The sequence below is a fragment of the Candidatus Marivariicella sp. genome, from assembly GCF_983056325.1.
This window is the reverse complement of record NZ_CEZOWA010000019.1, coordinates 1-46,315: the sequence shown is the minus strand read 5'-3', so window position 1 is coordinate 46,315 and position 46,315 is coordinate 1. Positions and strand designations below refer to the sequence as shown.

Sequence of the window (46,315 nt, the reverse complement as noted above, 5' to 3'; positions counted from 1 at the left end):
TGATTATCTACAATCTACTTATGATGCTTTAAGCTAATACTTGGTATAGTATATTTCTAATTCAATCTTTTTATCTTTTAAGGGCTCTTCGGGGTGTGATCCGACTAGTTTAACCCCAAAAGGATTTAAAATTCCCGTCGCAGGAAGCTTAATTGGCTCATCACTAGAATTGAGGGCCTTCTTGATCGATAATGCAGAAATATTAGCTCCAGAAATAAGCGCTAATGATGAGTTTACGGAATCTTTTCTAATTATTTTATTGAGGTGATCTGTAATTCTAAACTTGTATCGCCATGGTTTGTCATCAGAATCATATTCTAATAGCCCACCAAAAACTTTTTTTCCGGCATTAGTAGATAGGGTGTTTATGGTGTTATCGATAAGGAAATCGTTAATCGGAAGTCCTGACTCCAAATTATACAGATATAACCTTTCAGGATAAACATTATTGGCATTTTGTAGTGGTTGATTTGGGTCAACGTAAAAAACAAGGCTAGCTTCATTGATTAGCCAATTTTTGTTCCTTAATTGAAGGAGCTCGTCGTTATCATTCAAACTAGTTGAGTCAAATAAATCAATTTTAGAATAAAACTGACCTCCTTGAATAATTAAATCATTTTGAGGAACCCCTGTATTCCCTATATTTATAGAGTTTGAAATGCTTGGATCAAATCCAGATTTTTCAAGTGAATTAATTACAATTCCACCCAGAGCCAAATCATAGCTGGATGATTTTTTCACTATTTCGTCGTCAGCAACGTCTAAAGTGCCATAACCTTCATAATAATCATAATCGTAATTAATTTTAATCCCTGCAGCATTGAAATTTAAAAGTAGATACAAATCGTCGGTAAAGTTTTCTGCACTAATTATTAATCCCTTGATGTGATTTTGGAAGTTATCTAAATTTTGAAGTCTACTAGATCCTTCAGCATTAATAATATTTTTTTGAAAAAAAGAAGGCTCTAATTCTAGTCTGATTCTTGGCGAAGAGCGATACTGGACAGAAGTTGAGTCTTCAACCTCCTCTGTCAAAGGGTCGTCTTCTGTATAATTAAATCTTAATTCTTCGAAATTAAGGCCAATTTCCTGATTAAATAATTCTGTTGAATAAAACCCCTGATCATAATAATTCGTATCTGAAAAAAACTGTTGTGCCGACTCAAAGTTGTTTTCTGGATCTAAAGACGAGAGATAATATGTTAATTCATGAACTTTCATTGTAAACCTTGCTTCTGGGTTTCCATAAACTGAGTCAATGTCATATAATCTGTTTTCTGCTTCATAACTGGAACTGTCCGTGTCTTCATTATCTAAAATTCCGTCATTATCACTATCGCTGCTTAAAGGATTTGTTCCTACAGCGTTTTCTGAAAAATCAGTCAAGCCATCACCGTCTGTATCACTTGCTGGATCCAGAGGGTCTGAATCCAATTTATCAATCAAGCCATCATTATCTTTGTCATTTTGATTACTATAAAATGGGATCTCTAAATAAACAGATGTGACGGTTTCATTTTCAGGAATAATAGTTGTATCTGCTGTTTCAGAGCTTTCAGTGTCTTGACTATAAATCCCAAAGATTGGATTATTACTTATAATCAATTGAGATGTTATACTAGCCTTTGACTCCCCATAAAAAGAATGATTTATTTTTCCTAACTGGCCTAAGGGCAGACCGTCTGTTTGTATTTTTTTTAACTTTTTCTGATATGAAAATACTTTTGCCCTGTATACATCTGTCTCAAATGCTTGGTCAATTAATAGGTTGGTTCCTATGTTATGATATTCTGGATTACAAGACATGAAAATACATGAAAACAAAAATATAAGAAATTGAAAAAAATTTGGACGCATTTTCTAAAAATTAGCTAAAGTTTTCGGTGTAAAAATCTACATAAGACTTTTCTTCTTCCCCGCTTATCTGAGTTAAATATGGTTTTTTACTCTTTTTAATATCGTCAATTACTTCAGATTCAATTGAGTCACCGTGCAAAACAAAGCCATCCGAATCGGCTATGCATAGTTTTGTTAAGTTCGAATAGGTGGATTTTGAAAGTTCCGTGATTTTTTCTGTCGGAATTCCATCAAATTCAACTTTTTGTTTGAACTTCTTTGAGATAACTCCTTCAAAATCTTTTGGATAAATCGAGCTCACTATCTTGCTTTCTGAAAAAATCGGATCATCCTTGAAATATGTTTTGAGGTACAATGGGAATAGAGATGTAAACCATCCTTGAAGGTGAATAATGTCAGGTGACCAATTTAACTTTTTTACTGTCTCGATAACACCCTTTGTAAAGAAGATCATTCTTTCGTCGTTATCTGAAAATAATTTTCCTTTTGCATCTCTTAACACTGCTCTTCTTTTAAAGTAATCTTCATTGTCAATAAAATAGACCTGCATCCTTTCTTTTGGAATAGAAGCCACTTTAATAATAAGGGGGGTGTCCATGTCATTTATCACCAAATTCATTCCTGAGAGCCTTATGACTTCATGAAGCTGATGGCGTCTCTCATTTATAAGGCCATACCGCGGTGTGAAAATTCTTATTTGTCCTCCTTTATCATTTATGCTTTTCGGTATTTTAAAGGAATTTATAGCTAGCTCTGTCTGAGGGAGATACGGAACTACTTCTGGAGAAATAATAAGTACGCGCTTGTCTTTCATAAAGTTAAGTATAGTCCGTTAATTTATAAGTCTTGCAAAATTACAAAAATTCTAATGAATGATTTAAAATATTACTACTTTGCAACGTTAAATTTTTCCCAAAATGAATATTTTTTGTCAATATTCAATATTGAATACTTTTATAAATCCTAGTTCTACTACTGGGCTTGTACCTACAATGGGTGCTTTACACGAGGGCCATGTTTCCTTAATCAAAAAAGCTATTTGTGAAAATCAACAGGTAATTGTATCCATTTTTATAAATCCAACTCAATTTGAAAACTTCGATGATTTAAAAAAATACCCTGAAACTCTTGAGGCAGATGTTAAAATAATCGAGAGTATATCAAAAAAAATTCTGATTTACACCCCAGATACTGATGATTTATATTCTAAAGAAATTAAGTCACTTTCATATAATTTTGGAGCAATAGAAGGGGTTATGGAAGGAGAAATACGAAAAAATCATTTTCAAGGAGTAGCTACTATTGTTGAAAAATTATTAAATATTTTTATGCCTGAAAATGCTTATTTTGGAGAAAAAGATTTTCAACAACTTCAAATAATTAGATTATTAGTGGCCCAGAAAAAAATTTCTTCAAATATTATTGGTTGTTCTACTTTTAGAAATAAAGATGGCCTAGCTTTAAGTTCAAGAAATAGCTTTTTAACAAATTCTGAAAGAGAAAAAGCGAGTTTTATACATCAACAACTATTGGTTGCTCGATCCCTCTGGGGTATTGAAAATCCAAAAACAATATCTGAGAAAATAAAAAAATCATTTTCTGTTAATCGTAATTTTAAATTAGATTATTTTGATATTCGATTTGAAGTTGATTTATCAAGGGCTACTAAAAAGTCAAAGAAAAAAGTTAGAGCATTTGTCGCTGCAAAAATTGGAAAAACACGACTAATAGATAACTTAGCACTTTATGAAATTTAAATCATTTTTAAAACTTATAATTCCTTTATTATTTGGTGTTTTTTTTATTTATTTATCAATAAAAATAACAACTTTTGAGGATAGAAAAATGATACTATTAGCGATTAAAAATGCTGATTTAAAATACGTTTTATTGGGTCTATTTTTTGCATTACTAAGTCATTTATCAAGAGCTTATAGATGGAGGTTTTTACTTGCCCCAATGGGGTATAAACCAAAATTAATTAATTCTATATTTTGTGTTTTTATAGCTTATCTCGCAAACATGGGGATCCCAAGATCAGGAGAGGTGATTAGAGCAAGTTTTATATCAACATACGAAAACATTCCATTTGAGAAAGCATTTGGTTCTGTTGTAATTGAAAGAATTGTTGATGTAATAATGCTGTTTTTAATTATACTCATTGCTCTTACTTTACAATTTGAAACAATTTGGACATTTATCGAGGGTAAGAATATTAAATTTTACCAACTTTTTATATTTGGGGGCATAGTCTTCACTTTTTTAGTTTTTTTACTTTATGCGATCAAAAACTCTAAAAGTTTATTTATGAATAAAATAAAAAAAGTTTTTTTCGGATTTTGGGAAGGTATTAGTTCAATAACATCTATGGAAAAGAAAATTCCTTTTATGTTTCACACAGTTTTTATTTGGGCTATGTATATTTTAATGTTCTATGTAATTAAGTGGTCGATTCCAGGAACTTTTGGATTAACAATACAGATGATAATTCCAGTTTTTGTGGCTGGAGGATTATCTATCGCAACAACAAATGGGGGTATTGGTGTTTTTCCTCTTAGCGTGGCACTTGTTTTAGGTGTTTTTGGAATTAATAAAGAGGTTGGACTTGCGTTTGGATGGATTATGTGGAGTTCCCAAACTATTTTAATTATTATTTCTGGAGCTTTTGCATTTATTGCACTCCCATATGTAAATCGAAAAAGTACTATCTGAAAATTATTAATTATGAAAACTTCTTTTTTTTGTAAAAATTGTGGATCTCAACATTCAAAATGGCAGGGACAGTGTAATTCTTGTAAAGAATGGAATTCCCTCCAGGAGGAATCAATTATAAAGAAAAAAGAAACAACTTGGGATATTAAATCTAAACATAGAATTAACAATAGGTCTATTCAGCTAAAACAAATAACTGTTGAAAATGAAGCAAGGATTTTAACTTCTGACAACGAACTTAATCGGGTGTTAGGTGGTGGAATTGTTCCTGGCTCTTTAATTTTACTAGGGGGTGAGCCTGGTATTGGGAAGTCAACACTTCTTTTGCAAATAGCAATAAGTCTCAATCTCAAAACTCTTTATGTGTCTGGTGAGGAGAGTCAAAAACAAATTAAGCTTAGAGCCACCAGAATGAATCTTTCAAACGATAAAAGCTATATTTTAAGCGAAACATCTATTAAAAATATTTTTAATGAAATCAGTAATATAAACCCCGAACTTTTGATAATTGATTCTATCCAAACTTTACAAAGTGAAGTTATAGATAGTGCTGCTGGAAGTATTTCTCAAATAAAACAAACCACGACTGAATTGATTCAGTTTGCAAAAGAAACTAATACTCCGGTCATTTTAGTTGGTCACATAACCAAAGATGGGCAGATTGCTGGACCTAAAATATTAGAACATATGGTTGATGTTGTTTTAAGTTTTGAGGGAGACAGAAATCATGTCTACAGAATTTTACGAGCCCAAAAAAACAGATTTGGAGCAACTGATGAAATTGGAGTTTATGAAATGGTTTCAAAGGGAATACTACCTGTTCCGAATCCAAGTCAAATTTTAGTTAATCCAGATGACACAGGTCTTAGTGGGCAGGCAATTGGGGTTACTATTGAGGGAGTTAGACCTCTTTTAATCGAAATTCAGGCGCTAGTGAGCTCTGCAGTCTACGGTACTCCTCAAAGAACTAGCACCGGCTTTAATGCAAAAAGACTGAATATGTTATTGGCTGTTTTAGAAAAAAGGGCGGGCTTTACTCTGGGAACAAAAGATGTTTTTATCAATTTTACAGGTGGGATTTCAGTTGATGACCCTGCATTGGATCTAGCTGTTGTCGCCTCTATACTTTCCAGTTATTTTGAGATATATATCAAAAAGGATTTCTGTTTTGCGTCAGAAATCGGACTTTCAGGTGAATCAAGACCTGTGCCAAAAATAAATCTTCGTATTAAAGAGGCGGAAAAATTAGGATTTAAATTTATAGTAATTTCGAAATTTAACAAAGTAGACACGAGTAATGTTAATATTGGGATAAAATTCATTGATAAAATTGAAGATATTATCCCAATCCTTTTTAAATAAAATTGAAAAATATATTTGATCTGCATATAAAACCATAAATTTATTTTTCAATTAAAAAATAATGGAAAAAATTATTCAACAATTTTTAAATGAGGTAAACGAAAGGAATCAAAATGAACCTGAGTTTATGCAAGCGGTTACAGAAGTTGCAGAAACTGTTATTCCTTATATCATTACAAAAGATATTTATTACGGGCAAAACGTTCTGCTAAGGATGGTTGAGCCCGAGAGAGTAGTCTCTTTTAGAGTAGCTTGGATTGATGATAAAGAACAAATTCAAGTTAACAGGGGGTATAGAGTTCAGATGAATTCGGCTATAGGCCCATATAAAGGTGGTTTAAGATTTCACCCTAGCGTAAATCTAAGTATTCTTAAGTTCTTAGCCTTTGAACAAATTTTTAAAAACAGTCTTACTACTTTGCCGATGGGAGGAGGTAAAGGAGGTGCTGATTTTAATCCCAAAGGAAAATCAGATACGGAAGTAATGAGGTTTTGTCAAAGTTTCATGTCGGAATTATTTAGGCATATTGGCCCTAACAACGATGTTCCGGCAGGAGATATAGGTGTTGGTGGCCGTGAAATAGGTTACTTATTTGGACAATATAAAAGATTAAGAAATGAATTTTCAGGTGTTCTTACAGGGAAAGGAGTTTCTTGGGGTGGGTCATTAATTCGTCCTGAAGCCACTGGTTATGGAGTAGTATACTTTACCAATCAAATGCTGAACAACATTAACGATTCTATTGAGGGAAAGTCGGTTGTTATTTCAGGATCAGGGAATGTTGCTCAATTTGCCGCAGAAAAATGTATTCAATTAGGAGCAAAAGTTCATACTCTTTCTGATTCTTCTGGATATATTTTCGATGAAGATGGTCTTGACTCAGAAAAACTAGATCATGTTATGTTTATAAAAAATACGAAACGACAAAGAATAAGTGAATATCTAGTTAGGTATCCAAAAGCAAAGTTTTATCCAAAACAAAAACCTTGGGGAGTAAAATGTGCGATTGCCCTACCATGCGCAACTCAAAATGAACTAGATTTAAATGATGCTAAATTATTAAAAGAGAATAATTGTATTTGTATTTGTGAGGGAGCTAATATGCCAACTACGCCTGAAGCAATTCACTTTTTAGAAGAAAATAATATTTTATTTGCTCCTGGAAAAGCATCAAATGCTGGAGGTGTTGCTGTTTCTGGATTAGAAATGGCTCAAAACTCTTTACGTTATAATTGGTCAAGAGAAGAGGTGGATTCTAGGCTAAAAAACATCATGGAAGACATACATAGTTCATGTCTTGAATATGGCGCTGAAAAAAATAAAATTAACTATGTCAAAGGAGCTAATATTGCAGGATTTGTCAAAGTAGCTGATGCTATGCTTGCTCAGGGTGTAGTTTAATTTTTTTATTTTGATCAAAACTCCTGCTATAGTTGTCTGGTCTCTAAAATATGGAGATTCTAGCCTAATTACAAATTGCTATACCAAAACAGACGGGTTAAAAAGTTACATATTAAATGGTATTTTAAAATCCAGAAAAACCGGTATAAAAAAAGGTCTTTTTCAACCTTTTAATTTAATTAATATTATATCCAGTCATAAAAAAGAAAAACTAAACTACATAAAAGAGGCAAGTATTGATAAACCCTTAAATTCTATTCATAATTCTATTTCAAAAACAACCATAACACTTTTTCTTTCTGAGGTTTTAAAAAGTGTACTTCAGGAAGAAGGCGATAAAAATGAAAATCTATATGATTTTCTTGAAACAACCACTCTTTGGCTGGATAATAGTAATTCAAATGCCAACTTTCATGTTAAATTTTTAATTGAACTTACAAGGTATATAGGTTTTTATCCAAACGTATCTAATATTAATAACCCCTATTTTGATATGTCTAGTGGATGCTTCACTAGTTCTAATAATTCGAAAAATACACTCTCTGGGAAAACACTAAATAGTTTTAAGGAAATTTTAGGCATGAATTTTGAAGAAATTAAATTATTAAAGTTAAATAGTGCCATTCGAAACAGTTTGTTGTATGAAATCATTCGCTATTATAGTTTACATTTACAGCGTTTTAAGCCGCCTAAATCATTATCTGTTCTTCATGAGATCTTTAAATGAAAAAAAATTAATTATAGTATTGTTTTCTTTTGTGTCATTTCTTAAAGCACAAACTGTTCACGTTATAGATTCGAATTCTGGAGAATCATTAGAAGATGTAGCTGTCTTTTCTGTGGATAAAACTAAAAGCATAATAACAGACTCCAAAGGAAAAGCATTTTTAGATGATTTTAATTTAAATGAGCCTGTAGTTTTTCAAATTATTGGCTACCATACTCTAACTCAGAAACTATCAGGTTTTAACGAGTCATTTACTATTCAATTGGAGTCGAAGGTGCAAAACCTTGATGGAGTTATTCTTTCTGTGGCAAGGTCTTCAACTAAAAAAAACAAAATTGCTGAAAAAGTAAATATTATTGATTCTAAACAAATTCAGAAAAGTATAATTCAAACTAGTGCTGATATATTAGAGCTAAGCCCAGGTATAAGAATTCAAAAATCACAAGGTGGAGGGGGAAGTCCAGTTATAAGAGGTTTTGAGGCTAACAGAGTTTTATTGGTAGTTGATGGTGTTAGAATGAATAATGCAATATATCGATCAGGACATTTACAAAATGCAATCACAATTGCCCCCCATAATCTTGAGAGAGTTGAAATAATTTTTGGACCATCCTCTGTTGGTTATGGATCCGATGCTTTAGGCGGAGTTATTCATTATTACACAAAAAATCCAGACATTAATAGTGATATTAAAAATAGTAACAAATTTCACTCTGATTTTAATTCTGCTAATTTATCAAGTGTGAACAATATTACTTCCAATTGGAGTTTTGAAAAATGGGGGGCTATATCTAGTGTTAGTTTTTCAAACTATGGAGATATTAAAATGGGAAGAAATGTCTCACATGGGTTCTCAGATTGGGGTATTACTAGTTTTTATTCTGAAAATACTAATTCGTTTTTCAAATCAACACCTACAATAAATTCCAATCCATTGATTCAAAGGAATACTGGTTACAGTCAGTATGATTTATTTCAAAAATTTCGATACAAATTAGATTCTAAAAGATATTTATCATTAAACATTCAATTTTCTAAATCTTCAAATATTAATCGGTATGACAAATTAAGTGAAATAAAAAACGGAAGTTTAAAATATGCTGAGTGGTATTATGGGCCTCAAAAAAGATTTTTATTTTCCCCTAAATTTGAATTTTTCAATTCTAGTAAATTTTTAAGAAAGGGAGTTCTAACATTTGCTTATCAAAATATTGAAGAGTCTAGAATAGACAGAAAGTTTAACTCATTTAGTAGAAGCTATCAATTTGAAAAGGTTTCCGTTTTGAGTTTCAACGCCGATTTTAGCGCAAATATCTCAGATAGACTTAACGCATCGTACGGTTTAGAGGTTATAAATAATTTAGTGTCTTCAAGTGCATTCACAAAAAAATTAAACGTTTCAAGCAATGAAATAATCTCAATTGGTGAGCCTATTAAAACTCCTACTAGATATCCTAGTAACGGCAGTTATTATGACAGCGCTGCATCATATATTAATTTTATTTGGGGAGTAAATGATTTATTGTCAATCAATTTAGGTTCTAGACTTACGTACACAAATCTGGGTGGTTCTTGGAGTGAAGAGGCTCTTATTAATACTTTATTATCAGATGTTTCAATTAACAATTGGGCTCTTACAAATACATTTGCATTAATTTATAATCCTGTAAAAAAGTTGCAGCTAAATATTTTACTTTCAAGTGGATTTAGAAATCCAAATATTGATGATATTGGAAAAATTCGAGAAAGCGGAGGTTCATTAATTGTTCCTAATCCATTTCTTAAGCCCGAATATGCCTATAATTTAGATTTAGGCATATCTTATGAATCAGAAAATGGTTTCAATCAATTTTCAGTTAGAGGGTTTGGCGCATTAATATCTAGACATATTGTTCGTTCTGATTATGCAATTTACTCTGATGAAAGTACTACCGATCCAAATACAATAATTTATGATGATGAAGAGCTTCCTATCCTTGCAAACAAAAACCTTGGCAATAGATATATTTATGGGGGATCGTTCGAAGGAAAAATTCGGTTTAATGATCGACTATACTCAAGAGCATCTATTACGTTAACTCGGGGAGACAAAAGCTTTAAAAACGGACCTATGCCTTCAATCCCTCCCCTTTTTGGGACTTATAGCTTGTATTATTCTGGGTCTAAAATTGATGCTCAACTAAATTGGAATTTCAGCAACGCCAAAAATCCCAACGATTACAGTTATGGAGGTGAAGATGGATTAGATGAAACCCCTTTGATTGGTCCTGAAAAATACGCAGGAACACCTTCATGGGAAACCCTTTCAATATCTGCAAATTACAAGTACAATAATACAATTGTATTTAAATGTGGCTTAAATAATATTTTAGACACACACTACAGAACCTTTGCTTCGGGTATTTCTCAGCCAGGAAGAAGTATACAGATTGGAGCTAGTTTAGATTTTTAAGTTAGTTTTTTATAATTTATAAATTGATTACTTTCGCTACTTCTGCAAAACAGAATTTTAATGGCATTTAAAGAATACGAAAAATTAGACCTCCCCTTAATTTCTGAAAAAATTTTAAATTTTTGGAAAGAAGAATCTGTCTTTGAAAAAAGTGTATTGCAAAGGAAAAAAAATAAACCTTATATTTTCTTTGAGGGTCCTCCATCGGCAAATGGTGTCCCTGGCATCCATCATGTGATGGGAAGAACAATCAAAGATATTTTTTGTCGATTCAAAACTCAAAAAGGTTTTTTAGTTGAAAGAAAAGCTGGATGGGATACACATGGACTTCCTGTTGAATTAGGAGTTGAAAAAGAGCTGGGAATTACTAAAGACTCAATAGGAAAGACAATTAGTGTTGAGGATTATAACAAAGCTTGTAAAAAAGCTGTAATGCGATATACTAGTTTGTGGAATGAGCTTACTGAAAAAATGGGGTACTGGGTCGATATGGATAATCCTTACGTGACTTTCGACTCTAAATATATGGAAAGTGTATGGTGGTTAATAAAGCAAATAAACACAAAAGGACTATTATATAAAGGTTACAGTATTCAACCGTATTCTCCTAAAGCAGGAACAGGCATTAGTTCCCATGAATTAAATCAACCAGGAACATATCAAGATGTTACAGATACAACTATTACTGCAATGTTTAAGGCTATTCCATCAAGCCTTCCAAAGTCTTTTAAAAAAAATGAAGCTCTTTATATATTAGCTTGGACAACAACGCCCTGGACACTCCCTTCTAATACCGCATTGACAGTTGGCTCAAAAATAGAATATATAACAGTTAAGACCTTTAATCAATATACTTTTTTACCAATTACTGTTTTAATAGCAAAACTTCTTCTAGAAAAACAATTTGGTAATAACTTTTTTGCTGTTGATGATGTTGCTTTGCTTAATAATTACAAGCCCAAAGACAAAAATATTCCTTTTTGGATAGAAGATTTTTTTAAAGGTGATGATTTAGTTGGAATAAAGTACGAAAAGCTTTGGAGTTCTTCGCCTCTTCCTTTGAGCAATCCTGAAAATGCTTTTAGAGTTATTAAGGGTGATTTTGTTACTACAGATGAGGGAACTGGTATTGTTCATACAGCTCCAACATTTGGTGCAGATGATGCTAAAGTTGCAAAAGAAGCTATGCCTGAGGTGCCTGCGCTGCTTGTGCTTGATGAAAACAACAACCCTGTTCCTTTGGTTGATTTAGAGGGTAAGTTTAGAAAAGATCTTGGTTCACTTTCAGGAAAATACGTTAAAAACGAGTATTATTCTGAAAAAAATACTCCAGAATATTCTGTAGATGTTGAAATAGCCATACATCTTAAAAAAGAAAACCGTGCTTTTAAAGTTGAAAAATACAAGCATTCATATCCAAATTGTTGGAGAACAGATAAGCCTATATTATATTATCCACTTGATTCATGGTTTATAAAAATTGATAACGCCAGAGATCAAATGGTGAAGCTAAATAAAACAATTAACTGGAAGCCTAAGTCAACTGGGGAAGGTCGTTTTGGAAATTGGCTCTCAAGTGCTAATGATTGGAATCTTTCACGATCTCGTTTTTGGGGAATCCCGTTACCCATATGGTGCTCTGAAGACAAGTCAGTTATTAAAGTAATCGGCTCTATTGATGAGCTTGCAGATGAAATTAATAAGTCCATATCATTTGGAGTGATGAAAAATAACCCTTTTAAAGAATTTATTAAGGGGGATATGTCAGAAGAAAACTATAAAAAAGTAGATCTTCATAAAAATATTGTTGATACAGTTATTTTAACTTCAGAAAATGGGAAAATTCAATTATTTCGTGAAAATGATTTAATTGATGTTTGGTTTGACTCTGGATCAATGCCATATGCTCAGTGGCATTATCCTTTTGAAAATAAAAATAAAATCGACGATTCAATTGCTTTCCCAGCTGATTTCATAGCTGAAGGTGTCGACCAAACAAGGGGATGGTTTTACACTTTGCATGCAATTAGCTCGCTTATATTTAACAAGGTTGCCTACAAAAATGTGATTTCAAACGGTTTGGTTTTGGATAAAGAAGGTCAAAAAATGTCGAAAAGGCTTGGAAATAGCATTGATCCATTTGAAACTCTTAAAAATTATGGGCCAGATGCAACCAGATGGTATATGATATCAAATGCAAATCCTTGGGACAACTTAAAATTTAATATAGACGGAATAGTAGAGGTTCAACGTAAATTTTTTGGAACACTTCATAATATTTATTCTTTTTTTAGTTTATATGCGAACATTGATGGCTTTATTCCTGATAGCATAAAAATTCAAAACTCTGAAAGGGATGAGCTAGATAATTGGATTTTATCTGAACTAAATAGTCTAATTATAGAGGTTGAGGATAGTTATGTGAAATATGAACCCACAAAAGCCTGCAGATCTATTTCTGATTTTGTTCAAGAAAAATTAAGCAACTGGTATGTGCGACTTAGTAGAAGAAGGTTTTGGAAAGGCACATTTGGTAAGGATAAAGTTATTGCTTACCAAACACTTTATGAGTGTCTAGTTACGGTTTCAAAAATATCTGCGCCAATTGCTCCATTTTACATGGACCATCTTTATCGTGATTTAATAAACTTAAAAAATGAATCAGATCCAATTTCTGTTCATTTATCTGACTTTCCTTTTGCTAAAAAAAGAGTAATAAATATTTCTCTTCAAAACAGAATCAATAAAGCTAGAACAATTACGTCCCTTGCTTTATCCTTAAGAAAAAAAGAACAAATAAAAGTTCGACAACCACTTAAAAGAATTATGATTCCTGTTAACTCTGATAAAGATCGTGAAGATATTTTATCAATTAAAAACCAATTAAAATCAGAAATTAACATAAAAGAAGTTGAAATCCTCGATGATAGCAGTGGGATATTAGTTAAAGAAATTAAGCCTAACTTTAAAGTGCTAGGTCCTCGTTTTGGTAAAAGTTTAAAATTTATTTCTGAGAAAATCTCTCAAATGAGTTCTAAAGAAATATTAGAATTAGAGCAAAATAAAGAAATTCATCTTATGGTTAATGAAAAAAAGATTAAATTAGTTCGTAATGACGTGGAAATTAACTCTAAAGATATTGAAGGCTGGTTAGTGGCTCATTCAAACGGAATCTCAGTGGCGCTAGATGTCTCTCTTGATGAGCAATTAATTGATGAAGGAGTTGCAAGAGAATTTGTGAATAGAATTCAAAATTATCGAAAAGATTTAGGGTTAGAAGTAACCGATATGATTGAAATATTTATTTCGGAAGATTCTGTTTTAAATAAATCTATTAATTCTTTCAATAAATATATTAAAGATGAAACTCTTGCAAAATCAATCTCTATAGTTGAGAAAATTAAAGATGGTATAAAATTAGAGTTTGATAAAATCAATATTTCTCTTTCAATAAAAAAAATAAATTAGATGGAAACAACAAATAGATATAGTGATAAAGATTTAGATAAATTTCAAAAAATAATTGAAGAAAAAATAGTAAAGGCAAATGCTGACCTTGGCTTGCTCAAAAGTGCTTACATGAATGATGGAGATAATGGCACAGAAGACACCTCTCCAACTTTTAAAGCTTTTGAAGAAGGTTCTGAAACCATGTCAAAAGAGGCAAACGCTCAACTTGCCTTGAGACAGGAAAAATTTGTGCGTGATTTAAAAAATGCTTTGATGAGAATAAATAACAAGACTTATGGTATTTGTCGTGTTACTGGAAAACTAATTAATAAAAAACGTCTATCTCTTGTTCCGCACGCAACTCTGAGTATTGAAGCTAAAAATATGCAAAAATAAAATCTTTATTTCTTTCACTTTTTCCATTTATTTTATTTGGCCAAAATACTTTTAATGAAGAATTCGATTCCAAAAATATTTCTTATATCGAATTAGTACTCCCGTATGCAAGCTCCCTAAGTGTATCTAAAAGTAACTCTGATAATATTAAACTTGAATATACTAGTAGAGGAGAATACAAGAGTTCAACACTTTTATCATCAAAAATAAATAGTAAAAAACTTAATTTTAATGAAATCTTAATTCCCAACTCAGTTAGTTTTAATGACAAACTAGGTGTTCATAAGATTCATTCCACCAGTCTAAATATTTCTATTCCAGAAAATAAAATTCTTGAAATACTAATTAAAAATGCTAATACAATAATTTATGGGGATTTTGAAAAATTAACTATTTCTCAAAACAGCGGTCAAATATTTCTCGTTAATTGGAACAGCCCTGGTTTACTTAAAACAATTTCTGCTGATATAGTTTTTAAGAATCCGAAAGTTAAAATTTTATCAAATTTAGAGAGTGGGTCAAATTGTAATAATCCGAAATCTGATATTGTCTTTGAAATAATAGCGGTTTCTAGTTTAATCAATTGTGTTATATTTTAAATTTATACTTTTGGAGTTGAAATGAAGAAAAATTATATTCAGAATAACACTGTTTTGCACGCAATTATAATAGTTGTAATAATTCTAATATTAGATCAATTTTCAAAATTTTATATCAAACTCAATTACCCCATTACAATCTACAGTAACGAGGCTATTCTTGATTGGGGATTTTTTAAAATTCTTTTTGTTGAAAATAAAGGAATGGCCATGGGAGCCAAATTAAATGATATTTTCCCTTTTTTAACAGAAAGTACTTCCAAAATACTACTAACTTTTTTTAGATTAATTGCAATAGTCGGGATTGGATATTGGCTTCAAAGTCTATATAAAATTAAAAGCTCTGTTTACTTAAGGTGGTCATTGTGTTTAGTTTTTGCTGGTGCTTTAGGAAATATTATTGACTCTGTATTCTATGGTTTAATTTTTAGTGATAGTTATGGTCAAATTGCGTCTTTTCTCCCTGATCATGGTTACTCTCCAATATTTTTTGGTAATGTGGTGGACATGATACAGTTTCCCTTAGCAGAGTGGACGTGGCCAATGTGGATGCCATTTATTGGCGGAGAAGATTACTTGTTTTTTGAGTACATATTCAATATCGCTGACTCTTCTATTTCGATTGGGGTGGTTATTTTACTCTTTTTTAATAAAACTATTTTTAACGAAACCGAAAAATAGATTTTGGGGTGACAGCATAATCCAGTTTTATATCAAATTTTGAAATATCTTCTATCAGTTTTACTGGCTCAAACAAAGAAAGGCCAACTTTAACACTCTCCTTTTTACATTTTTTTAAAAATCTATCGTAATAACCTCCCCCGTAACCAATCCTATTTCCCTCAATATCAAAAATATAAAGCGGAACAAAAACTACATCAATTATTCTTGGCGAAATACTAATCCCATTTTGGGGCTCAGGAATATCATGAGAGTTTTTTTTTAAAATAGTTTGATCGGTCAATAAAATATGCTCTAGGTTTTTAAACTCAATAATTCGAGGGATTATAACTTGTCTATCCTTACCCATTATTATTGAGAGTAAAGGAGATGTGTCTACTTCCTTTTTAGTTTGGATACTAAGAAAAATATGAAAGTTTTCCAAGTTCCAGATTGGAAGATCTAAACATTTATTGGATATCGAAATACTCAAGTCATATATTTCTTCATAAGAAAGGTCATCTCTTTTTTTTTGGTAAATGGCTCTTATTATTTTTTTTGTTTTCATACGGTTTAATACGATAAATTTAAGTGTTTATTGAATTACAAATAACAACTTTAAATAAGAAAAGAATTATTTTAGCCTTATGAAGCTTAGTGATCTTGAATTACAAATAAAAATATTACCTGAAAGTCCTGGTATTTATAAATTTTTTAATATTGAAAATCAAATAATTTATATCGGTAAGGCTATAAACTTGAAAAGACGCGTAGGGTCATATTTTAATAAACATCATACCCATTTTAGGACAAAGCTTCTTGTAAAGCAAATTACAAAAGTTGAAAATATTGTCGTTGAAACTGAAATGGATGCATTATTATTAGAAAATAATTTAATTAAAAAATTCAAGCCTAAATACAACGTTCTTTTAAAAGATGATAAAACATATCCCTGGATATGTATTCAAAAATATCCTGTTCCCAAAATATTTTATACCAGGAGGTTTGATAAAAGTAAAGGTCAGTTTTTTGGTCCATTCACAAACATAAAGAGCGTTAAGTTTTTAATTAAATTAATCAAGGAAGTATATCCATTTTTAAATCACGATTTAATCCACTTGCTTAAAAAGGAAACAAAAAAAATAAGCCCTACTCAAATTGATAAAAATTTATTAGATATTAAATTAATGATAAAAGGAAATTTTAAAGCTTCAATTGATAGTTTTAAAAACGAAATGGAAGGCTTTTCTGTTTTAACCAAGTTTGAAAAAGCTCAAAAAGTTAAAGAAAAACTAGATGTCTTATATAATTATCAAGTAAAATCAACAATCGTAAATCCAAACATATCAGAAGTTGATGTCTTCTCAATATATTCTGACGACAGTTTTGCCTATGTTAACTTCATGCAAATATCCTTTGGAGCAATAATTAGTTCTTACACAATTGAGGTTAAAAAAAGTTTAGATGAGTCTGATGATGAAATATTAAGAATTTCATTTATAGAGTTACGCCAAAGATTTAATTCCCGTTCGGCGGAAGTTATTTTACCTTTTAATTTAGGTTTAGGTATAGGTTTAAAGTGTTTAGTTCCAAAAGCAGGAGATAAAAAAAAGCTTTTAGATCTCTCTTTGAAAAATGCTAAATCATTCAGAATGGAGAGGTTTAAGCAAATTAAAATTATTGACCCTGAAAGACATACTGCTAGAATTATTTCACAAATGAAATCAGACTTAAGATTAAAAGTAAATCCCATTCATATAGAGTGCTTTGATAATTCAAATCTGCAAGGTTCAAATCCGGTAGCTGCATGTGTGGTTTTTAAAAACTGTAAACCTTCAAAAAAAGATTACAGGCATTATAATATTAAAACTGTTTCAGGTCCTGATGATTTTGCTTCTATGGAAGAAGTAGTCTTTAGAAGATATGCGCGTCTAAAAAAAGAAGGGGTATCCTTACCGCAGTTAATAATCGTAGATGGTGGTAAAGGTCAGCTTTCATCTGCATTAAAAAGTCTTGAGTTACTGAACCTAAGGGGGGAGGTTGCAGTTATTGGAATCGCTAAAAGGTTAGAAGAGATTTTCTATCCTGAAGACCCTATCCCGATGTATCTCGATAAAAAATCCGAAACCTTAAAAATAATTCAACAATTAAGAAATGAAGCTCATAGGTTTGGAATAAAACTTCATAGAAATAAAAGAAGTAAAAATGCTCTGGTTTCATCACTTGACAACGTCAAGGGAATTGGTCCTAAAACCCGCATACTTCTTATTAAGACTTTTAAGTCTTTTAAAAATATTAAAGAAGCCTCAAGATCTGAGCTTAACGACACTATTGGTGTGAAAAAAGCAAAAGAATTATTTGAATATATTCATTCTGTTTAATATATATTATTTTTAGATGTTTTTTAAAACTATTAAATTGATTGTAAAAAGATTATTATTATCTGTAGTGTTTTTTGGTTTTATGATTATTCCCATTAACAGTAATAGTCAGATCATTCAAGAAGAATTCGAGATATCCAATACTTCTGCCTTCAAAACTGGTGAATGGCTCCAGTATAGACTACATTACGGTTTTTTAAACGCATGCTATGCGTCATTAACGCTCAGAAATGACACCATAAACGGTAGGCCAGTTATTCACGCAAAAGGGTACGGTAGGACTTCAGGGTTAGCTCGATTATTCTTTCGTGTTGAAGATTACTACGAAAGTTATTTCTTTAGAAAAAACAATCAACCCATTAGATTTATTCGAAATATAGATGAAGGAGGTTACACTAAAAATAAAATAGTTAATTTCAATCAAAAAAATAAAACTGCATACGTTAATGATATAAAAAACAATAAGCAATCAATTTATAGTATTAAGACCAACACACAAGATATAGTTTCATCCCTCTACTATTTTAGAAATCATCTCCCTTTAAGAGATCTTGTGCCAAACGAAGTATTTAAGGCAGATGTTTTTTTTGACGACGAATCCACTAATTTTAGTCTAAAGTATATAGGCGTCGAGGTTCTTGAGACTCAATTTGGAAATATTGAATGTCTTAAGTTTAAACCTCTTGTCCAAAAAGGAAGGGTCTTTAAAACCGAAGAAAGTGTTACGTTATGGGTTTCTAATGATTTAAATAAAATCCCCATTCGGGTGCAAGCTGATATTGCTATTGGATCGATTAAGTGTGACTTAGAAAATTTTAAAAACATCAAACACCCTTTTAAAATTAAAATCAATTAAGAAACATTTCATAACTTTAAGACTAACAGTTGTAGTTTCTCTTTCAATTTTAAGACCTTTAAAAAAAATATTTTTGAAATTCAATAATTTAATTCTTGTATTAATTTTTAGTGTTTTGTCTCAGGGATGCGAAACATATAAAACTAATAGTATTCAAAGTTCAAGTCAAAATCAATATATTGCTAACATAGGATTCGGATATGATCTTAATAATCTGAAAGTTGTAGATAAAAAAATCAAGAGAGGAGATACGTTTGGAAGTATTTTGGAAAATAATGGTATTGATTATCCTGATGTTTATAAAATATTAGAAAAAACCAAAAGGCAAGTAAATACTCGCAAGCTAGTTATCGGAAAGCCCTATAAATTGCTTTATACGAAAGATAGTGTGTTGACTCCACTTGCAATTGTTTACCAACCAAATGTTTCAAAATATTGGAAAATTCAACTGCGAGATAGTGTTTTTGGTGAAACAGTAAAAAAACCTATAAAACTTGTTACTCTTCAAGGTTCTGGAATAATTAAAAGTTCTCTTTATCAAACGATGATAGACAGTGGTCTTAATGATCAATTAACATATTTTTTATCTGACGTATATGCTTGGACTATCGATTTTTTTCGACTACAAAAGGGTGATAGGTTCAAGGTTATTTATACAGAACGGTTTGTTGATGATTCCATTTCTCTTGGTGTTGAAAATATCCAAGCTGCTTATTTTGAACACAATGGAAAAGGCTTATATGCTTTTAAATTTGAATCAGATAACGAAAAAGGAATAGTAGATTATTTTGACGAAAATGCTAAAAACTTAAGACGAGCCTTTTTGAAATCTCCAGTCAAGTTCAGTAGAATTTCTTCAAGATATAATCTTAAAAGAAGAATTGCCTATTATGGAAATAGGGTTCGACCCCATAAAGGAACTGATTTTGCAGCAAGTGTTGGAACTCCTATAATGGCAACGGCCTCAGGAAAAGTTATCAAATCATCATATTCAAGAGGTAATGGTAATTATGTTACGCTTAAACATAACAATACGTACTCTACTCAATATTTGCATATGAAGAAAATAAAAGTTAGAAAAGGACAAAATGTGGAACAAGGTGATATAATAGGCTGGGTGGGAATGACTGGAAATACTTCGGGTCCTCATGTTTGTTATAGATTTTGGAAAAAAGGAAAGCAAGTAGATCCTTTTAAACAAAAGCTTCCCCAGGCAAAACCTATATCTAAAAAATTAAAATTAGAATACCTCTCACATATGGATCCCATTAAAACAGATCTAGACTGTGTTTCTTTTGAACCAGACTTTTTAAAATCTCTAGTGAATCAATAAAATTAAACCCATGAATTTAGTTAATACAAATCCTACAAAATTAAAAGCTTGGGTGAAGCTTGAAAAGTATTTTAACTCTATCAAAGATGTTCGAATTGATGAATACTTTAAAAAAAATAGTAATAGAGCTGAAGAGTTAAGTTGCTCTTGGGAAGATTTTTTTTTAGATTATTCCAAGAATAGAATTAATGAAAAAGGATTAATCCTTTTAAAAGAGTTTGCTTTAGAAGCTAGATTCCCCGAGGCTATTAAAGCTTATTTTGATGGTGAAAAAATTAATCAAACTGAAAAAAGAGCTGTTTTACATACAGCGTTAAGAAGTTTTTCCAATGAACCATTTATACATGACGGAAAGGATATAATGGAACATATTCGTTCAGTTAGAACCAAAATGAAAGAATTTACATCTAAAATTATTACCGGAGAGTGGAAGGGGTTTTCAGGAAAAAAAATAACACACGTAGTTAATATTGGTATTGGAGGTTCAGACCTTGGACCTTCTATGGTTACTGATGCACTTCAATTCTATAAAAATCATATTAACACATACTTCATTTCAAATGTTGATGGTGATCATGTTAGGGAGATCTTAAAAAAATGTCCGGTTGAGAGTACGCTTTTTATAATAGTATCTAAAACATTTAATACACAAGAAACTATATCAAATGCTGAGACTATAAAAAAATGGTTTTTAAATTCTACTTCTCAAGAATCGATGTCTAAACACTTTATTGCTGTATCTACTAACCTTAATAAAACTGCTGAATTTGGTGTAATTAAAAACAATGTTTTTCCGATGGAAAATTGGATTGGGGGAAGGTTTTCGTTGTGGAGTGCTGTTGGGCTTTCAATCTCTTTATCTGTTGGCTATGATAATTATGAAGCCCTGCTTAAGGGAGCGAATAGCATGGATTTACATTTTAAAAATACCCCTATCGAAAATAATATTCCTGTTATCCTAGCACTAATAGGCATTTGGTATAATAATTTTTATAAATCTGAAAGCGAGGTGGTAATTCCGTATTCTGAATATTTAAAGAGCTTTCCATCATACCTTCAACAAGCCTCCATGGAGAGTAACGGTAAATCAATTGATCGAAATGGAAATCCCGTGAATTATGAAACAGGTACTTTGATTTGGGGGGCAACAGGAACGAATGCACAACATGCTTTTTTTCAGTTAATTCATCAAGGCACTAAACTTATTCCTGCAGACTTTATAGGTTTTAGAACTTCTTTGCATAAAGAAACTAATCATCAAGACAAACTTATTTCAAATTTTATTGCACAAACTGAGGCTTTAATGGTTGGCAAAAATACCCAAGATTTAAAAAATGAAGGAGAAACTGATAGGTTAATTCCATTTAAAGTTTTTGAAGGAAACAGACCAAGTAATTCAATTCTAGTTGAAAAATTAAACCCATACAACCTGGGAGCTCTTATAGCTATCTATGAGCATAAGATTTTTACTCAGGGCTTTTTATGGAATATATATAGTTACGATCAATGGGGTGTTGAATTAGGGAAAAAGCTTGCTGATAAGACTTTAAAAGATATTAATTCTGATAAAATTAATACTCATGATGGATCCACTAGTCAGTTAATTAAAATTTATAAAGATTCAAAGTAATTGATTTTAAAAACAAATTTCTTTAACTAGTAATTGTAGATTTGTTTTTCCTCTAAATTCATTGATTTGAAGATGTGCAAGAATTGAAAATTTATTCATCATTTTAATCTTTGATATATGTTGTCCCATATCAAAGCCAATACCAAAAAAACTAGTCTCTGTTTCGTCTTTAAGACCAATACTTAAATGATTATTTTCTGCTCCAACTATTTTTGTGTAACCGTTATCAATACAGTTTTTAATAAAAAAAAGGGGTTGTCTATTAAGTGGGCCAAAAGGAGCCATTTGTTTAATTATTCTGTAGGTGGATAAATCGAGCTTATCCAAAGTAATTTCAATATCATAAACTATACTTGAAAAACGATCTTCAGGATTTATTCGATATGTGACCTCTTTTTCAAAAGCCTTTTTAAAATCGATGTATTTGGAGGGGTCAAGAGTGAGTCCAGCTGCATATTTATGCCCGCCAAACTGAATCATATAATCCGAACAAGCTGATAAAGCTTCATATACGTCAAACCCTCTAACTGACCTAACTGAACCTGAATAGACATTACCTGACTTTGTCAAAACAACAGTAGGTCTATAAAACTGTTCTATTAATCTAGAAGCTACAATTCCAATTACTCCTTTATGCCAATCTGGCCTATAAACTACAGTTGTAAAATTATTTAACTCTGATAGGGTTTCAACTTGATCTATTGCTTCTTTGGTGATTTTTTCATCAAGTAACTTTCTTTCAGTATTTAATAGTTCAATGGCTCTTGATTTTGTAGAAATCTCATTTTTATTGTTACATATTAGCAACTCTACTGCGTGTTTACCATGTTTCATCCTTCCAGCTGCATTTATTCTTGGTGCGAGTGTGAAAATTAGGTCTGAAACATTAACATCCTTTTTTTTATTTTTTAAAAATTTTGAAATTCCAGGTCTTGGGTTTTTATTAATTAGATTTATCCCTAAAGAGGTAAGTAATCTGTTTTCCCCAGTCATTGGAACTATATCCGCGCAAATTGCAATAGAAACTAAATCTAAATATTCTAATATTGAGTCTAAGTTTTTCTCTTTTAATTGTTCAATTGCTTGAATTAATTTAAAACCTATTCCACACCCACACAAGTCCTTATATGGGTAGCTGCAGTCTTGTTGCTTTGGATTTAGTATTGCTTTAGCTTTTGGTAAAGAATTTCCTGGCTTATGATGATCACATATAATTGTATCAATTTTGTAGGAATTAGCTTTTTCAATTTGTTCAATGGCTTTAATTCCACAATCTATAACTATGATTAATGAAATTTTTTCTTCTTTAGCTTTTTCTATTCCTGCTATTGACAATCCATACCCTTCTTTATACCTGTCGGGTATGTAAAAACTTACATCTGCATTTTGCTTAATTAAATAAGAATATAGTAAAGCTACAGAAGTGGTCCCATCAACATCATAATCTCCATAAATCATTATTTTTTCTCCATCTTTTAGACACTTGTTTATCCTATCTGTAGCCTCATGCATTCCCTTCATTAAAAATGGATCTATCAAGTTTTCTATTTGTGGTCTAAAAAATGATTTGGCATCTAAAAATGATCTAATACCCCTTTGAACTAAAAGTTCAGATATTATTTCCGAAATATTCAGATCTCTTGCTAAAGTGATTATGGCTGAGGAATCTCTATTGTTTAACGTTTTCCATTTCTTATCCATAAATTATTTATCTGGTAATGATGAAATTGAAATAACAAACTCTCCTTTTGGTTTGTTTTCCGTGTAATAATCTATAGCCTCGATAATTGTTCCTCTAAATTGTGTTTCAAACTTTTTGGAAAGCTCTCTTACTACACTAATTTTTCTTTCTCCTTTAAAATGTTTGACAAACTGATTGAGTGTTTTAATAATCCTGTGAGGAGATTCGTATAAAACTATCGTTCTGTTTTCTTTGGCTAAAATCTCCAACCTGGTTTGTCTTCCTTTTTTGTTTGGGAGGAATCCCTCAAAAACAAATCTATCAGTAGGAAAACCGCTTTGAATAAGTGCTGGGATTAAAGCAGTTGCTCCTGGTAAGCAAAAGACATCAATACCCTTTGCTATCGATTCTCTAACTAGAAGAAACCCTGGATCTGATATCCCAGGAGTTCCAGCGTCAGAAATTATAGCAATTAAACTACCCGACTCTAATTTTTTTAAAACACTATCTAACTTTTTATGTTCATTGTGCATGTGAAAGCTTTGAAGTTTTGCTTCAATTGAATAATGGTTTAAAAGCTTTATGCTTGTTCTTGTGTCTTCAGCTAAAACTATTTCTGCTTTATTTAATATTTCAACTGCACGGTATGTGATGTCTTTAAGATTTCCAATTGGTGTTGGAACAATATATAATGGCATTTGAAATCTATTTTAATTAGATTGTTTTTTTAAAAGATCTAAAAACCTCTTTTCGGTAGTCAAGTTGTCATTCCATGACTTATAATTTGGTTTAATCTCATTTTGAATAAACTCATAAATAGAGGGCCAGTCCTCAATACTTGACACTTTCTTCATTGTGTCTTCATATTCGTCAGTTTTTTTATCAAATAACTTTTGGATAAAAGCTGATCGTTCATTAACATCAACTTTAAATATTTTAGCAAACTTATCATTCAATTTGGATGATATGTGATTTTTCTTTTTTTCAAATGAAATATTACTTGATTGTTTATCAAAAATTCTTAGGGTTAAATTTTTTTCCGATATCGCTGAGGTAGTTTCTGTTTTTTCCTTGTTATTAACTAAAAAACCCTCAGTTGTTGAGTCAGGATTGTTGTTTTGTTGAGATTTAAGTTCTAATTTTTTAATTAAAGTATTACTATTTTTTAAAATAATGATTTTTTCAAAAAGCTCAAGTGTTAGATCATAATATTCACTTACCGAGGAATCAGTATTCATTTTTGAAATTTTATTTGCCAAAGAGGAAATTTCTAGAAGCAATGATTCATTCATCATTATTGTTTTTTAATACCTTTGTTTTATTAATAAAAATTTAAATTCTCCTATTTTGAAAATTACAAAATGTTTTTAGAAAATACCGCAAACTTGTCTGAACAATTTGGAAGTGTTGAGGTTATATGTGGTTCTATGTTTTCAGGAAAAACAGAAGAATTAATTAGAAGAATAAATAGGTGTCGTATTTCAAAGTTGAAAGTTATAGCCATTAAGCCCTCAGTTGACAATCGGTATGGAAAAAATATAATTATATCTCATAATAAAAAATCAGTAAAGGCGGTTGAAGTAGAATCCTCAGGGGAAATAATAAACCTCGCTAAAGGGTTTGATGTAGTTGCAATCGATGAAGCCCAGTTTTTTGACAAAAAAATTGTAAACGTTTGCAATAAGCTTGCAAACGAAGGTTTGAGGGTTATAGTTGCCGGCTTAGATATGGATTCAAATGGGAGTCCTTTTGGTTCAATGCCCAACTTAATGGCTGTAGCTGAATTCGTCACAAAACTTCATGCAATCTGTTCAAAATCAGGAAATATTGCTCAATTTACATTTAGAAAAGTTGAGGATGATAACTTAATTGCTGTTGGTGAAAAAGAAAAATATGAAGCGTTAAGTAGAAAAGTCTTTTATAATCTCATGAAAGAAAAAAATTGACAACTTTAAATGTATATCTTGAAAGAATATCTCACAACTTAAATTTTTTAAAATCTAAAGTTTCCTCTGAGGTCGATGTTATTGGAGTTGTAAAAGCAAATGCATATGGCCACGGTGCAATCAAGATTTCCAAGTATTTGAATGAATTGGGCGTTAATATATTAGCGGTAGCTTCTTCAAATGAAGGAAAAATACTTCGTGAAAATGGAATACGTTCAAAAGTTATAGTTTTTTATCCTGAGCCATATTCACTGGAAAATCTTGTAAAATTCTCATTAGAGCCAGCCATTTACTCAAAAAAAATATGGCATGATTTATATCGAATTTGTAAAAAAAGAAATATAAAGGATTTTCCCATTCACCTCAAATTTAACACCGGTTTAAATAGGTTAGGTTTTGATTTTGAGGATATTGATTGGATTAATAACGAAATGAAAAAGTCTTTTTTTAAGATAGAATCTGTTTACTCACATTTATCCTCAAGTGAGGGAAAAAAAGAAAATGAAATTTCAAAAAGTCAAATAATAGCTTTTGAAAAAATTAGAAATACATTCCTCAAAATTAATACCAAAATAAAGTTTCACCTTTTCAATAGTTCTGGCATCCATAACTATCCTGAATATAAATATGATTGGGTAAGAGCAGGTATTTCATTGTATGGTTATGCAAATAATATAGATTGGGATAAAAATCTTTTGCCTGTTGCCGAGCTAAAAACTAAAATACTTCAAATTCATAAATTGGAAAAAGGACAAGTTGTTGGTTATAATAGTGGTTGGATTACAAAAGAAAAAACTACAATTGCAACAATTCCAATTGGTCATGCAGATGGTATTGGCAGATTTTATGGAAACTCTAACGCTGCCGTTTGGATTAATAAGAAAAAAGCTAAAATTATTGGAAATATATGTATGGATATGTTTATGGCGGATATTACTGAAATAGATTGTTTGGAAGGTGATGAAGTTGTTATTTTTAATGACTCACATCCTGCAAGTGAATTTGCAGAATCAGGAGGTTCAATATCATATGAACTATTGTCCAGTCTAGGGAGTCGGGTAACACGTAATTATTTATAACAATTTTGTTGTGTTTAAATAGTATTTTATAAAATCATATAATTTAATGTAATTTTAAATTCAAAATAATAATTTTTATGAAATTAGCTGTTATTGGTGCAACGGGAATGGTAGGAAGAGTTATGCTTCAAGTTTTATCTGAAAGAAACCTTCCTATTAGCACCTTAATTCTCGTTGCTTCAGAAAATTCTTTAGGCAAAAAAATAAAATATAATGGTAAAACATATGACATTATATCTTTAAAAGCAGCCTTAGACCTTAAACCTGAAATTGCCTTATTTTCAGCCGGTGGAGAAACTTCTCTGGAGTGGGCTCCTAAATTTACTGAAGTAGGATGCACTGTTATTGATAATTCCTCAGCTTGGAGAATGGACCCTTCAAAAAAATTAATTATTCCAGAAATTAATGGTAATACTCTTACTTCTAAAGATAAAATAATTGCAAATCCAAACTGTTCTACTGTTCAACTACTCATGGCTATTAATCCTCTTTGTATAAGTTTTGGGATTGAAAGGTTAATTATTTCAACATATCAATCTATAACTGGTTCCGGACTAAAGGCTGTTAAGCAATTAGAAAACGAACTTAATGGGGAAGAAGGAGAAATGGCATATCCTCATTCTATCAATAAAAATGCTATACCTCACTGTGACAGTTTTCTTGAAAATGGATACACGAAAGAAGAAATGAAATTAGTTAATGAAACTCATAAAATACTAAATGATTATAGTATTGGCATTACTGCAACAGCAGTAAGAATTCCTGTTGTTGGAGGTCACAGTGAATCTGTAAATGTTAAATTAAAAAATAGTTCCTCTGTTGATGAGATTAGAAAAGTATTAATCTCAAGTAGTGGAGTTATTGTTAAAGATAACCCCAAAAATAATTATTATCCAATGCCTATTGACTCAGAAGGAAGTGATAATGTTTATGTTGGAAGGATAAGGGAAGATTTCTCTGATTCAAACTCATTTAACTTATGGGTAGTCTCAGATAATCTTAGAAAAGGTGCTGCAACAAATACTGTCCAAATAGCAGAGCTTCTAATTAAAAAAAAACTAATCTAAATAATTCTCCATAAATTTTGTTGTGTAATTTCCTGAAATAAAGTCTGGATGATCCATAAGCTTTCTGTGAAAAGGTATTGTGGTTTTCACACCCTCAATTAAAAACTCATCCAATGCCCTCCTCATTTTATTAATTGCTTCTTCACGTGTTTGAGCTGTTGTAATTAATTTTGCAATCATCGAATCATAATATGGAGGAATTGTATATCCACTATAAACGTGAGTGTCGAGTCTTACTCCATGCCCCCCTGGAAAATGAAGTGTTTCTATTTTCCCTGGACATGGTCTGAAATCATTTTCTGTGTCTTCAGCATTAATCCTACATTCTATTGAATGCATCTTTGGAGTATAATTTTTTCCAGAAATGGGAATTCCAAAAGCAACTTTTATTTGTTCTCGAATTAAGTCAAAATCAATTACTTGTTCCGTTATCGGGTGTTCAACTTGTATACGAGTATTCATTTCCATAAAATAAAAATTCCTGTTCTTGTCGACAAGAAATTCGACAGTTCCAGCTCCTTCATATTTAATATATTCTGCTGCTTTAATTGCAGCTGCTCCCATTAATTTTCTGAGTTTATCAGTCATAAATGGTGAGGGTGTTTCCTCGGTTAGTTTTTGATGCCTTCTCTGGATTGAGCAATCTCTTTCAGACAAATGGCATGCCTTTCCAAATGAATCTCCGATGATTTGAATTTCTATATGACGAGGATCTTCAATTAGTTTTTCCATATACATAGAGTCATTTCCAAAAGAAGCCATAGATTCTGTTCTTGCGCTCTCCCATGATTTTTCAATTTCATCAGGAGACCAAACTGCTCTCATACCTTTTCCTCCACCCCCAGCTGTTGCTTTTAACATAACAGGATAGCCCATTTTTTTTGCTAGACTTTTTGCTTTCTCAAGAGATTCAATCAGGCCCTCAGAACCCGGAATAGTAGGTACTTTGGCTTTTTTCATTGTTTCCTTAGCGGAAGCTTTGTCTCCCATTTGATCAATCATCTCTGACGAAGCTCCAATAAACTTTATCTTATGTTCTTCACAAATTTTTGAAAACTTCGCGTTTTCGGACAAAAAACCGTATCCAGGATGAATTCCGTCAGCATTAGTGATTTCTGCAGCAGCAATAATATTTGATGGTTTTAAATACGATTCTGAACTTGACGCAGGGCCAATACAGACTGCTTCATCTGCAAATCGGACGTGCAAGCTTTCCTTGTCCGCTGTTGAGTAAACCGCAACAGTTTTTATTCCCATCTCTTTACAAGTACGAATAATTCGCATTGCAATTTCACCTCTATTGGCTATTAAAATTTTTTTGAACATTATATTTAATCTTAAGAAGGGTCAACTAAAAAAAGTGGCTGGTCAAATTCTACTGGAGTTTCATCTTCAACCAGAATTTTAATTATTTTACAGTTCATCTCTGATTCAATTTCATTAAAAAGTTTCATTGCTTCAATAACACACATTGTTTCTCCTTTCTTAATTTCAGAACCAACTTCAAGAAAAAGAGGTTTGTCTGGTCCAGCTCTTCTGTAAAATGTACCAATAATTGGGGATTTAATTACAATATATTTCTCGTTTTCGCCCTCTGTTTCATTATCATTTTTATTTGATATACCTTCAATATTTTGATCGTTTTGAGCTAATCTTGTGTTTTGTGTTTCAACTTTGAATGAGTTATCAAGAGTTGAGTTAGAAGTCTTTATTGTGATCTTAAAATCTTTCTTCTCAATTTCAACTTCATAAGCTCCTGACTTAGCAACAAATTTGATTAGATTCTGAATTTCTTTAATATCCATATTTAAGTTTATTAGTTTACTGTTTTATTCCATATATAATATGCTGCTCCCCATGTATAACCTCCACCAAAAGCAGCAAAAATAATTTTATCCCCTTTTTTAAATTTATTTTGAAAATCGTATAATAAAAGTGGAATAGTGCCAGCAGTTGTATTACCATAATTAGAAATATTTTTAAGCACTTTATTTGATTTTAATTTCATTCTTTTACCAATTGCTTCAATTATTCTCTCGTTAGCCTGATGTGCCAATAAATAATCAACCTCATCTCCTGTCAAATCATTTCTTTTTAATATTTCACTACTTGCTTCTGACATTGCAGAAACTGCTGATTTAAAAACTTTTCGACCGTCTTGACGAAGATAATGATCTCCATTTAAAACTGTTGAAGTACTCGCTGGAAATAAAGATCCCCCCGCCTTAACACATAGGTCATTTCTTCCGTGGCCATCACTTCTAAAATACTCATCCTGCCAACCTAAGCCCTCTTCGTTTGGTTCAAATAATACCGCTCCTGCTCCATCTCCAAACAAAACACACGTACCTCTGTCTCTATAGTCAATAACAGAAGACATTTTATCTGCTCCAATTACTAAGACTTTTTTATAACGTCCCGATTCGATTTTTCCAACTGCCATCGACATAGCATACAGAAATCCGGAACAAGCGGCTTGAAGATCAAATCCAAAAGCGTTATTACTCCCAATTTCAGATGCAACATAGGCCGCAGTTGCAGCAATTTGCATATCAGGAGTTGTAGTTGCAACAATAATCATGTCAATTGTTGAAGGGTCAATGTTATTATTTATAAGAAGGTTTTTAGAAGCCTGGATGGCTAAAAAAGAAGTTGCTTTTTTTGGGTCTTTGAGGAGTCTTCTTTCTTTTATACCCGTTCTACTTCGAATCCATCCATCATTTGTATCAACGATTGATTCCAAATCTTTGTTTGTCAACCGGTCTTCTGGAACGTAACCACCCACAGCAGTGATTGAAGCTTTAATAGAGGTGTTTGATTTCGTCATTCGGCAGAAATTCTAGCTTGAATGTTAAGTGAAGATAGGATTTTTTTTATTAAATTATCTCTGCTAAAACCCCAGCACGAAGATTAGGGTTAGAAATAGTTCTATAAATTTATGCTTCTGAAGTTTCGGTATTATCTACTAATACCTTTCCTCTATAATATAGCTTTCCTTCATGCCAATGAGCGCGATGATAAAGATGATTTTCTCCTGTTGTTTTACAAGTAGCTATCTGTTTGTCGGATGCTTTGTAATGTGTGCGTCGTTTATCTCTTCTTGTTTTGGAGATTTTTCTTTTAGGATGCGCCATTTTGTAATATTTTTATAATAAGTCTTTCAATTTATCCCAACGGGAATCATTTTCTGATTGTGTCTTTTTTTCTTTGGGTTTTAATGAATTTAATTTTATTAGAATATCTGAATTTAATGTGCCATTCTTTATTCCAGGATGTACTTTTTTAATTGGAATTGAAAGAACAACCATCTCAAAGATATATTGGGAAATGTCTATTTGATGACTGCCGTGAGGTAAAATTAAAATTTCATCACTTTCTTCACTAAATGTTTTTCCAAATTTAACAGCTAAACTTAGATTACTTAAAAAGGGCATTTTAAAGTTTTCCAATGATAAATCACACGGTACAATAATATGTCCTGAAGTCTTAAATAATAAGCCTAACATTGTTTCCTGTTTTTCAAGTTCAAGTGTTGTTATTAAATCAACACTTTTAAAATCAAAATAATCAAAACTCTCAAAGAACTTAATGTCAATATTAAAATTAAAAATGTGGTTTCCTTTTTTTAAACTTGCAAAATTAATTACAAAAGGACTAACCACTTTCATCTTATTAACATTTAAGCCTGCAAATTTAGAGTTTTTTTTTTAAAACTATAGTTTTTGTTCTATTTATTAGGCTAAATCAATTTATATGATCTGTTTTTTGAAATCCTAAAAGATTCCAATATTGCTGCCTTGAAGGAGTTTGAAATTGCTGTTCCTTTTCCTGCTATATCAAATGCAGTTCCATGATCGGGAGATGTGCGAATTATATTTAAACCTGCTGTGAAATTTACTCCATTTCCGAAGGTCAGAGTTTTAAAGGGAATAAGACCTTGATCGTGATACATCGCAATGATAGCATCATATTCTTTATATTTTTTTGATGCAAAAAAACCATCAGCTGCAAATGGTCCATCTATGATATCATCTTTTTTTGATTTGGAAATTGCAGGCTTAAGAATATCATCATCTTCACTCCCTATAACTCCATCATCACCGCTGTGGGGGTTCAAGCCCAAAACTGCTATCTTAGGATTTACAATTCCAAAATCATTCTTTAAGCTATATAAAACTTGATTTATTTTAATAATTAAACGCTTTGATGAAATCATCTTAGAAACACTATTTATTGGAACATGATCGGTTACAAGAGCTATTCTTAAATCCTTGGAAACCATAAACATTAGTGCCTTTCCTTCAAATTTACCTTCTAAGAAGTCAGTATGGCCAGGGAATTTAAACCTTTTGGATTGAATCGCTTTCTTATTTATAGGTGCTGTAATAATAGCCTCAACCATTCCGTCATTTATGGCATCAGTGCATTTAGATAGCGATTCATACGAAATAATTCCTGCCTCTTTAGATTGAACTCCAAATTCAACATTATAATCATGCGTGGCGGTTTGAATAATATTTAAGAATCCTTCTTTTAACTGATTTGTATTTTTAATATAGTTTAGTTCAGTTTTTTTGTTAAAATGTTTTTTCTGAAAATCAATTATTTTTTTGGGCCCAAATAGAATAGGGATTACATATTTAAATAAGTCTTTCTTTTCAAATACTGAAAGAATTATCTCAAGTCCAACTCCATTTGGATCTCCAATTGATATACCTATTTTTATTTTGTCCATAGACTATTTTAGTTATTTGAATTAACTAATTTTGTAATACAAAGGTAAATAAATTTAACTGTCATGTTTACAGGAATTATAGAAGGTCTCGGCGAGATAACGACCGTAACTAAGAGTTATACGAATATTAATTTTACAATTAAAAGCTCGTTGTCAAATGAATTAAAAATTGATCAAAGTCTTTCACATAATGGAGTGTGTTTAACAGTTGTAAGTGTTTCTGAAAACTGCTATTCTGTTACTGCTATTAACGAAACTTTAGTCAAAACTAACTTGAAGAATCTAAAACCAGGTAGCTTTGTTAATCTGGAGCGTTCCATGAAGATAAATGGTAGGCTTGATGGTCATATAGTTCAGGGTCATGTTGATCAAACTGGAGTATGTACTGAAATAGAAAACGTTAATGGAAGTTGGATTTTTAGTTTTGATTTCAAACCAGATCAAAAAAACATCACTATTGAAAAGGGATCAATAACTATAAACGGCGTAAGTCTAACTGTTATAAATTCTAATAAAAATAGTTTTTCGGTTGCAATTATCCCCTACACATATGAGAACACGAACTTTTGTAAGCTTGTTAAGGGAGAAATTGTTAACTTGGAATTCGATGTTTTAGGCAAGTATATTGCAAAAATGTACGAATTTTACAAATAATAATTTAATTAATATTATTCTCTATGAATGTCCTTGAGCTTACTACAATTTTACTCTTACTCGCTTCATTTTTTTCAATTATAAATCTTCGGATTTTGAAGCTTCCTCAGACTATAGGTTTAATGATTCTTGCTATTGGCTTGTCATTTAGCGTGCTAGCAATAGGTCTGGTTTTTCCAGAATTCTTAAAAACTGTTACCGCTTTAATTCAGAGCTTTGATTTTGAGGTTTTGTTAATTGATGTAATGCTACCTTTTTTACTATTTGCTGGAGCTATTAGTGTTAATGTTCATGAGCTTCTAAAAGATAAAGTTACTATCCTTTTACTCGCTTGTTTTGGTGTTGTTTTCTCAACATTTGCTGTTGGATCTAGTGTTTATTGGCTTGTAGAGCAACCCTTTTTAGGGCTTAGCGACATAGGCTTAACTTATGTTGATTGTTTATTGTTTGGAGCCTTAATAGCTCCAACTGATCCAATTGCTGTACTTGCTATGGTTAAAAAAATGAATCTATCTTCTACAACTGAGACGCGTATAGCTGGTGAATCACTATTTAACGACGGTATTGGTGTTGTAATTTTTCTAACTCTTTTGAATATTAAATTAGAGGGAATAGAAAATGTAACTGCTGGAAGTATAAGTATGCTTTTTGCTACTGAGGTAATAGGAGGAGTTGGTCTTGGAGCTCTTGTTGGATACTTTGGCCTAAGGTTGGTTAAATATATTGAAAATAAACACATAGAGCTAGAAGTTTTGATTACTCTATCTCTAGTGTTACTAGTATCAGTGATTTCGCATCAATTTCATTTTTCAGGAGTTTTAGGTGTTGTTGTAATGGGGCTATTTCTAAATAGGAATATAGATTCAGATAAAAAAGAAGACGGAGTTCAAAAGGCAATGGGTGATTATGTTTACAAGTTTTGGCACCTATTAGATGAAACTCTTAATGCTATTTTATTTATCTTAATTGGACTTGAAATAATTCCGATTTTTCAAAATTTTGATTCTAGCTATTTAATAATCTCTCTTTTAACAATATTCGTTGTCGTTTTATCTCGAGGGATCGGTGTTTGGACACCCATAAAGTTTCTGTCTTTCTTCAAGTCTTTTGAGAAAAATACTGCTCTAATAATCACTTGGGGTGGACTTCGAGGAGGTCTAAGTGTTGCTCTAGCTCTAAATCTCCCAAATCAAATAGGGAAAGGGAAAGATCTTATTTTATTTTTAACTTATATGGTGGTTTTATTTACAATTTTAGTTCAAGGATTGACACTGAAAAAAATAGTTAAATAGTTTATTTTTTAAATATCCTGTATTATATTTGATTTGAAAGTTAGCGCTGTGACAACGGCTATGTTTAATTAAAATTTGAAAGGAGGTGTCTTATGTTTTATTATAATTATTTAAGAACAAAAGCTCAGCAGACACCAGTATATTTTAATCTGCTGTAGATAATTCTTACATTCTAATAAAGCAGGTCGATGGACCTGCTTTTTTTATGTAAAGATTATTTTATTTTACAGTTTTGAAAACTTTAAGTTTCTCAATGAGTTTTGGAACTACATCAAATGCATCTCCTACAATACCATAGTCAGCTGCCTTAAAAAATGGAGCTTCCGGATCATTATTAATTACTACTTTAACCTTGGAAGCATTGATTCCTGCTAAATGTTGAATCGCTCCTGAAACTCCAATAGCAATGTATAGATTTGAAGCTACTGGTTTTCCCGTTTGACCAACATGTTCGCTATGTGGTCTCCACCCCATATCTGATACGGGTTTTGAGCAAGCTGTAGCTGCATTTAATGTTGAAGCTAAATCTTCAATAAGATGCCAGTTTTCAGGACCTTTTAGGCCTCTACCGCCAGAAATAACTATATCTGCATCTGCAATACTAACTGACCCACTTGATTTTTCAACAGACTCTACCTTAATTTTAGAATTATTAGCAGATCTATCTATATTAACTATTTCAGGCTGAGACTCTTTTTCGTTGATACCAAACGAATTATTGGAAACACAAATAATATTTATTGAACCGTTTAATGTAGTATGATTAAAGGCTTTATTTGTGAAACAAGAGCGTTTAACTACCAAGGGAGATCTACTAATTGGCGCTGATACAACATTTGATGCTAATCCCGCTTCAAGCTGAACAGCCAATAAGGGAGAAATATACTTTGAGTCTGCAGTTGAGCTTAGAACTAAAATTGAAGCTTCTTCTTTTTTTGAAAACTCCGAAATGGTATTGGAAAAAGTCTGAGCAGTAAAATTATTCATTGTAGAATCTTTAATTGCTATAACTTTATCTGGCCCATAATTAGATAATTCATTTGGATCATTTGAATTAATTGAAATCACAACCAAATCTTCATTAGATTCATTGGCTAATAACCGCCCGTATGACACTGCTTCAAACGAACTTTTTTTGAATTTTCCTTTTTGACTTTCTGCGTATACTAAAATTGCCATATTTACTTTTTTAAATAACTTTTGCTTCGTTGTGAAGAAGTTTTATTAATTCGTCGATATTTTCTGAATCTACTAATTTGACACTTCCTTTTGCTGGTGGTTTTTCAAATTTATCAACATTAGACTTAGACATAATATTTGTGGGTGACAAAACATCAAGTGGCTTCTGTCTTGCTTGCATTATACCTCTCATATTTGGAATGATAAGGTCTGATTCTTCAACTAACCCTTTTTGAGCCCCAACAACTATTGGTAAAGAACAGCTAAGTGTCTCTATACCTCCATCAATCTCCCTTTTTGTTGTTACCTCATTTCCGTTTACATCCATCGATACACAATTTGTAACAAACGGTATTTCTAGCATTTGGGCTAACATTCCAGGAACCATTCCTCCATTATAATCAATAGATTCTCTGCCACATATAACTATATCGTAACTTTCTTTTTCGCACAATGACTTTAATTGGGCTGCAACACTATAACCGTCTAAAGCTTTAGAATCAATTCTTACGGCTTTATTTGCTCCAATAGCTAGACACTTTCTCAAGATTGGTTCACAGCTAGCATCCCCAACTGTAGCCACAGTTACAGTTGCCTGATTTTTTTGTTGAAACCAAATTGCTCTGGTTAAACCAAATTCATCATTTGGATTAATTATAAACTGAACTCCGTTAGTGTCAAAGACGGTGTTATTCTCGATAAAGTTAATCTTTGAGGTTGTATCAGGAACGTTACTTATGCAGACTAAAATATTCATTTTAAGCTTGTTTTATATTTCAAAATTACAATATTTAATATTAAATCTTAATTTAATTTAATTTAAAAAATTACTTCTTAATGATTGTTAAATATTCAATTAATAATGGTTTTACTATATTTATAGTGTTAATTTTTATTATACTCAAAAATAATTTATTTGGAATCTTCAAAGTCTAAAAGAAAAAGAGGCCGTCCTAGCCTAGCTCAAGAGCTCGACATTGACAGGTTGTTGTCTATTGCGCTTGAACATTTTTCCAACTTTGGATTTGACGGAACACAATTAAAATTAATTGCCGAAAAGGTAGGGGTGACAAATTCGTTAATTAGTTATCACTTTAAAAACAAAGAAGAGTTATGGAAAAAATCCGTAGACCATTTGGCGAAGTCTATTGTTGAGAAATTTGAAGCAATTCGATCTGAACTTAAAGATACCGAAGGGGTTCCTATGTTAAGGTCATATACACGACAGCTTATTTACTTTTCTGCCAAAAACCCTTCTTTCTATAAATTAACATATTTAGAAATGGGGAAAAATAGCTGGAGATCAGATTATTTAATAACTTCGATCGTGGAGCCTTTAACCATTATTGGTCAAACAGCACTCAATAAAGCCTCTACCAGTCCAAATTTTATTGCAATTCCTCAACCCAACTTTGTTAGTATAATTTTTGGTGCATGCTGTAGTTTTTTTATGTTAACTAGACTGATTGAACATCAATATGGAATAAGCACATTTGACCACGAACATATTGAAAAACACGCGGATTTAGTAAATCAAATTATTTTCGATTCTTTCGAATAGTTTTCAGTTGAGGCTATTTTAATTTTTTACTTCATTTTTATAGCGATATTTAACCATGAAAATATGGAAGTTTTGTTTAGGTATTAACCGGTCTGTTTGAAAAAAATATCTAATCGTCCATTTACTTTCCCGAATCTTTTTACTGGTTCCAAAGCCGTATCTAACCTTTTGAAGATTATTACCCGTTCTTTTTTCTATGAATTCAACTGAAAAATATGGATCTAGATCCCAGTTTTTAATTGGGTATTCAAATGCAGATCTAATTCTTATATAATCTTTGAAATCGTTTTTTTTATCTAAAGAAGTTCTTTTTTGAAATGCTAGTCTGATGAAAATTTTTATTGGTTTAAGCTCCAGCTCTTTTTCTAAAGCCAACCTATACCTCCATAAATTCTCAAAACCTTTTGCTTTTCCTTCATTAATGTTTTTTGAATAATACCTAAACTCAATTTCAAAATTTAAGCCCTTGTAGATCTTGTAATCTGAGCTAACTTCCGTAATATAACTATCTACAACATTAAGGTCTTCTTTTAGTCGATAAAGTTCTGAAATACTGAAATTAATTTTTTCATTTGGCTGATAAACATACGAAACTGATGACCAAAATTTAAACTCAGCTGGCTCTTGACTTAGAATGAAATTAGAGTATAAAAGAAGAAACAATAAGGGGGCTTTATTCAAAACAAAATAGATTGAAAAGTTGAAGTTAAATTATTAAATGACTTGGAGTTTTCATTATTATATTTAAAGTATTTATGTTCTAATTTAAAAATTATGCCTTTGAAATTGAAGTTTGTCGAACTATTTCTTAATATTAGGGTGGTTATAAAACTTTAAAATGAATAAATTCTTAGTAAAAACTTTTGTAATAAAATTTTTTATGCTTGTTCTTTTATTTATATCCTGTACTAAAAAAGAGGTCATCAGCTCCTCTTCCATTGACTCATTTCCATTTGATTTAACAAAATCTGATTTACCATATATAAAAATCACTACTAAAGATGTTATACTAAATGAACCAAAAGTAATGGCTACTATGGATATTTTTGAAAGAGGTGAAAAAACTTTTTCAAATCCAATTGGAATTGAATACCGGGGCGCAAGCTCTTTTCGAATGTCCAATAAAAAATCCTTTGGAATTGAAACCTGGGATGAGTCAGGAAACGATGTTGACTTCGAAATATTTGGTTTCCCAAAAGAAGAAGACTGGATATTAATGGGACATGTTTTTAGAAGTCCTGAAATAATATTTGATCCATCACTGATGCGTCATTATATCGGTTATGAATTATATAGAAATATGGGAAACTATTCCAGTAGGTCTAAATTTGTTGAGCTTGAAATCAGAAACGTTTCTGGAGATACAAATTATCAGGGGGTATATGTTTTTATGGAAAAGCTCAAAAGAGATTCAAACAGAATTAACATAAAAAAATTAAAAGCCAATAATAATGACCCAGAATCAATAACTGGAGGTTATATTTTAAAGATTGATAAAACATCCGGATCTGATGTTGCTCTTGAAAATCAGCCATTAGAGTATTATGAAGACAACTGGCAAGATGACGCTAGTTATAATGAGAATATCAGTTTTAGATCTAATTATGACAATAATGGAAATGATATTCAATCTTTAGATCCGTTTGGGCCTCCATATCATGCCTTTCAAAATTTAGAAACTTATTTTTTATATGAATATCCCAAAGCTGAAGATATCACTCTGGATCAAAAATTATATATAAAGAAATATATTAATGATTTTGAAAAAGCCCTTACAAATGAAGATTTTAGCTCAAAAAATAGGGAGTATTTAAATTATATAGATATAGAAAGTTTTGTTGATTTTTTTATAATTAACGAGCTTACCGGAAATGTTGACGGTTACAGATTAAGTACCTTCATAAGTAAAGACAGGGGTGAAAAGCTAAAAATGGGTCCCATCTGGGATTTGAATATAGGGTATGGTAATTCAGACAGGTTGCCTTTTGATGATTGGATTGCCAACTACAACAAATATGTCCCTGGAGATGTATGGCTTGTTCCTTTTTGGTGGCAAAAATTTTTAAAAGATCCCATTTTTAAATCGTCCCTCAAGGCTAGATGGCAAGAACTAAGAATTAGTTCTCTATCAACTAATAACGTCATAGGTCTTGTTGAGAATACTAGCCAATATTTAATTAATAACGGGGCAATAGAAAGAAATTACAATAAATGGAGTGGAATACCGGTTGACTACCCTATGGCTGTTAATGATCTTAAAACTTATTTGAATGACAGGCTTTCATGGATGGATATAAAAATAGGTGAGTTTTAAAATTTATTTATATCATGAGCTGAAGTCAAGTCTCTTAGATGTTCTTTCACTAAATATGTGAATACAGATTTTTTTTCGTTTTTTATTAATGCTCTAACAGCTTCTGGAAGCTCCTTTTCGTTTCTCTCTGGGTGTATTGTACAGTTTTTTAAATACGGATATATTTGTGCCCCAATAAAACTAAAAATATTCATACTAACAAGAAGCTGCCCTGATGAATTTCTGAAAGAATCGTGCGTTTCAATCGGGGGCTTTTCTATTATTTCTTGTAAATAGCCATGATCATCCGTTTTAATTAGTGCAAACTTAGTGATTCGTTCTTCAGAAAACTTTAAGAATGATCGATCATATGACATTATAGAATGAGATGAAGTTTCATGAGATAAAAGTCTTTCTAAAACACCGACTGAATAAAGGTTGTCTGCGTTACACACAGTGAATCTTTCTTTTAATAGTTCTGGAAATTGATCTAAAGTTTGTTGAATTCCATCTGCTGTTCCTATCGGCTTTAGCCTTCCTTTAGGTGTTTTTTGAATAGGTAAAAAGAAATTAACTCCAACAAGTTTTGAGTCTAATTTATGTGTTTTTATCCATTGTTTAAATGTTTTATTTTCAGGTGCTGTTAGTATATAAATATTTTCATAACCAGCCTGTTTTGCGTTAGCACATAAATAAAAAAGTAAGCTTTTATTAGTCCCGCTTAGCGGTATCAATGTTTTATGTTCGTGTTTGGCTAACTCTTTAATCTGTGGGGCGAGTTGAACTTCATTTAACGTTTTTTTCATTCTTGTAGATGCCCCTGCTGCCATTATTACAATGTTTTTCATGCTTTGTTATGGATTTATTAAACTTACCTTAAACACATCTTTGGCCCCCGCTTTCAAAAATGCATTTTTAATTTGTGAATGTCTTTTTGGATCAATCATAGCTATTATGGATCCTCCTCCCCCAGAGCCAACAATTTTAGCAGCATAAGCTCCTGCTTTAATCCCTTCTTTAATTTGTTTCTGAATTTCTAAAGGAGTGTTTTGTATTTCATTACATAATAACTCTTGATGAGAATTCATTAATTCCGCTAACTCTTTAGTTGATTGATTTTTTGTTTTTAATATTTCTTCTGCTCTTTTAGTGATCATAAAGTTTTGAATTGCTGCTTTCCAATATGCTCTTAATTCAATAGGAATACTGTCTATGTATTTTAAATAATCATTTTTTTTTGCTTTTATAATGTGGTAATCTTTATCTAATTTCTTAACTATTTCTATTGCTTTCTGACTATTTAATCTAGCATCTTTTAGGACCTCTAATGTATTTTTAGAAATCCCAGAGTCAATCACTAGTAGTGATCCTAAATTTCCTTTTAAATTTACATATGATTTTTTGAAGGTGTCAATTGCCATAAGTCCTCCGATAGCGATAGTATACTGATCCATAATTCCTCCAGGTGAATTAAAGAATTTAACCTCAGCCTCAAAAGCCCATTCTGCGATTTGCAGATCTGATATTTTTTTATCCTTAGCAAACACTTGAACTAGAAATCTTATCCATCCAACTACCAATGATGACGAACTAGAGAGACCTGCGTTGATTGGAAGATCTCCAAAAATATTTACAATATATCCCCTATTTGGGATTATTCCTTTTCTTTTCAATACAAAAAGTACTGACCTAAAGTAGTCTCCCGGTTGAATAGTTTCTGGATCATTTTCAAAAGCAACCTTAATCGATTTTTTAAAGTCAAGAAGCTTAATCACAAAAAAAGAAGACTGAATTGGTTCTGCTTTTAAATAAATATATCTATTAATTGTTCCGGAAATTACAGGAAGACCCAAATAATCTTGATGGTCTCCATAAAAACATACTCTTCCGGGAGTTGATAATTCGATCATCAATTGTATTACTGTTTTAGAACTGGCATTAAACCTCCTAAATTAAATGAGGTTTTTTCATAATACAATTTTAAGATTTCTTACTTGACAAATTCATCCATGTGCCAGCAATAACCATTACGCCAAAAGTAACTACAAAAACTAATGCTGCTGGCTCTGGAGAAAATGATGGTGGCCAACCGTCACTAATTGAATACCCAATAAATTCTATGAAACTTTCTGTAACTGTTGAGAGCTCAGTCCCGTTTGATTGGAGTTCAGATAACCGATATGCTTGGCCAAGCTGTAGATTGTATAAATAGGAAAAAATACTATACCCGTAAAACGTTGTACAAAGTCCAAATAATGTAACTAAAACTTTGCCAAAAGTATTCGAATCATTTTCTCTTTGAAATCTTACCAATCTAAAGGTGATAAAGATCAAACCAGTAAATGAAAGTAAATAAATTGCATTCGCAATAAACGATAATTGATGATAGTTTAAAATTTCTAGTTCGTTCATGTTGTTAAAATTTATAAGTTATTTTACACAATTTAATAATTTTAACCCAAAAACTCTTTAACCTTAATTATTAATTAGTCATTATTATAAAGATTTTTAAAATCGTTTTTGCTATAATTGTAGAATAAATTAAGCCTTTACTATACTTTGAAAAAAAATTTATTTTTAACCTTAATGGTTTGTGTTTTCGCATCATGTTCTAAAGAGAACCCCTCAAATAATCTTTTTTTAGATGGCGTGACCTGTAGTTTAGGGGAAGAACCAAACACCTTCAACTGTTCGATGATTAAAAACAAACAGAGTAGAGATTTTATTATCTATGTTCCTGAATCATACGCCTCTCAAAGTTCTAATGTTCCACTTTTATTTAGCCTTCACGGTTTTGGAAGTTTTGCTAAATGGAATATTCAATATACTGGATTTCAATCATTAGCTGATAATAATGGATTTATTATAATTTATCCTCAAGGCACACTTTGGAAAACAGTTCCAAGTGATAAAAATGGATATTCTTCCCGAGGGGAAACACATTGGAATGTAGGGTGGGAAACGGAACTCGGCGAAAAAAGTTCTGCAGATGACGTCGGTTTTATCGAAGATTTAATTGAGTGGTCTAAGGATAATTACAATATTGACACTAATAAGGTTTACTCAACAGGAATGTCAAACGGTGGATTTATGAGTTATAACTTGGCATGTAATTTAGGTTCAAAAATTGCTGCAATTGCTTCTGTTACTGGGTCAATGTCTCCTGCAAACTATAATACTTGCAATCCTAGCCACCCAATGCCAATACTTCAGATTCATGGTCTTCAGGATTACGTGGTGCCCTATTTAGGTTATTTTGGGATTTGTGAGCCAATGGAAGATGTAATTGATTATTGGATAAATTTTAATACTTGTAGTGGCACCTCAATTGACCAGGTTATAATTGATCGAGATGGAGATCAGTATGGAGGTGTTCACAAAGTATATCAAAATGGTCAAAATGAAGTTTCAGTTGAATTGTATTTGTTAGACAGAATGGGTCATGATTGGCCAAGAATCAATGGGCCAAATAATTACGAGTCTTATGACATCGATGCTCCATCAATCATTTGGAGTTTTTTGTCTAAATATGATATAAATGGGCTTATTGATTAGATTCAGACAAAATATTATTCATGAGAAATATGTGCGGGATGGTCACTGAAGCTACAAAAGAATAGAGTATTCTATAAAAATTATCTCCCATAATTTCTCCATACGAGACTATAAAAATCAACCCTGCTAAAGATATCCCCCAATAATATCCACTGTTTCTTAAATACAACAAGATTGTCTTTCTATTAACGTCTTTATACAGATACTCAATCTGATCATATATTGAAGGGATAGAGTGCCATATTACAAAGTAGGATGCAAAAGAAACAATTAGGTTGGTATTATAGAACAAAACATATATTACCAATAAATAAAACAATTCCTTTGGAATGGAGAACTTTATGCTCTTATAATCAACCAACCAAAAAAGACCTGTCAAAAATATAAAGACAAATAAGGTGACTCTAATTGGAATTTCACTTATTTCATTTCCTATTAAAGGAGTAAGAATTTCAAATACCATATCTATGTTAGTTTCTATCATGAGCAAAAATATTACCATTCCATACAATGAGAAATGAAAAAATTTCATTTTGGAAGCAGAAAGCTTTTTATGCAAATGTTGCTCTCCAAAATGATAGCTACTGATTAGTAAAAAAGTAATAAAACCTATAAATGGTAGACTATAAAACACTAAAAAAGCAATAAAAGCAGTGAAAATATATAAAAAAATGCTTATTACTTTAACCTTTAATGAAGAGGTATTTAACCTAGTTGTTATTAATTTAATATCACAAGCACCATGCCCCAAACCTAGTGTTAATATTAGGATACTCGCAACTACTACATCAATATTTGAATACGAAAACAGTGATATCCATATGATGAAAATTGATGCAATTATCTTACTTCTGTAAAGCATAAATGGTGGTTAATGGTTTGATTTAAAAATAATTTATTAAATTTAGGGTTCCAAACTATAAAAAAAAATTATATGAACATATTAAATTTATTTATTGACGCTACAAAAATGGCGCCAGACGATTACGTAGGATTTACATTTTTTGTAGGCTGTATGGCTATGATGGCCGCTTCAGCTTTTTTCTTCCTATCAATGAGTTCTTTTGACTCTAAATGGCGAACTTCCATTTTAGTTTCAGGACTAATTACTTTCATTGCTGCAGTTCACTACTGGTACATGAGAGACTACTGGGCTTCTTTCGGAGAATCTCCAACTTTTTTCAGATATGTAGACTGGGTTCTTACAGTACCTTTGATGTGTGTTGAATTCTATTTAATACTCAAAGCCGCTGGTGCTCAAAAATCTCTAATGTGGAAAATGATTGGTCTTTCAGTTATTATGCTTGTTACTGGTTATCTAGGAGAAGCTGTATATGAAAGTCAGGCTCAAATTTGGGGTCTTATATCAGGAATAGCTTATTTTATCATTGTATATGAAATATGGTTGGGTGGAGCTGCTAAGCTTGCTGCTTCTGCAGGAGGTGCTGTTCAAACTGCACACAAAACTTTATGCTGGTTTGTATTAGTTGGTTGGGCAATTTACCCAATTGGTTATATGGCTGGTACTGAAGGATGGTACAGTGGAATTTTTGGTGGACTAGACATGGACGTTATTTATAACGTTGGTGATGCTATAAATAAAATTGGATTTGGTTTAGTTGTTTACCAACTAGCTGTAGATTCTAAATAAATAATTTCAGTATAAAAAAACCCTCGCTTTTGCGAGGGTTTTTTTTTGCTTATTTTATTCCTGCTGAAATATAAGCTCATATTCTATTTCTAAATTATTTTCCATTTTCACTAGCATAAAGTCCGGAAGCTTAATGTCAAAGTCTGAGGGTTTAACACTAAATCCTCCTTTTAAAATTATCCTTTCTTTTGTTTGATCCCAATCTCCTGATACGTTAATTTCTTTATATATACTGTGGAATTTTATTTTTCCAAGTATCATAAATTTATCATTATTTAATGTAAACGATTCTCCATAAAAACTTACATCTGGAAATAATAGAGCTTCCATAATTTCCATCGCATGAGAATCTCTGGAAGAATTTCCGCTATCAAAATCTTTAATTGCCGATATTATAGCAGTTTTTGTAGGTCGATTGTTTTCCATTATCAAAACACCTTTGACATTTTTGCTTGTTCCAGACCATTGATGCAAAATATGTTTGCCTTGATACGAAATATATGACTGTTCTGTGTTGAGGTTCCACTTTTTTTGAAGTAGTTCTTGACTATTGGAGTTTAGTGAAACTAATAAGAAAAATATAATAAATCTATTCATAAATTAAAATTTAAAAACTAAAACTGCTGCAGCATAACTTCCAAAAAGGGTATATGCTGAGGCTTTATGGGCTCCTCTATCTCTGTTAGAAAAGTAATTTGTTGAAAGCATTGCAGAAAAATGAATTGTTGCTAAAATTTTATGTGCTTTGATTGAATTCAAACCTCTTACCTTTTTATTGATAAGTGGTGGAGGTGCAAATAGAGAAAGTCCTGCGCCTGCAAAATACCCAACATTTACAATTTTTCCCATGGTTTTATGTGTATCGTATAAACTGTTATCACCATTGTATAATTTTCCTCCAATAAAACCTTGTGCAATCATTGCTATTAGTGTCGTGTAGCCAATAACTTGATGCGCCTTTAACATAGTTCTTCGTACCTTAAGTTCTTTTTCTCTCACCTCCAGACTTAGAGGGGCTATTCGTGTTTTTCTAAAAAGACCTTGATTTCCCCATAAAATTCTTTGGGTAAAAACCATTCTTTCAGGAAGTAAAGATTCATCATTATTTTTTTCATTAGCAATCATGCCAAACAGATCTTCTTCGGTTTGAGCGTTTATCTGATTTGAAAACAAAAACAGAGATAAAAGAATTAAAAAATTAGAATTAAAAAAAAACTTTTTCAATTTGTATTACAACTTTGTAACAGTTAAAGTGCTTCCTGATTTTGCAGCTGAATAGCATTGAAGCGGGCCACTATTTGTTCCTTCGCTAACACAATCTGTTGGATACGAATTATTATGACGTCCACATACAAAAAGACTGTCAGAAGAATTATATGACCAAGCATCTCTTGCACCCTGGTGGGGACAAAAGTTGTTGAAGGCAGAGTAAGTTGATCCTGTTTTAAGTAAGAGTATTTTTTGAGCAGTAAAGTTCATCCATCCATCACTTTCTAAAGAATCAAAAGTGGGGTGAGTAAGATCAATTTCGACAACTTTACCTTCTACTGTGTAGCCACTGTCAGGATCTGGAATAATTGTATTTTCGTCCTCAGAACTAATTGCTTCGTCTTTTGAACAGGAATCCAAAACATTTACACCAAGAATTGCCATAGCTACTACTGGGCATGTATTGTTTAAAAACTCTCTTCTTTTAATTTTTTTCATTATTATTCTTAGTTAAATTCAAAATTAGTAAATTAAAAAGTGTCTAGCCCAGACTTTATTGTATTAATGTAAAATTGTTTTTAATTCATTTTGAAAAG

At 31.5% G+C, this 46,315-nt stretch carries 44 protein-coding genes; 22 read left to right on the top strand and 22 right to left on the bottom strand.

Translation table 11 applies throughout. From position 1 onward, the window contains the following. Positions 1–33 precede the first annotated feature (33 nt). Positions 34–1,806: a DUF4270 domain-containing protein gene (locus AC3ATN_RS07210; RefSeq protein ID WP_487532598.1), complete on the bottom strand. Its 1,773-nt coding sequence runs from the start codon at positions 1,804–1,806 to the stop codon at positions 34–36. 61 nt (positions 1,807–1,867) lie between these two features. Then, positions 1,868–2,671, bottom strand: coding sequence for a glycogen/starch synthase (locus tag AC3ATN_RS07205; protein WP_487532597.1), 804 nt, complete (start codon positions 2,669–2,671; stop codon positions 1,868–1,870). Positions 2,672–2,774: 103 nt separating this feature from the next. Here AC3ATN_RS07205 and panC point away from each other — a divergent pair, with 103 nt between their 5' ends. From panC to AC3ATN_RS07160, 9 genes are all read left to right on the top strand, one after another. After that, complete coding sequence (gene panC, locus AC3ATN_RS07200; protein WP_487532596.1) at positions 2,775–3,614, top strand: pantoate--beta-alanine ligase; 840 nt, start codon at positions 2,775–2,777, stop codon at positions 3,612–3,614. Further along, entirely contained in the window at positions 3,604–4,569 is a 966-nt protein-coding gene (locus AC3ATN_RS07195) for a lysylphosphatidylglycerol synthase transmembrane domain-containing protein (protein ID WP_487532595.1), read from the top strand. Before panC ends, AC3ATN_RS07195 begins: the two co-directional genes overlap by 11 nt. A gap of 12 nt (positions 4,570–4,581) precedes the next feature. Next, positions 4,582–5,931 (top strand): DNA repair protein RadA, encoded by a 1,350-nt coding sequence (gene radA / locus AC3ATN_RS07190; RefSeq protein ID WP_487532594.1) that lies wholly within the window; start codon positions 4,582–4,584, stop codon positions 5,929–5,931. Positions 5,932–5,992: 61 nt separating this feature from the next. Continuing rightward, a complete protein-coding gene (gene gdhA, locus AC3ATN_RS07185; protein ID WP_487532593.1) occupies positions 5,993–7,333 on the top strand; it encodes an NADP-specific glutamate dehydrogenase in 1,341 nt (446 codons plus the stop codon). A gap of 10 nt (positions 7,334–7,343) precedes the next feature. Beyond that, on the top strand, positions 7,344–8,060 hold the full coding sequence (recO, locus tag AC3ATN_RS07180; RefSeq protein ID WP_487532592.1) for a DNA repair protein RecO: 717 nt from the start codon (positions 7,344–7,346) through the stop codon (positions 8,058–8,060). After that, on the top strand, positions 8,044–10,512 hold the full coding sequence (locus AC3ATN_RS07175) for a TonB-dependent receptor (RefSeq protein WP_487532591.1): 2,469 nt from the start codon (positions 8,044–8,046) through the stop codon (positions 10,510–10,512). Before recO ends, AC3ATN_RS07175 begins: the two co-directional genes overlap by 17 nt. A 60-nt stretch (positions 10,513–10,572) precedes the next feature. Further along, positions 10,573–13,980 (top strand): isoleucine--tRNA ligase, encoded by a 3,408-nt coding sequence (ileS, locus tag AC3ATN_RS07170; RefSeq protein WP_487532590.1) that lies wholly within the window; start codon positions 10,573–10,575, stop codon positions 13,978–13,980. Continuing rightward, on the top strand, positions 13,981–14,358 hold the full coding sequence (locus AC3ATN_RS07165; RefSeq protein WP_487532589.1) for a TraR/DksA family transcriptional regulator: 378 nt from the start codon (positions 13,981–13,983) through the stop codon (positions 14,356–14,358). It abuts the gene before it with no gap. Between the two features lie 620 nt (positions 14,359–14,978). After that, on the top strand, positions 14,979–15,638 hold the full coding sequence (locus tag AC3ATN_RS07160) for a lipoprotein signal peptidase (RefSeq protein WP_487532588.1): 660 nt from the start codon (positions 14,979–14,981) through the stop codon (positions 15,636–15,638). Here AC3ATN_RS07160 and AC3ATN_RS07155 read toward each other — a convergent pair. Continuing rightward, positions 15,619–16,185 carry a 5-formyltetrahydrofolate cyclo-ligase gene (locus AC3ATN_RS07155; protein WP_487532587.1) on the bottom strand — a complete coding sequence of 189 codons (567 nt, stop codon included), beginning with the start codon at positions 16,183–16,185 and terminating at the stop codon, positions 15,619–15,621. The genes AC3ATN_RS07160 and AC3ATN_RS07155 overlap by 20 nt on opposite strands. Positions 16,186–16,264: 79 nt before the next feature. On the opposite strand from AC3ATN_RS07155, the gene uvrC reads away from it, so the two are divergent. The 4 genes from uvrC to pgi all read left to right on the top strand — a co-directional run bounded on the left by uvrC (position 16,265) and on the right by pgi (position 21,817). After that, positions 16,265–17,998 carry an excinuclease ABC subunit UvrC gene (uvrC, locus tag AC3ATN_RS07150; RefSeq protein WP_487532586.1) on the top strand — a complete coding sequence of 578 codons (1,734 nt, stop codon included), beginning with the start codon at positions 16,265–16,267 and terminating at the stop codon, positions 17,996–17,998. A 37-nt stretch (positions 17,999–18,035) separates the two neighbouring features. Further along, positions 18,036–18,854 carry a DUF3108 domain-containing protein gene (locus AC3ATN_RS07145; RefSeq protein WP_487532585.1) on the top strand — a complete coding sequence of 273 codons (819 nt, stop codon included), beginning with the start codon at positions 18,036–18,038 and terminating at the stop codon, positions 18,852–18,854. Between the two features lie 73 nt (positions 18,855–18,927). Next, a complete protein-coding gene (locus AC3ATN_RS07140) occupies positions 18,928–20,187 on the top strand; it encodes a peptidoglycan DD-metalloendopeptidase family protein (RefSeq protein ID WP_487532584.1) in 1,260 nt (419 codons plus the stop codon). Between the two features lie 10 nt (positions 20,188–20,197). Beyond that, positions 20,198–21,817, top strand: coding sequence for a glucose-6-phosphate isomerase (gene pgi, locus AC3ATN_RS07135; protein ID WP_487532583.1), 1,620 nt, complete (start codon positions 20,198–20,200; stop codon positions 21,815–21,817). A gap of 6 nt (positions 21,818–21,823) precedes the next feature. Here the strand turns inward: pgi and recJ are convergent, their stop codons facing one another. Genes recJ through AC3ATN_RS07120 form a run of 3 tightly spaced genes read right to left on the bottom strand, consistent with a single transcriptional unit; the run spans position 21,824 to position 24,790 of the window. Further along, a complete protein-coding gene (gene recJ / locus AC3ATN_RS07130; RefSeq protein ID WP_487532582.1) occupies positions 21,824–23,518 on the bottom strand; it encodes a single-stranded-DNA-specific exonuclease RecJ in 1,695 nt (564 codons plus the stop codon). A 3-nt stretch (positions 23,519–23,521) separates the two neighbouring features. Next, on the bottom strand, positions 23,522–24,196 hold the full coding sequence (gene rsmI / locus AC3ATN_RS07125; RefSeq protein WP_487532581.1) for a 16S rRNA (cytidine(1402)-2'-O)-methyltransferase: 675 nt from the start codon (positions 24,194–24,196) through the stop codon (positions 23,522–23,524). 12 nt (positions 24,197–24,208) lie between these two features. Next, positions 24,209–24,790, bottom strand: coding sequence for a hypothetical protein (locus AC3ATN_RS07120; RefSeq protein ID WP_487532580.1), 582 nt, complete (start codon positions 24,788–24,790; stop codon positions 24,209–24,211). A gap of 69 nt (positions 24,791–24,859) precedes the next feature. Between AC3ATN_RS07120 and AC3ATN_RS07115 the strand changes: the two genes are divergently transcribed. The 3 genes from AC3ATN_RS07115 to AC3ATN_RS07105 all read left to right on the top strand — a co-directional run bounded on the left by AC3ATN_RS07115 (position 24,860) and on the right by AC3ATN_RS07105 (position 27,590). Next, positions 24,860–25,444, top strand: a complete 585-nt coding sequence (locus AC3ATN_RS07115) for a thymidine kinase (RefSeq protein WP_487532579.1) — start codon at positions 24,860–24,862, stop codon at positions 25,442–25,444. After that, entirely contained in the window at positions 25,441–26,523 is a 1,083-nt protein-coding gene (gene alr, locus AC3ATN_RS07110; RefSeq protein ID WP_487532578.1) for an alanine racemase, read from the top strand. Before AC3ATN_RS07115 ends, alr begins: the two co-directional genes overlap by 4 nt. A gap of 77 nt (positions 26,524–26,600) precedes the next feature. Next, entirely contained in the window at positions 26,601–27,590 is a 990-nt protein-coding gene (locus tag AC3ATN_RS07105) for an aspartate-semialdehyde dehydrogenase (protein ID WP_487532577.1), read from the top strand. Here AC3ATN_RS07105 and accC read toward each other — a convergent pair. The 6 genes from accC to pdxA form a co-directional block, all read right to left on the bottom strand. Further along, entirely contained in the window at positions 27,582–28,916 is a 1,335-nt protein-coding gene (gene accC / locus AC3ATN_RS07100; RefSeq protein ID WP_487532576.1) for an acetyl-CoA carboxylase biotin carboxylase subunit, read from the bottom strand. The two genes, AC3ATN_RS07105 and accC, sit on opposite strands and share 9 nt — an antisense overlap. 11 nt (positions 28,917–28,927) lie before the next feature. Further along, positions 28,928–29,395: an acetyl-CoA carboxylase biotin carboxyl carrier protein gene (accB, locus tag AC3ATN_RS07095; RefSeq protein WP_487532575.1), complete on the bottom strand. Its 468-nt coding sequence runs from the start codon at positions 29,393–29,395 to the stop codon at positions 28,928–28,930. Between the two features lie 11 nt (positions 29,396–29,406). After that, positions 29,407–30,417, bottom strand: a complete 1,011-nt coding sequence (locus AC3ATN_RS07090; protein WP_487532574.1) for a beta-ketoacyl-ACP synthase III — start codon at positions 30,415–30,417, stop codon at positions 29,407–29,409. A 109-nt stretch (positions 30,418–30,526) separates the two neighbouring features. Beyond that, positions 30,527–30,724, bottom strand: a complete 198-nt coding sequence (gene rpmF, locus AC3ATN_RS07085) for a 50S ribosomal protein L32 (protein WP_487532573.1) — start codon at positions 30,722–30,724, stop codon at positions 30,527–30,529. Positions 30,725–30,736: 12 nt separating this feature from the next. Then, positions 30,737–31,258 carry a YceD family protein gene (locus AC3ATN_RS07080; protein ID WP_487532572.1) on the bottom strand — a complete coding sequence of 174 codons (522 nt, stop codon included), beginning with the start codon at positions 31,256–31,258 and terminating at the stop codon, positions 30,737–30,739. Positions 31,259–31,329: 71 nt separating this feature from the next. After that, complete coding sequence (gene pdxA, locus AC3ATN_RS07075; protein ID WP_487532571.1) at positions 31,330–32,325, bottom strand: 4-hydroxythreonine-4-phosphate dehydrogenase PdxA; 996 nt, start codon at positions 32,323–32,325, stop codon at positions 31,330–31,332. 63 nt (positions 32,326–32,388) lie between these two features. Here pdxA and AC3ATN_RS07070 point away from each other — a divergent pair, with 63 nt between their 5' ends. After that, positions 32,389–32,979 (top strand): riboflavin synthase, encoded by a 591-nt coding sequence (locus tag AC3ATN_RS07070; RefSeq protein WP_487532570.1) that lies wholly within the window; start codon positions 32,389–32,391, stop codon positions 32,977–32,979. 23 nt (positions 32,980–33,002) lie between these two features. Continuing rightward, the gene (locus tag AC3ATN_RS07065) at positions 33,003–34,271 is read left to right on the top strand and encodes a cation:proton antiporter (RefSeq protein ID WP_487532569.1); all 1,269 of its coding nucleotides are present in this window, start codon (positions 33,003–33,005) and stop codon (positions 34,269–34,271) included. Positions 34,272–34,490: 219 nt separating this feature from the next. Here AC3ATN_RS07065 and AC3ATN_RS07060 read toward each other — a convergent pair whose 3' ends face one another. Together AC3ATN_RS07060 and AC3ATN_RS07055 are read right to left on the bottom strand one after the other, a co-directional pair. Further along, a complete protein-coding gene (locus tag AC3ATN_RS07060) occupies positions 34,491–35,450 on the bottom strand; it encodes an electron transfer flavoprotein subunit alpha/FixB family protein (RefSeq protein ID WP_487532568.1) in 960 nt (319 codons plus the stop codon). 10 nt (positions 35,451–35,460) lie between these two features. Next, complete coding sequence (locus tag AC3ATN_RS07055; RefSeq protein WP_487532567.1) at positions 35,461–36,207, bottom strand: electron transfer flavoprotein subunit beta/FixA family protein; 747 nt, start codon at positions 36,205–36,207, stop codon at positions 35,461–35,463. Positions 36,208–36,366: 159 nt separating this feature from the next. On the opposite strand from AC3ATN_RS07055, the gene AC3ATN_RS07050 reads away from it, so the two are divergent. Continuing rightward, positions 36,367–37,011, top strand: a complete 645-nt coding sequence (locus tag AC3ATN_RS07050) for a TetR/AcrR family transcriptional regulator (RefSeq protein WP_487532566.1) — start codon at positions 36,367–36,369, stop codon at positions 37,009–37,011. An 18-nt stretch (positions 37,012–37,029) separates the two neighbouring features. Here the strand turns inward: AC3ATN_RS07050 and AC3ATN_RS07045 are convergent, their stop codons facing one another. Next, positions 37,030–37,692: a DUF2490 domain-containing protein gene (locus AC3ATN_RS07045; RefSeq protein WP_487532565.1), complete on the bottom strand. Its 663-nt coding sequence runs from the start codon at positions 37,690–37,692 to the stop codon at positions 37,030–37,032. A 157-nt stretch (positions 37,693–37,849) separates the two neighbouring features. Here AC3ATN_RS07045 and AC3ATN_RS07040 point away from each other — a divergent pair, with 157 nt between their 5' ends. Beyond that, complete coding sequence (locus tag AC3ATN_RS07040) at positions 37,850–39,325, top strand: CotH kinase family protein (RefSeq protein ID WP_487532564.1); 1,476 nt, start codon at positions 37,850–37,852, stop codon at positions 39,323–39,325. Here the strand turns inward: AC3ATN_RS07040 and AC3ATN_RS07035 are convergent. The 3 genes from AC3ATN_RS07035 to AC3ATN_RS07025 form a co-directional block, all read right to left on the bottom strand. Further along, positions 39,322–40,152 (bottom strand): sugar phosphate nucleotidyltransferase, encoded by an 831-nt coding sequence (locus tag AC3ATN_RS07035; RefSeq protein WP_487532563.1) that lies wholly within the window; start codon positions 40,150–40,152, stop codon positions 39,322–39,324. The two genes, AC3ATN_RS07040 and AC3ATN_RS07035, sit on opposite strands and share 4 nt — an antisense overlap. Before the next feature lie 6 nt (positions 40,153–40,158). Further along, positions 40,159–41,214: a GHMP family kinase ATP-binding protein gene (locus tag AC3ATN_RS07030; RefSeq protein ID WP_487532562.1), complete on the bottom strand. Its 1,056-nt coding sequence runs from the start codon at positions 41,212–41,214 to the stop codon at positions 40,159–40,161. 70 nt (positions 41,215–41,284) lie between these two features. Then, positions 41,285–41,716: a hypothetical protein gene (locus tag AC3ATN_RS07025; RefSeq protein ID WP_487532561.1), complete on the bottom strand. Its 432-nt coding sequence runs from the start codon at positions 41,714–41,716 to the stop codon at positions 41,285–41,287. A 147-nt stretch (positions 41,717–41,863) separates the two neighbouring features. On the opposite strand from AC3ATN_RS07025, the gene AC3ATN_RS07020 reads away from it, so the two are divergent. Then, the gene (locus AC3ATN_RS07020; RefSeq protein ID WP_487532560.1) at positions 41,864–42,859 is read left to right on the top strand and encodes an extracellular catalytic domain type 1 short-chain-length polyhydroxyalkanoate depolymerase; all 996 of its coding nucleotides are present in this window, start codon (positions 41,864–41,866) and stop codon (positions 42,857–42,859) included. On the opposite strand, the gene AC3ATN_RS07015 is transcribed toward AC3ATN_RS07020, so the two are convergent. Continuing rightward, a complete protein-coding gene (locus tag AC3ATN_RS07015) occupies positions 42,849–43,721 on the bottom strand; it encodes a Brp/Blh family beta-carotene 15,15'-dioxygenase (RefSeq protein ID WP_487532559.1) in 873 nt (290 codons plus the stop codon). The two genes, AC3ATN_RS07020 and AC3ATN_RS07015, sit on opposite strands and share 11 nt — an antisense overlap. A 72-nt stretch (positions 43,722–43,793) precedes the next feature. Here AC3ATN_RS07015 and AC3ATN_RS07010 point away from each other — a divergent pair, with 72 nt between their 5' ends. Then, on the top strand, positions 43,794–44,510 hold the full coding sequence (locus AC3ATN_RS07010) for a bacteriorhodopsin-like (RefSeq protein ID WP_487532558.1): 717 nt from the start codon (positions 43,794–43,796) through the stop codon (positions 44,508–44,510). 54 nt (positions 44,511–44,564) lie between these two features. Here AC3ATN_RS07010 and AC3ATN_RS07005 read toward each other — a convergent pair whose 3' ends face one another. Genes AC3ATN_RS07005 through AC3ATN_RS06995 form a run of 3 tightly spaced genes read right to left on the bottom strand, consistent with a single transcriptional unit; the run spans position 44,565 to position 46,217 of the window. Continuing rightward, positions 44,565–45,107, bottom strand: coding sequence for a YceI family protein (locus tag AC3ATN_RS07005; RefSeq protein WP_487532557.1), 543 nt, complete (start codon positions 45,105–45,107; stop codon positions 44,565–44,567). 3 nt (positions 45,108–45,110) lie between these two features. Continuing rightward, positions 45,111–45,734 carry a hypothetical protein gene (locus AC3ATN_RS07000; protein ID WP_487532556.1) on the bottom strand — a complete coding sequence of 208 codons (624 nt, stop codon included), beginning with the start codon at positions 45,732–45,734 and terminating at the stop codon, positions 45,111–45,113. Between the two features lie 6 nt (positions 45,735–45,740). Next, positions 45,741–46,217, bottom strand: a complete 477-nt coding sequence (locus AC3ATN_RS06995; protein ID WP_487532555.1) for a Rieske 2Fe-2S domain-containing protein — start codon at positions 46,215–46,217, stop codon at positions 45,741–45,743. Positions 46,218–46,315: the final 98 nt, after the last annotated feature.

What these genes read in the sequence shown, in the direction of transcription:
- AC3ATN_RS07155 (WP_487532587.1), bottom strand. Translation starts at nt 16,185, where the DNA reads ATGAAAACAAAAAAAATAATAAGAGCCATTTACCAAAAAAAAAGAGAT.
- AC3ATN_RS07105 (WP_487532577.1), top strand. Translation starts at nt 26,601, where the DNA reads ATGAAATTAGCTGTTATTGGTGCAACGGGAATGGTAGGAAGAGTTATG.
- pdxA (WP_487532571.1), bottom strand. Translation starts at nt 32,325, where the DNA reads ATGGACAAAATAAAAATAGGTATATCAATTGGAGATCCAAATGGAGTT.
- AC3ATN_RS07090 (WP_487532574.1), bottom strand. Translation starts at nt 30,417, where the DNA reads ATGACGAAATCAAACACCTCTATTAAAGCTTCAATCACTGCTGTGGGT.
- AC3ATN_RS07120 (WP_487532580.1), bottom strand. Translation starts at nt 24,790, where the DNA reads ATGAATGAATCATTGCTTCTAGAAATTTCCTCTTTGGCAAATAAAATT.
- accC (WP_487532576.1), bottom strand. Translation starts at nt 28,916, where the DNA reads ATGTTCAAAAAAATTTTAATAGCCAATAGAGGTGAAATTGCAATGCGA.
- AC3ATN_RS07025 (WP_487532561.1), bottom strand. Translation starts at nt 41,716, where the DNA reads ATGAACGAACTAGAAATTTTAAACTATCATCAATTATCGTTTATTGCG.
- AC3ATN_RS07015 (WP_487532559.1), bottom strand. Translation starts at nt 43,721, where the DNA reads ATGCTTTACAGAAGTAAGATAATTGCATCAATTTTCATCATATGGATA.
- ileS (WP_487532590.1), top strand. Translation starts at nt 10,573, where the DNA reads ATGGCATTTAAAGAATACGAAAAATTAGACCTCCCCTTAATTTCTGAA.
- AC3ATN_RS07205 (WP_487532597.1), bottom strand. Translation starts at nt 2,671, where the DNA reads ATGAAAGACAAGCGCGTACTTATTATTTCTCCAGAAGTAGTTCCGTAT.
- AC3ATN_RS07060 (WP_487532568.1), bottom strand. Translation starts at nt 35,450, where the DNA reads ATGGCAATTTTAGTATACGCAGAAAGTCAAAAAGGAAAATTCAAAAAA.
- panC (WP_487532596.1), top strand. Translation starts at nt 2,775, where the DNA reads ATGAATATTTTTTGTCAATATTCAATATTGAATACTTTTATAAATCCT.
- gdhA (WP_487532593.1), top strand. Translation starts at nt 5,993, where the DNA reads ATGGAAAAAATTATTCAACAATTTTTAAATGAGGTAAACGAAAGGAAT.
- pgi (WP_487532583.1), top strand. Translation starts at nt 20,198, where the DNA reads ATGAATTTAGTTAATACAAATCCTACAAAATTAAAAGCTTGGGTGAAG.
- AC3ATN_RS07115 (WP_487532579.1), top strand. Translation starts at nt 24,860, where the DNA reads ATGTTTTTAGAAAATACCGCAAACTTGTCTGAACAATTTGGAAGTGTT.
- rsmI (WP_487532581.1), bottom strand. Translation starts at nt 24,196, where the DNA reads ATGCCATTATATATTGTTCCAACACCAATTGGAAATCTTAAAGACATC.
- recJ (WP_487532582.1), bottom strand. Translation starts at nt 23,518, where the DNA reads ATGGATAAGAAATGGAAAACGTTAAACAATAGAGATTCCTCAGCCATA.
- AC3ATN_RS07210 (WP_487532598.1), bottom strand. Translation starts at nt 1,806, where the DNA reads ATGTCTTGTAATCCAGAATATCATAACATAGGAACCAACCTATTAATT.
- AC3ATN_RS07070 (WP_487532570.1), top strand. Translation starts at nt 32,389, where the DNA reads ATGTTTACAGGAATTATAGAAGGTCTCGGCGAGATAACGACCGTAACT.
- accB (WP_487532575.1), bottom strand. Translation starts at nt 29,395, where the DNA reads ATGGATATTAAAGAAATTCAGAATCTAATCAAATTTGTTGCTAAGTCA.
- AC3ATN_RS07195 (WP_487532595.1), top strand. Translation starts at nt 3,604, where the DNA reads ATGAAATTTAAATCATTTTTAAAACTTATAATTCCTTTATTATTTGGT.
- AC3ATN_RS07035 (WP_487532563.1), bottom strand. Translation starts at nt 40,152, where the DNA reads ATGAAAAACATTGTAATAATGGCAGCAGGGGCATCTACAAGAATGAAA.
- AC3ATN_RS07005 (WP_487532557.1), bottom strand. Translation starts at nt 45,107, where the DNA reads ATGAATAGATTTATTATATTTTTCTTATTAGTTTCACTAAACTCCAAT.
- radA (WP_487532594.1), top strand. Translation starts at nt 4,582, where the DNA reads ATGAAAACTTCTTTTTTTTGTAAAAATTGTGGATCTCAACATTCAAAA.
- AC3ATN_RS07040 (WP_487532564.1), top strand. Translation starts at nt 37,850, where the DNA reads ATGAATAAATTCTTAGTAAAAACTTTTGTAATAAAATTTTTTATGCTT.
- AC3ATN_RS07160 (WP_487532588.1), top strand. Translation starts at nt 14,979, where the DNA reads ATGAAGAAAAATTATATTCAGAATAACACTGTTTTGCACGCAATTATA.
- AC3ATN_RS07010 (WP_487532558.1), top strand. Translation starts at nt 43,794, where the DNA reads ATGAACATATTAAATTTATTTATTGACGCTACAAAAATGGCGCCAGAC.
- AC3ATN_RS07055 (WP_487532567.1), bottom strand. Translation starts at nt 36,207, where the DNA reads ATGAATATTTTAGTCTGCATAAGTAACGTTCCTGATACAACCTCAAAG.
- AC3ATN_RS07065 (WP_487532569.1), top strand. Translation starts at nt 33,003, where the DNA reads ATGAATGTCCTTGAGCTTACTACAATTTTACTCTTACTCGCTTCATTT.
- AC3ATN_RS07030 (WP_487532562.1), bottom strand. Translation starts at nt 41,214, where the DNA reads ATGATCGAATTATCAACTCCCGGAAGAGTATGTTTTTATGGAGACCAT.
- AC3ATN_RS07080 (WP_487532572.1), bottom strand. Translation starts at nt 31,258, where the DNA reads ATGAAAGTGGTTAGTCCTTTTGTAATTAATTTTGCAAGTTTAAAAAAA.
- AC3ATN_RS07165 (WP_487532589.1), top strand. Translation starts at nt 13,981, where the DNA reads ATGGAAACAACAAATAGATATAGTGATAAAGATTTAGATAAATTTCAA.
- rpmF (WP_487532573.1), bottom strand. Translation starts at nt 30,724, where the DNA reads ATGGCGCATCCTAAAAGAAAAATCTCCAAAACAAGAAGAGATAAACGA.
- AC3ATN_RS06995 (WP_487532555.1), bottom strand. Translation starts at nt 46,217, where the DNA reads ATGAAAAAAATTAAAAGAAGAGAGTTTTTAAACAATACATGCCCAGTA.
- uvrC (WP_487532586.1), top strand. Translation starts at nt 16,265, where the DNA reads ATGAAGCTTAGTGATCTTGAATTACAAATAAAAATATTACCTGAAAGT.
- AC3ATN_RS07175 (WP_487532591.1), top strand. Translation starts at nt 8,044, where the DNA reads ATGAGATCTTTAAATGAAAAAAAATTAATTATAGTATTGTTTTCTTTT.